40 protein-coding genes and 1 pseudogene are annotated in these 47,981 nt (G+C 68.4%); 24 read left to right on the top strand and 17 right to left on the bottom strand.

What is annotated here, in order from left to right; genetic code table 11:
* Nucleotides 1-4,246 (bottom strand): amino acid adenylation domain-containing protein (locus ACFWY9_RS03710; protein WP_378338063.1); only part of this gene is annotated, 4,246 nt, incomplete at its 3' end.
* A complete protein-coding gene (locus ACFWY9_RS03715) occupies nt 4,243-8,568 on the bottom strand; it encodes a beta-ketoacyl synthase N-terminal-like domain-containing protein (protein WP_378338064.1) in 4,326 nt (1,441 codons plus the stop codon). The genes ACFWY9_RS03710 and ACFWY9_RS03715, both read right to left, overlap by 4 nt.
* Nucleotides 8,569-9,217: 649 nt before the next feature.
* Here ACFWY9_RS03715 and ACFWY9_RS03720 point away from each other — a divergent pair.
* Both ACFWY9_RS03720 and ACFWY9_RS03725 read left to right on the top strand, forming a co-directional pair.
* Entirely contained in the window at nt 9,218-11,065 is a 1,848-nt protein-coding gene (locus ACFWY9_RS03720) for a BTAD domain-containing putative transcriptional regulator (protein ID WP_378324712.1), read from the top strand.
* A 107-nt stretch (nt 11,066-11,172) separates the two neighbouring features.
* Nucleotides 11,173-11,511 (top strand): YybH family protein, encoded by a 339-nt coding sequence (locus ACFWY9_RS03725; protein ID WP_378338163.1) that lies wholly within the window; start codon nt 11,173-11,175, stop codon nt 11,509-11,511.
* Nucleotides 11,512-11,548: 37 nt separating this feature from the next.
* Here the strand turns inward: ACFWY9_RS03725 and ACFWY9_RS03730 are convergent, their stop codons facing one another.
* The 5 genes from ACFWY9_RS03730 to ACFWY9_RS03750 form a co-directional block, all read right to left on the bottom strand.
* Entirely contained in the window at nt 11,549-11,989 is a 441-nt protein-coding gene (locus tag ACFWY9_RS03730) for a hypothetical protein (RefSeq protein WP_378338065.1), read from the bottom strand.
* Nucleotides 11,990-12,148: 159 nt separating this feature from the next.
* Nucleotides 12,149-12,523, bottom strand: a complete 375-nt coding sequence (locus ACFWY9_RS03735; RefSeq protein ID WP_378324710.1) for an STAS domain-containing protein — start codon at nt 12,521-12,523, stop codon at nt 12,149-12,151.
* 292 nt (nt 12,524-12,815) lie between these two features.
* Entirely contained in the window at nt 12,816-13,199 is a 384-nt protein-coding gene (locus ACFWY9_RS03740) for a VOC family protein (RefSeq protein ID WP_378324709.1), read from the bottom strand.
* Between the two features lie 270 nt (nt 13,200-13,469).
* Nucleotides 13,470-13,709 carry a hypothetical protein gene (locus ACFWY9_RS03745; RefSeq protein ID WP_378324708.1) on the bottom strand — a complete coding sequence of 80 codons (240 nt, stop codon included), beginning with the start codon at nt 13,707-13,709 and terminating at the stop codon, nt 13,470-13,472.
* Between the two features lie 170 nt (nt 13,710-13,879).
* A complete protein-coding gene (locus ACFWY9_RS03750) occupies nt 13,880-14,197 on the bottom strand; it encodes a hypothetical protein (RefSeq protein WP_378338066.1) in 318 nt (105 codons plus the stop codon).
* A 201-nt stretch (nt 14,198-14,398) separates the two neighbouring features.
* Between ACFWY9_RS03750 and ACFWY9_RS03755 the strand changes: the two genes are divergently transcribed.
* Complete coding sequence (locus ACFWY9_RS03755; RefSeq protein ID WP_378338067.1) at nt 14,399-14,812, top strand: DUF5959 family protein; 414 nt, start codon at nt 14,399-14,401, stop codon at nt 14,810-14,812.
* Between the two features lie 178 nt (nt 14,813-14,990).
* Here the strand turns inward: ACFWY9_RS03755 and ACFWY9_RS03760 are convergent, their stop codons facing one another.
* The 4 genes from ACFWY9_RS03760 to ACFWY9_RS03775 form a co-directional block, all read right to left on the bottom strand.
* Nucleotides 14,991-16,376: a serine hydrolase domain-containing protein gene (locus ACFWY9_RS03760; protein ID WP_378338068.1), complete on the bottom strand. Its 1,386-nt coding sequence runs from the start codon at nt 16,374-16,376 to the stop codon at nt 14,991-14,993.
* A 25-nt stretch (nt 16,377-16,401) separates the two neighbouring features.
* A complete protein-coding gene (locus ACFWY9_RS03765; protein ID WP_378338069.1) occupies nt 16,402-17,784 on the bottom strand; it encodes a serine hydrolase domain-containing protein in 1,383 nt (460 codons plus the stop codon).
* 28 nt (nt 17,785-17,812) lie between these two features.
* Nucleotides 17,813-19,318 carry an MFS transporter gene (locus ACFWY9_RS03770; protein ID WP_378338070.1) on the bottom strand — a complete coding sequence of 502 codons (1,506 nt, stop codon included), beginning with the start codon at nt 19,316-19,318 and terminating at the stop codon, nt 17,813-17,815.
* 97 nt (nt 19,319-19,415) lie between these two features.
* Nucleotides 19,416-19,805 (bottom strand): VOC family protein, encoded by a 390-nt coding sequence (locus tag ACFWY9_RS03775; protein WP_378324698.1) that lies wholly within the window; start codon nt 19,803-19,805, stop codon nt 19,416-19,418.
* An 87-nt stretch (nt 19,806-19,892) separates the two neighbouring features.
* Here ACFWY9_RS03775 and ACFWY9_RS03780 point away from each other — a divergent pair, with 87 nt between their 5' ends.
* Complete coding sequence (locus ACFWY9_RS03780; protein ID WP_378324697.1) at nt 19,893-20,789, top strand: LysR family transcriptional regulator; 897 nt, start codon at nt 19,893-19,895, stop codon at nt 20,787-20,789.
* Nucleotides 20,790-20,827: 38 nt separating this feature from the next.
* Nucleotides 20,828-21,547 (top strand): TetR/AcrR family transcriptional regulator, encoded by a 720-nt coding sequence (locus ACFWY9_RS03785; RefSeq protein ID WP_378338071.1) that lies wholly within the window; start codon nt 20,828-20,830, stop codon nt 21,545-21,547.
* A 164-nt stretch (nt 21,548-21,711) separates the two neighbouring features.
* Here the strand turns inward: ACFWY9_RS03785 and ACFWY9_RS03790 are convergent, their stop codons facing one another.
* Nucleotides 21,712-23,373 (bottom strand): hypothetical protein, encoded by a 1,662-nt coding sequence (locus tag ACFWY9_RS03790; protein ID WP_378338072.1) that lies wholly within the window; start codon nt 23,371-23,373, stop codon nt 21,712-21,714.
* Nucleotides 23,374-23,531: 158 nt separating this feature from the next.
* On the opposite strand from ACFWY9_RS03790, the gene ACFWY9_RS03795 reads away from it, so the two are divergent.
* Nucleotides 23,532-25,583 carry an NB-ARC domain-containing protein gene (locus tag ACFWY9_RS03795; RefSeq protein ID WP_378338073.1) on the top strand — a complete coding sequence of 684 codons (2,052 nt, stop codon included), beginning with the start codon at nt 23,532-23,534 and terminating at the stop codon, nt 25,581-25,583.
* 88 nt (nt 25,584-25,671) lie between these two features.
* Here the strand turns inward: ACFWY9_RS03795 and ACFWY9_RS03800 are convergent, their stop codons facing one another.
* Together ACFWY9_RS03800 and ACFWY9_RS03805 are read right to left on the bottom strand one after the other, a co-directional pair.
* Nucleotides 25,672-25,806, bottom strand: a complete 135-nt coding sequence (locus tag ACFWY9_RS03800) for a hypothetical protein (RefSeq protein WP_378338074.1) — start codon at nt 25,804-25,806, stop codon at nt 25,672-25,674.
* Nucleotides 25,807-25,943: 137 nt separating this feature from the next.
* Nucleotides 25,944-26,528 (bottom strand): hypothetical protein, encoded by a 585-nt coding sequence (locus ACFWY9_RS03805; RefSeq protein WP_378338075.1) that lies wholly within the window; start codon nt 26,526-26,528, stop codon nt 25,944-25,946.
* 472 nt (nt 26,529-27,000) lie between these two features.
* On the opposite strand from ACFWY9_RS03805, the gene ACFWY9_RS03810 reads away from it, so the two are divergent.
* The 6 genes and pseudogenes from ACFWY9_RS03810 to ACFWY9_RS03835 all read left to right on the top strand — a co-directional run.
* A complete protein-coding gene (locus ACFWY9_RS03810) occupies nt 27,001-27,891 on the top strand; it encodes a helix-turn-helix domain-containing protein (RefSeq protein ID WP_378338076.1) in 891 nt (296 codons plus the stop codon).
* Nucleotides 27,892-28,075: 184 nt separating this feature from the next.
* Nucleotides 28,076-28,564 (top strand): hypothetical protein, encoded by a 489-nt coding sequence (locus ACFWY9_RS03815; RefSeq protein WP_378338077.1) that lies wholly within the window; start codon nt 28,076-28,078, stop codon nt 28,562-28,564.
* Between the two features lie 78 nt (nt 28,565-28,642).
* Entirely contained in the window at nt 28,643-29,116 is a 474-nt protein-coding gene (locus ACFWY9_RS03820) for a MarR family winged helix-turn-helix transcriptional regulator (protein ID WP_378338078.1), read from the top strand.
* A 34-nt stretch (nt 29,117-29,150) separates the two neighbouring features.
* A complete protein-coding gene (locus ACFWY9_RS03825; RefSeq protein ID WP_378338079.1) occupies nt 29,151-30,761 on the top strand; it encodes an FAD-dependent oxidoreductase in 1,611 nt (536 codons plus the stop codon).
* A 29-nt stretch (nt 30,762-30,790) separates the two neighbouring features.
* A complete protein-coding gene (locus ACFWY9_RS03830; RefSeq protein ID WP_378338080.1) occupies nt 30,791-30,982 on the top strand; it encodes a hypothetical protein in 192 nt (63 codons plus the stop codon).
* A 41-nt stretch (nt 30,983-31,023) separates the two neighbouring features.
* A pseudogene (locus ACFWY9_RS03835) lies at nt 31,024-31,077 on the top strand (hypothetical protein); the annotation flags it as partial.
* A gap of 398 nt (nt 31,078-31,475) precedes the next feature.
* Here ACFWY9_RS03835 and ACFWY9_RS03840 read toward each other — a convergent pair.
* Entirely contained in the window at nt 31,476-32,993 is a 1,518-nt protein-coding gene (locus tag ACFWY9_RS03840) for a flavin-containing monooxygenase (RefSeq protein ID WP_378338081.1), read from the bottom strand.
* A gap of 392 nt (nt 32,994-33,385) precedes the next feature.
* Between ACFWY9_RS03840 and ACFWY9_RS03845 the strand changes: the two genes are divergently transcribed.
* The 3 genes from ACFWY9_RS03845 to ACFWY9_RS03855 all read left to right on the top strand — a co-directional run bounded on the left by ACFWY9_RS03845 (nt 33,386) and on the right by ACFWY9_RS03855 (nt 37,637).
* Nucleotides 33,386-34,288, top strand: coding sequence for a LysR family transcriptional regulator (locus tag ACFWY9_RS03845; protein WP_378324691.1), 903 nt, complete (start codon nt 33,386-33,388; stop codon nt 34,286-34,288).
* 200 nt (nt 34,289-34,488) lie between these two features.
* On the top strand, nt 34,489-36,804 hold the full coding sequence (locus ACFWY9_RS03850) for an ATP-binding protein (protein WP_378338082.1): 2,316 nt from the start codon (nt 34,489-34,491) through the stop codon (nt 36,802-36,804).
* Nucleotides 36,805-37,283: 479 nt separating this feature from the next.
* Nucleotides 37,284-37,637 carry a hypothetical protein gene (locus ACFWY9_RS03855; protein ID WP_378338083.1) on the top strand — a complete coding sequence of 118 codons (354 nt, stop codon included), beginning with the start codon at nt 37,284-37,286 and terminating at the stop codon, nt 37,635-37,637.
* Nucleotides 37,638-38,038: 401 nt separating this feature from the next.
* On the opposite strand, the gene ACFWY9_RS03860 is transcribed toward ACFWY9_RS03855, so the two are convergent.
* Complete coding sequence (locus tag ACFWY9_RS03860; RefSeq protein ID WP_378338084.1) at nt 38,039-38,878, bottom strand: NAD(P)H-binding protein; 840 nt, start codon at nt 38,876-38,878, stop codon at nt 38,039-38,041.
* Between the two features lie 123 nt (nt 38,879-39,001).
* Between ACFWY9_RS03860 and ACFWY9_RS03865 the strand changes: the two genes are divergently transcribed.
* Nucleotides 39,002-39,790 (top strand): TetR/AcrR family transcriptional regulator, encoded by a 789-nt coding sequence (locus ACFWY9_RS03865; RefSeq protein ID WP_378338085.1) that lies wholly within the window; start codon nt 39,002-39,004, stop codon nt 39,788-39,790.
* A 108-nt stretch (nt 39,791-39,898) separates the two neighbouring features.
* Nucleotides 39,899-41,338, top strand: a complete 1,440-nt coding sequence (locus tag ACFWY9_RS03870; protein WP_378324685.1) for an NDP-hexose 2,3-dehydratase family protein — start codon at nt 39,899-39,901, stop codon at nt 41,336-41,338.
* Between the two features lie 7 nt (nt 41,339-41,345).
* On the opposite strand, the gene ACFWY9_RS03875 is transcribed toward ACFWY9_RS03870, so the two are convergent.
* A complete protein-coding gene (locus ACFWY9_RS03875; RefSeq protein ID WP_378324684.1) occupies nt 41,346-42,128 on the bottom strand; it encodes a cyclase family protein in 783 nt (260 codons plus the stop codon).
* 159 nt (nt 42,129-42,287) lie between these two features.
* On the opposite strand from ACFWY9_RS03875, the gene ACFWY9_RS03880 reads away from it, so the two are divergent.
* The 7 genes from ACFWY9_RS03880 to ACFWY9_RS03910 all read left to right on the top strand — a co-directional run bounded on the left by ACFWY9_RS03880 (nt 42,288) and on the right by ACFWY9_RS03910 (nt 47,925).
* Nucleotides 42,288-42,728 carry a nuclear transport factor 2 family protein gene (locus tag ACFWY9_RS03880; protein WP_378324683.1) on the top strand — a complete coding sequence of 147 codons (441 nt, stop codon included), beginning with the start codon at nt 42,288-42,290 and terminating at the stop codon, nt 42,726-42,728.
* 54 nt (nt 42,729-42,782) lie between these two features.
* Entirely contained in the window at nt 42,783-43,547 is a 765-nt protein-coding gene (locus ACFWY9_RS03885; protein WP_378324681.1) for an SDR family NAD(P)-dependent oxidoreductase, read from the top strand.
* 175 nt (nt 43,548-43,722) lie between these two features.
* Complete coding sequence (locus tag ACFWY9_RS03890; RefSeq protein WP_378338086.1) at nt 43,723-44,589, top strand: hypothetical protein; 867 nt, start codon at nt 43,723-43,725, stop codon at nt 44,587-44,589.
* 120 nt (nt 44,590-44,709) lie between these two features.
* Entirely contained in the window at nt 44,710-45,045 is a 336-nt protein-coding gene (locus ACFWY9_RS03895) for an antibiotic biosynthesis monooxygenase family protein (protein WP_378324679.1), read from the top strand.
* Nucleotides 45,046-45,079: 34 nt separating this feature from the next.
* Nucleotides 45,080-46,348, top strand: a complete 1,269-nt coding sequence (locus tag ACFWY9_RS03900; RefSeq protein ID WP_378324677.1) for a beta-ketoacyl-[acyl-carrier-protein] synthase family protein — start codon at nt 45,080-45,082, stop codon at nt 46,346-46,348.
* 76 nt (nt 46,349-46,424) lie between these two features.
* Nucleotides 46,425-47,726, top strand: a complete 1,302-nt coding sequence (locus tag ACFWY9_RS03905; protein WP_378324676.1) for a ketosynthase chain-length factor — start codon at nt 46,425-46,427, stop codon at nt 47,724-47,726.
* Nucleotides 47,680-47,925, top strand: coding sequence for an acyl carrier protein (locus tag ACFWY9_RS03910; protein WP_378324674.1), 246 nt, complete (start codon nt 47,680-47,682; stop codon nt 47,923-47,925). The genes ACFWY9_RS03905 and ACFWY9_RS03910 overlap by 47 nt, the downstream gene beginning before the upstream one ends.
* Nucleotides 47,926-47,981 lie beyond the last annotated feature (56 nt).

The following is a 47,981-nucleotide window of genomic DNA, read 5'->3' on the forward strand; positions in this document are numbered from 1 at the left end:
ACCGGGTCGTGCTCGTCGTCGCGACCCGGGGCGAAGTGGGGGCGGGGCCCGGGGGGAGACGACCCGCGGGGGGTACAAAAGTGGGGGGCCGCCGGGGCCGCGCCCCCCCCCCCGCTTCGACGTCCACAGTGGATTGTCCGCTCTTGAAGCGGGCCGCGAACACGTGCTGACCGAGGCCGGACCACACGTCGTCCTGCTCCGGCAGGCACACCACGGTCTCCGCGCCGGCCTCGTCGAGCAGCTTCTGCCACTGTGCCCTGGTGATGAAGGTCTGATCGAGGCTCTGCCGGAAGTCGACGAAGTCGGTGAGTCCCTCCTTGAACTCCATCGACACCATCAGCTGGTAGTTGTCCTTTGTGGACTCGATGAACACCAGCCAGCCGCCGGGGGCGAGTGCCTCGCGCAGGCGGGCCAGCATTTCGCCCGCTTCCCGGCCGTTGTGCAGTACGTTGTTGCACACCAGCACATCCACCGAGTTCGGCGGGTAGCCCTGCGCGCGGTAGTCCTGGTTGAGGTCGAACAGGCCGTAGCGCACCCACGGGTAGGCACGGTAGCGCTGTTCCGCCTCGTTGAGAAAGAACCGGGAGACGTCGGTGAAGTGGTAGTCCACAGTGAACTCGTCGAGCGCCGGGATCAGCTCGGCGCTGGTACCGCCGACGCCGGCGCCCACCTCCAGTACCCGTAACGGCTTGCCGGACGGCCGTTCGGCGGCCAGCTCCCGCAGTACCGCGATGGTGACCTGGTTGAGGTACCTGCTGAGCAGGTTGTCCTTGTACGCGGCCTCCGCGGTGTCGAACCGGCCTTCGGGGAACAGCAGCGCCAGCGGATCGAGCTCGTCCCGCATCAGCTCGGGCAGCCGCTCACTGCTGATCTTGAGGTAGTGCATCACCTTCTCGCCGTACCCGACCTGTTCGGTGATGACCTCCATCCGCTGCCAGAGCGCGTCGATCTCGCCGGGCTGGATCTCCCGCAGGCCGTGGTACCGGCCGGTGTCCGGTTCGCGGCTGAGCATCCCCTCTCGTTCCAGCACGTTCAGCCATCGACGCAGCAGCCGGTGGTGCCGTGGGGCCGCCTTGACCGCCTCCAGGATCTCCGGCAGCTCGTGCGTCCTGCCCGGCGACCCAAAGAGGTCGTGTTCCCTCAGCGTCTTGGCCATGCAGCGCAACGCGACGTCGTCGAACAGCCGCACCAGCTCGCCGAGCAGGCCGGGGTCGACGCCGTCCGCGACCGCCGAGGCCGCCTTTCCGGCCGCTGTGCGCAGCGCACTCAGGTGTTCGGCGTCGGCGGGATCGGCCTGATCCCGTTTCGCCGCTTCGACGAAGGCGACGAGGCGGCGGTCGAACGCGTCGGAGCCGGCCACCAGCGCCACCGCGGATGCCAAGCCGGGGAAGGAGCCGAGTGCCGCGTCGACCTCGGCCAGCTCGATCCGGTGGCCCCGGATCTTGACCTGGAAGTCCTCCCGGCCAAGGAACTCGATCACTCCGGAAGGCAGGTGCCTGCCAAGGTCCCCGGTGCGGTAGAGCCGCTCCCCGGTGACCGGATGCCGCACGAATCGCTGTCTGGTCTTCTCCTCGTCGCCGAGATAGCCGATGGCGAGCCCGGCGCCGCCGATGTACAGCTCGCCGGCCGTCCAATCGGGACACTCGTGGAACCGGTCGTCCAGCACGTGGAAGGTCTGGTTGGCCAGTGGCGTGCCGTAGGGGATGCTGTGCCACTCCGGCGGAACCTCGCCGATCGGGTGGTGGATCGACCAGATCGCGGCCTCGGTCGCCCCGCCGAGGCTGATCAGCCGGAGCTCGGGGACACGCGCGCGGATCTGGTCCGGCAGTGCCACCGGGATCCAGTCGCCGGAGAGCATCGCCAGCCGCAGCGACGGCAGCCGCAGATCCGGTTCCGCGTCCAGATAGTGCTGCAGCATCTGCAACTGCGCCGGAACCGAGTTCCACAGCGTGACGTCGTGCGCTGCCACCGATTCGGCCCAGTGGGACGGGTCGGACCGGCGTTCCGCCGACGGCAGCACCAGGCAGCCGCCGACCGCGAGCGGGCCGAACAGGTCGTAGACGGACAGGTCGAAACCGAGGTTCGCCAGTCCCAGTACGCGGTCGTCCTCGGTGACGGCGAACCGCTCGTTGATGTCGGCGATGGTGTTCAGCGCGCTGCGGTGGCTGATCATCACGCCCTTGGGCACGCCGGAGGATCCGGAAGTGTAGATCACGTACGCCAGCTCGTCGGGTTTCCGCTCGGACGCCGGCGGCTCGGCCGGCCCACCGGCGGGTTCGATGGTGTCCACCGCGAGCAGGTCGACCCCGTCCGGCGCCGGGTCGCCGGTCAGCCACGACTGGGTGAGCACCTGCCGGACCCCGGCGCCGGCCAGCATCATCGATCGCCGGGCGGCCGGCTGGTTGGTGTCCACCGGCAGGTAGGCGCCGCCTGCCAGCAGCACGCCGAACACACCGACGACCTGTTCCCAGCCCTTGTCCATGAACACCGCGACGACGTCGCCCTGCCGGCAGCCGCCGGAACGCAGCGCGCCGGCCACCGCGGTCGCGCGGGCGACGAGTTCGTCGTAGCACAGCGTCCTGGCCTCGGAGATCACCGCGGGCCGGTCCGGGGTACGCCGGGCCTGTGCCAGCACCGGCTCGTGCAGCAGGCCGTCCGGAACGGTGGTTTCCGTGGCGTTGAACCGTGTCCTGCTGTCCCGCTGGGCCGGCGGCAGCGGCACGGGGCAGGCGTCCGACCAGGCCTGTTCGCCTGTCGCCAGCTCACGCAGCAGGGCGGTGAACGCCGCGAACCCCGCTTCGATCACCTCACCGGGCAGCACTCCCTCCCGCACGTCCCAGTTGATCAGGAGCGTGCCGTCGCGTTCCGACGCCTGACAGTCGATCCACACCTGCGGGGTCTGGCTGATCCCGTAGCCGAGGCGGGCGCCGAGCAGCTTGTCCCCGATGTCTCCGGTGTTGCCGCCGAGCGTGCTGGTGAACACGACCGGCATGAGCGCGGCCGCGGCGTCCTTGCGCCGGCTGATCTCCCGCATCACCTCGACACCGGAGAACGTGCGATGCGACAGGTCCTTGCGGAGCTGGGCGTGCAGATGCCTTGCCCTGTCCCGGAAGCAGTCGCCGGCGGTCAGGTCGGTCGCCAGCAGGCTGACCGAGGTGAAGTCGCCGATCAGCTTGCCGACATCCGGGTGCAGGGGGAGCCGGTTGAGCAGCGTCAGGTTGAGGGTGAACCGTGGTGAACGGCTCCACCGGCCGATCACCTCCGCGTAGGCGGCCAGCACCGCGCCGGAGACGGTCACGCCGTTGGCCGAAGACACCTTGCGCAGCGCCGACCACAGCTCCGGCTCGATCTCGGCGTGCAAACGGCGGAACCGGGCCGTTCCGGATCCGCCTGCCGGGGCCGCGGCATCGGCCGCGTCGCCGGAGGCGAGCGGAAGTTCCGGTGCGCCGGGCAGTTCGCCGACCCGGTCCAGCCAGTACCGGCGGTCCCGGTGGTACCGGGAACCGGACCTGCCCTTCCGCTCGGCCAGTACGTAGTCCCGGAAGGTCACCGGCACCGGGGGCAGCACGCGATCCGGTTCCCGGTACAGCTCGCTCAGCTCGCCGAGCAGGAGCTGGATGCTCATGAAGTCCGCGATCAGCAGGTCGATCGACAGGTGCACGATCGCACCCTGGCCGGTGTGCGTGAGGCACAGCTCGAACAGCGGCCACCGGTCGGTCCGGTAGACCCGGTGGGACATCTCGTCCCGGATCGTGGTGAGCGCGTCGGCCAGTTGTCCCGCGTCGGCGCCGCGGAGGTCGCGCACGCCGATCTCGTAGTCCGGCACGGTGTCCCGCACGTACTGGTAACCGTCCGGGTGGACCACCGCGCGCAGCATGTCGTGCCGCTCGATCAGCTTGCGCAGCGCCGTTTCCAGCCGCTCGGGCCGCACGTCGGGCAGTTCGAGCTCCGCATAGCCGTGGCAGGCGACACCGCCGTAGGCGAAGCCGTCGTGCCTGCCGAACAGGTAGGCCGCCTGCACGTCGGTCAACGGGAACGGCTCGTGCCGGTGCTCGGGGTCCGAGCTGAGCTCCGGCTCGGCGTCCTCGGCGAGATGGCGCAGTATTTCGGATTTTTGCCTGCGTAGCTCGGAAATCCGCTCCTCGGTCAGCACGCCCTTGGGGGCGCGGAACTTCAGCTGGCCCGACTCGGCCCACAGCCGGACACCGGCCCGCTCCAGTTCGTCGATCAGGTGCCGCACGCTCATAGAGATCCGTCCTCGAAGACATCGGCGTTGGTCACATCGGCGGCCAGGTTCGTCGTCACCAGCGTCACCCACGCGGCGAGCGTGGGGCGGTCGAAGAGCTCGTCGAACTCCAGCTGGATGCCGAGATGGCCGAACTTGGCGGCGAGGTCCATCACCATGATGGAGTCCAGTCCCGCGTTGATCAGGTCGTCGTTCTCGCCAAGGGTTTCCGGTGGTATCCCGATCAGCTCCGCGACCGCGTCCCGCAGTGTGTCCACTGTGAACAGTGCACCGTTCGGTGCCGAATCGGCGGGTGGCGCGGGGACCGGGATCGCCGCGTCCATCGGGTACCAGTGCCGCTGCCGCTGGAAGGGATACAGCGGCAGCGGGCTGTTCGCGCGCGGTCCGGTCAGCCTGGCCCGGTCTTCGGCGGTCGGGGAGTCCACCGCGGGCCAGTCCAGTGGCGCGCCGCGGAGGTAGGCCTCGGTGAGCGCCGTGCGGCCGCCGTCGGCGGGATCCAGCGCCACCGTGCCGACGAGGTCGCCGCCGCCGACACCGAGCAGCAGGCCGACCTCCGGCGCCCGGTCGACGAACGGTGCGGCCACGCCGGCCGCGGCGAGCTCCGCGCGGACAGGTTCGTCGCACACCAGCGCGTCCGGTCGCAGGCCGAGTTCGGCCAGCACCGCGAGCAGCGTCGCCGCGCCCGGCCGACCGGCCGCGGGCCACAGCGCGGCGGGCAGCCACGACCGCATCATGGCGAGCAGTGAGCCGATCGGGTCGCCCGCCCGCAGCCGGATGGTCAGCCAGACCGAGCCGCCGTTCTCGGAGAAGGAGTCGAGCGTGTCGAGCCGCCGCACCAGTTCGGCAGGCTCGAAGGCGGTGACCACGGCACGGCACGGCAGGTGGTGGTCGCGTCCGCAGCGCCACAGTGTGAGCAGGTCCGCCTGCTCACGCTCGCTCCGGCCGGCCAGCGTCCTGGCCAGTGCTCGCGCTCGTGCTCGCGCCGCGGTCTCGGTCGCGCCGGACACCGGAATCCAACCCAGCCAGCTCGGCTCGGCACCTTCGCCCGCGATGGCCGTCTCGGCCCGCTCCAGCACCAGGTGGGCGATCGTGCCGGTGAACCCGAAGGAGCTGACGCCGATCCGGCGCGGCCGCCCGTCGTCCGGGATCGGTGCGGTTTCGGCGGGGAACCGGAAGGTGCCCGGCATGGTGCGCAGTTCCGGGTTGAGCCCGGTGAACGTCCCGCTGCCCGGCCACACGTCGTCCCGCAACGAAACCAGTGCCCGCACCATGCCGGCGGCGCCGGCCGCGGCTTCCAGGTGCCCGATATTCGTCTTCACCGATCCGAGCAACAGCGGACGGCTACGGGCACCGTGGACCTCGCGGAGCGCCTCGACCTCGATGGGATCGCCGAGCGGGGTGCCGGTGCCGTGCAGTTCCACCGCGTCGATGTCGTCCGGCCGCAGCCCGGCCGCGGCCAGCGCCGAGCGGATCACCCCGGCCTGGGCCCCGGCGTTGGGCACGGCCAGCCCGCCGGAGGGGCCGTCCTGGGCCACCGCGCTGCCCCGGATCACGCCGAGCACCCGGTCACCGGCCCGCAGGGCCGCCCGCAGCGGACGCAGTACGAACAGCACGACGCCTTCGCCGCGACCGTAGCCGTCCGCGTCGGCCGACAGGGTCGAGCAGCGGCCGCGTGGGGACAGCATGCCTGCCGCGAGCAACGACTGCTCTATTTCCGGTGACAGCGCGACGTTCACGCCACCGGCCACCGCGAGGTCGCACGCCGAGTCCCGCAGGTACCGGACCGCGGTGTCGACCGCTACCAGCGAGCCGGAGCAGGCGGTGTCCACCGCGATGGCCGGGCCGCGGAAGCCGAAATGGTAGGCGATCCGGCCCGCCGCCGAGCTGAGGCTGTTGCCCTGCGCGTAAAAGGCGCGGACCCAGTCCGGCCGCCCCGCTCTGATCGGGAGCGCGGCGTAGTCGTTGTTGCCCTGCCCGACGAATACCCCGACGGGCTGGTCCCGTAGCCGGTGCGCCGGCAGGTACGCGTGTTCCAGCGCGTGCCACGTGGTTTCCAGCAGCAGCCGGTGCTGCGGGTCCATGGCCTGCGCTTCCGCGCCGCCGAGTCCGAAGAACCCGGCGTCGAACCGGTCGATGTCGTCCAGTGCGGCCATCGGCAGGGTCAGTCCCACACCCAGTTCGGCGCGTTCCCGTGGCGCCGGGCCCGTCTCGTTCTCCCCGCGCGGCAGCCAGCGGGCGAAGGAGTCGAAATCGGTGTGCCCGCCGGGAAGACGCAGCCCGACGCCGATGATCGCCACCGCGTCGGTGGTGGGTTCCGGTGCCTGCCGGTCCGCGCCGGGCGTGTCGTCGGCCAGCGCCCGGCTCAGGCCGCGCAGGTCGTTGAACCGGTACAGCGACGCCACCGGAACCGGGCGGCCGAGTCGTTCGCCGAGCTGGTGTGCCCACCGGACGGCGAGCGCCGAGTCCATCCCGAGCTCGGCGAACCGTTCGTCCGGGCCGATGGTCGTCCGTCCGAGCAGGCCACACAACGATTCGTGGATCGCCTGGAACACCCCGACGCCGGCCGCGGGATCGCGGACCGGCGTACCCGGCTCGCCGGGCACGGCGTCGAGCCGATCGACCATCAGCGTTTCCAGCGCACCGTCCCGGTACCGTTGACCGGTCGCCTGACGGCGGATCTTCCCGGAGGAGGTCCGCAGCAGGAGGCGGCGGCGGATCAGCACGACCTCCTCCGGCACGATGTCGTGCCGCGCGACGATGGTCGCCCGGATCTGCCTGGCGATATCGGCCAGCCGCTCGGCGGGCAGGTGCCGGTCGACCTCGGCGAACAGCACAAGCCTGCCGTCCTCCGCCAGCTGGACGGCGCATGCCGCGCCCACCTTGACCGCGTCGACCTCTCGTTCGACCGACATCTCCAGATCGTTGGGATGGTGGTTGCCACCCCGGATGATGATCAGGTCCTTCAGCCTGCCGCAGACGAAAAGCTCGTTGTTGTCGAGGAAACCGAGGTCTCCGGTGCGCAGGTACGGCCCGCTGCCGTCCGGCAGGGTCGCGTGGAAGGTCTCTTGTGTCTCCTGTGGACGGTTCCAGTAACCGGACGGCAGGCCGTCGCCTGCGACCCAGATCTCGCCGATCCGGCGTTCGGGCAGTTCGGCCCCGGTCCGCGGGTCGGCGATGGCGACCCGCCAGCGATGGAAGAAGTCACCGCAGCCGACCACCGCCCGGCCGGCGCCGGCCGCGACGGGCTCCGCCCTGCCCTCGGTCAGCGCGTTCGCGGCGTACCGGCCGACCCGGTAGCCGCGTGGCTCGCGGGAAAAGGACACGATCAGCCCCGCCTCGGCCAGACCGTAGGCGGGGGTCAGCGCGGCCGGATCGAGGCCGCAGCCACGGAACCGGTCCCGGACCCGGTCCAGTGTCTCCGGCCGGACCGGTTCGGCACCGTTGACGAAGTACCGGACGCTGCGCAGATCCAGCTCGGCGAGCTCGTCGTCGGAGAACGCCTTGCAGCTCATGGTGAAGCTGAAGTCCGGCCCGCCGCTCCAGGTGCCCCGGTAGCGTGAGATCGCGGTGAACCAGCGCCTCGGGTCGCCGGTGAAGGTGGCCGGCGTCATGAAGGTGAAGGTGCCGCCGCTGAGGATGGGAGCCAGCAGCCCCATGATCATCCCCATGTCGTGGTACAGCGGCAGCCAGCTGACCATGTGGATGGGCTCGCCGTCGCCGTTCACCTGGTGCACGAAGCCGACCTGGAACAGCAGCGCGGCATGCGTGTCACAGACCGCCTTGGGCATCCGGGTGGAACCGGAGGAGTACTGCAGGTAGAGCAGGTCGTCGGCGTTCCGTGCCGGCGGGCGGAAGTCGATGTCCCCGCTGGGCAATTCGTCCACGGCAAGGGTGTCCGCGTGGTGGGGAGCGAGCAGGCCGGCGGCGGAGCTCAGGGTTCTGCGGGTCGACAGCAGTACTCCCGGCTCGGCGTCGGAAATGATGTGGTCCAGCCGCTCACTGACCCGTTTGAGCATTCCGGACTCCGGCACGTGCACCGGGACCGCGATCAGGCCGGCGTACCCGGCGGCCAGGAACGCCAGCGTGTGGTCGAGATTGCTGGGCAGGAGCAGCAGTGCTCGCGTTCCCGGCCGGTAGCGCTCCGCCAGCACCGACGCGTGGCCGCGGACTCGCCTTGCCAGTTGGGCGTAGGTCCACTCTTCGACGTTGTCATCGCCACGAATGAACCGGATGGCGACACGTTCGGCGAAGCGGCCCGCGATATCATCGAATAGTGCCGAGAATGTCGAGAATGCCTCGGAGCGACGGGTGCCACTCGTCATTGGTCGCTGCCCCCTCATGCGCTGTTGTGGACGGCACGGTGACTTTCGGTAGTTGCACCCCTACCTGTCATGCACGCTAACCGGCCCGCTTCGCAGGTTTGTTGCATCGGTGTTGCGATGGCCGCATTGAACTGCGTCCGGAAAGTGCGCCCGAAGCCGGGAAAGAATTCGCGGGTCCGGCTGGTGTCGCCGTATTGGATGAAAATCAAAATCAGGAGAACGGATTCTGTTGCCTAACCTGTGTTAGCCTTCATCTGGCCCGCGTTGGCTTTCAGCTAACCTCTGTTAGCCGAAATCTAGGCCGTTCGGTCGCGTTCGCTGGTGCTGTCGGCGTAGCAAGCGTGGGTGATTCACTGGTCCGGTCAGTGGTTTGGTGGCGGACACCTCCGTGGAACACTTGTCGACTGTACAAGCTTGTCGCTTGTACAAGAAAGCGCATGCCGCTGCTGAAGGAAAGTCGCTGGGGATGGGGTTGGTGTGCTTATCTGGGGGCGCGCAAAAGTAATCTGAAAAATTCGGCGAATATGTGCGCCCGGATGATTGTGCTCGGCCTTGACTGGGGGACTGTCGAACAAGTCGTGATTTTCCGCGGAGCGCGCTTCGACGAGGGCGGCGGCGGTGTCAGTCAGTACTGGGAGACGGGGGCCACATGGACGTGCGAGTGCTCGGATCGGTCGAGGCCAGGGTCGGCGGCGCCAAGATCGACCTGGGATCGCGGAAGCAGCAATTCATCTTCGCCGTGCTCGCGCTGGAGGCCAACCGTCAGGTTTCCGTCGAACGCCTGGTGGAGCTGACCTGGGGCCAGGACCGGCCGCCGTCGGCGAACCAGGTGGTCCGAACGCATATCTCGCGCCTGCGGCGGGTACTGCGGAACGCGCAGGTCGATCCCGATGACGTCGCGCTGGATCGGCGGCCACGGGGTTACCTGTTGCGCATCGACCAGCAGCGAGTGGACGCGCACCGGTTTCGCGCCATGGTCGACCAGGCCAGGATGGTCGACGACGTCGAGGCGGCCAAGCATCTCAAGGAGGCGCTACAGCTGTGGCGGGGTGAGCCGTTGGCCGGTCTGTGTCAGGAGCACGTGCGCCAGTACCTGTGCTGCGGACTGCACGAAGCGCGGTTGCTGGCGTTCGAGGACCGGATGGACCTCGAACTCGGACTCGGCCGCCACGGCGCGGTGCTCGGTGAGCTGTCCGAGTTCGTCGCCGGGTATCCGGACCGGCAGCGGGCCACCGCGCAGCTCATGCTCGCGCACTACCGCAGCGGGCAGTTGAGCCAGGCGCTGGACACCTACCGCAGGCTGCGGGTCCGGCTGGCCGAGCAGAGCGGGCTGGACCCCAGCCAGGGGCTGCAACGGCTGGAGACGGCGATCCTGCGCGCCAGCCCGCACCTGGAGCTGCCTGCCGGCCTCGCGTCCGGTGCCGCCAGTGCGCCGCGTGCCGCGCCGAGGCAGCTGATGGCGAACACGGACAGCTGTACCGGGCGGGGAGAGGAACTCGAGCTCCTGGATACGGTGCTGGAGAAGGACTCGGTGGACGGCAAGGTGCCTACGGTGGTGATCACCGGTGGCCCGGGTTTCGGCAAGACTTCCCTTGCCGTGCAATGGGCACACCGGGTGGTGAACCGGTTCCCGGACGGTCAGCTGTGGGCGAACCTCGACGGGATGTCCAGCCGGCCTCGATGTCCCGCCGACGTGCTGGCGCAGTTCCTCCGTGCCCTGCACGTGCGCGCCGCCGACATCCCGGACCGGCTCGAGGAGATGGCCGCGACGTACCGCAGCCTGCTCGCCGACCGCCGGATGCTGGTGGTACTCGACGACGCCGCGGACCATGAGCAGATCCGGCCATTGCTTCCCGGGTACTCCGGTTGCGCGGTAGTGGTCACCTCACGGCGCCGGTTCGGTGCGCTGGCAGGCATCCGGCCACTCGAACTGGGTTGTCTGGACGCGACGTCGGCCGTCGCCATGCTCGGTGGAATCATCGGCGTCAACCGGGTCGACGCGGAACCCGTTGCGGCCCAGCGAGTGGCGGATTCGTGCGGGAACCTGCCACTCGCGCTCCGCATCGCGGGCACCAGGCTCGCCGTTCATCCACAATGGACCATTGGATATTTCGCGGACCGGCTGAAGGACGAACGGCGGCGGCTCGACGAGCTTTCGGACGGAACCCTGACCGCCCGCGCCTCCTTCACCCGCACCTACCGGCACCTGGAGGGTGAAGTACGCGGCCTGTTCCACTGGTTCGGCCATGCCGACCTGCCGGAGGTCAGCCTGCCGAAGGCCGCCCGGCTGCTGGGCTGCCCGCTGTCCACCATGGAGGCCAGGCTGGACGCCCTGGTCGACGTCGGGCTGCTCGAGGTGGTGCTCTCCCCGGTCGGCCCGAAGACGGCCCGTTACCGGATACACCCGCTGATCCGGCATTTTGCCCGCGAACAGGCCGAGGCCACCTCGCTGAAACCCCGGATCCACGCCGAGCCGATGCCCGTCTCCGCCGGGTGACCGGCGTCGTCAGGACCGGTCGGCGCGCACGCCGGAAACTCTGCGGAATACCCGACACAGGATGTCGTGTATTGCTTGGGAGGCTGATCGGCGTGACGAACAAACCAGTGGCCACTGAGCCGAACGACCTTGGCAGGTATTTCGTCGAGCGCGTGAACACGGGCGATGTCGACGGGCTGGTGGCGTTGTACGAGCCGGACGCCGTGCTGGCGTTCCCGCCGGGCCATCTCGCGACCGGGCACGCGGAGATCCGTGAGGTGTTCGAGCGGATGGTGGCGGCAGGGACGGTGATCTCGCCGGGCAGGCAGCAGCCCGCGCTGGTGAACGGCGACCTCGCCCTGACCGCGACCACGTTGACAACCGGCGAGGTGACCGCCGAAATCGCCCGTCGTCAGCCGGACGGGTCGTGGCTACGGGTCGCGGACAGGCCGCCAGTCATGCCGTAGCGGGAGCGGACGGGTACGACGATGCGGTGCGGTGTGGTCAAGATCGGGGCATCGCGTCGGCCCTGTCCAGTGCTCCCAGTAGCGCGCCGGCGCAGAGTTCACGCAGTTCCGTCCGGGAGAAGGACCGGGCCGTCAGCCATTCCACGCACAGCACGCGGACGAACAGCAGCCCTCCGGTCAGTGCGGCGGACATCAGGTCCCGCGCGTGCTTCGTCAGACCGGAGGCGTCGAGGAGCCGTTGCCGCAGTACGGCCGGTTCGCCGGTGATGACGGCTTGGATCACCGGATCGCCGGCCAGGGTGCGGTTGGCCGCCAGGACCGTGTTGCGATGGGCCAGGAAATAGTCGAAGTGTGCCTCCAGGCCGGCGGTGATCTGTTCGACCAGGGGGACGGCCGGGTCCGGTTCGGTTTCCGCGAGCAACCGGTCGGCCGCCTGCTGGTACACGGCCGCGAACAGCTCGCCGCGCCCGTGCACCACGTCATGATGTCCTACCTGCTGCGGCGCGCCGCGAAACAAGGCTGAACCAGCCTGCCCGCGGCCACGGTCGGCGAATCCCCTGGAGGGGACCGTTCGGGGAGGCGGCAACCGTCGCCCGGCGCGATCGGGGAAGGGGCGGCCAGTCAGGACGGGTGGTCGTCAGCTCTCGTCATGGGCGAGTGCGTCGTCACGAGACGGGCAGATGGTCAGGAAGGTCGCGGCTCCGGTGAGGTCGAGGGCGCGACGGACGGCGTGGTGGGTGGCGCCGAAGACGTGTAGCTGGGCTGCCTGTGCTTTGGCGCGTTGCTGGGCTTCGATCATGGCGGATATCCCGCAGCTGCCCAGGAACGTCACGGCCGAGAAGTCCAATAGCAGCAGCCGGGGGCCCGGGGCGAGCGCGGTCGCCACCTCGTCGGCCAGTACCGGTACCGCGGCCAGGTCGAGTTCGCCGCACAGGATCACCTCGGCGGTGTGCGCGTCGAGGTGCTTGGCCAAGGCCGAGAACGGAACGTCGCCACCAACGACTTCGATCACCCGCACCACCCCGTCAGGTCACAGCGATCCCGGGAGATCACCACACCAGCGGGGCTCTCCCGGTAACCGGAAGACAGCTGTGGGTTCAACCGCTACACCGACCGTAACGCCACGACAGGATCGACAACAACCCACACAGGGAAACGAACACCGAAATCGCCCGAGATGGCCGAATCTGCGCCCCACCAGGGTTCAACCACAGATCATCCGGGTACCGGCGCGGGCCCGCGCCGAGCACTGGCGCGGGCCAGGAAAGTGAGCGCCCCGGCGCCTCGCGCGGCTTTCGCGGTGGTCAGTTTCCGCTGCCGTACGGGCGGGTGAGGATCTCCAGCTTGTGTCCGTTCGGATCGTCGAAGTACACGCCGCGCCCACCGTCCGCGTGATTGATCTCGCCGGGCCTGGCCTTGGCCGGGTCCGCCCAGTAGGCCAGGCCGCGTTCGGTGATCCGGTCGAAGATCGTGTCGAACTCCTCTTCACTGATCAGGAACGCGTAGTGCTGTGTGGTGATCTCGCCCTCGCTGTCCATGTAGTCCAGCGTCACGTCGTTGTCCATCCGCACCGCCATGAACGGGCCGAAAGGCGTCGCCGCGGGTAGTCCGAGCAGGTCGGTCAGGAAAACCGCCGAGGCCGCCTTGTCGCGAGCTGCGACGATCGTGTGGTTCAACTGGATGGCCATGATGCTCCCTCCGGTGTCCGGCCGCCGCGATCGGCAACCGGGTCACTACCGACGCTAGAACGTCGAGCTAACTGGAGGTCAAGGCCATACGACATCGCGGCGCCCGGGGAGACTCCGGGCGTTGACAACAAGAGAAGGAACCGTGGGCGCGAAGCATGATCGCGCTCGCACCCGGGTTACCGGTCACCGCGAAACGCGGCAACCGGGGTAACGCCGGGACCCGCCGGGTGAGGCCCGAGGTGGTTCAGGAATCGGGCCACAAGCGAGCGGTCAGCCCATCTGGTGCCAGACCCAGTCGTGGCATCGGTACCAGTGGTGAGCTCTGTTGCTGTAGAGGACCTGGCCTTCGTTGGAGGGGTAGCACCCGGGCAGGTCCGGGGGAGCCGGGAGCAGCTGCCTGCCCAGGTTCGTCGCCACAGCGGTGCCGGCAACCGCGGCAGGCGCGAGAACCAGCCCGGAACACATGACGATCATCGATACGGTGAGCAGCGCGCGACGGAGAAGATTCATGGTTTTCTCCTTGTGTGAGAGCCAATCCGCATGATTCGCAGCTATCTTGTCGCCGACGGATACTCGAGGCAACGGAACGGCCGGAACAGGACAGGAACACTCCCCTGCGGGAATCCTGGCATGAAAATGGCCCGTCCTGCCGGGAGATTTCCGGCTGGACCGACCGTCGATCAGCAGATCCCGATCAGCGAGTCGTTGGTGGTCTCCACCTGACCCGGATGCCACACCCAGCCGGAGCCTCCGGAAGAGCTCACGTTGTACCAGTTGTGGTCAGGTGTCTGGCAATTGACCGCGACCGAGGAACCGGACACGCCATGACCCGTGACCGGTGCGCCGGGGGCCGGTTGCGCGACGATGTCGGTATCGGCGATGAACTTTCCTTCCACCCAGCCCGCGGCGTGGGCCGACTGTGCCGTTGCCGCGGAGATTCCTCCGATGATCGCAACGGACAGGGCTGCCATCACTACCCTCGAGACGAATGTGCGCACTGGTTCTCCTCTGGTCTCCACGGCGATACTCCGTGAGCGTCCGAGCATCGCGTGATCAATTGACCGGAGAAAGCTAGCAATCGGTGATGAAATTTCAGTGACACTCGTCCGCGTGGCCGGGACTCGGGGACGCCCCTCGCCGCTACCGAGCGACATCGGACATCATCGACCTCGACGACCTGTGGGAAGAATGAGGGATTCATGGCTGACGAGCCGATCGACCTGATCCACCTCGCCGGGGAGGGCAGCAGTTTCGTGCTCCGGATCCGCGGCACCTTTCCGGGCTCTGACGACCTGCTGGACGGAGAGCTCCGGATCGACACGACCTTCGTCACCGGCAGGCTGCAGATGTGGCTGGCCCAGGACACGGTGGACGCCTGGCGCGACGCTCTCGATGTGCTGGACGCGGGCGACGACGTGGTGTGGGACACCGGAACCCGGGGGCCGATGGTGTCGCTCGAGCACGAGGAGTTCGAGCGGGTGGCCATCACTGTCCGGGACCCGGATGCCTCGGGCGTCGGGGTGACCGTGCCGATCCCGCTGGACGACGGCTGGTTCGACGACGCCTACGACCGGCTTGACCGGGTCTGGCAGCAGTGGTTCGGGTCCGCCTGATCCAGTCGCGGAAGCAGGCAGGCGGGCGCCGGAATCCGCGGATCTGTCCGTTGTGGACGGTTCACGTGGCTCATGGTCCTGCTCTGTGGCTTGCGGCGCATGTCTTCCACCACTCCTGTTCGGACACGCCGCGCGCGGTCCCGCCCCGCGGCGCGGGACGGGACCGCGGACGCCATGGTCACGCGATCTTCGGTGCGGCCCGCAGGCCGATGTAACAGCAGCCGGTGCCGTCCGGCAGGGTGCCGAACACCACCGGCATGTACGCCTCGGTCGGGCTGTTGCGGCCGGCGAACACGTTCTCCGCCACCGGCTCGAGCTCCATCTTGAGTGAGGGGGCGAGCCCGGCCATGCCGTCGACGAAATCGTAGACCAGGTACGGCTTTCCGTTCCGCTCGCTGACGGTGATGGCCACGCCTTCGCGCCGGTAGGTGCCGACGAACCGGGCGAGGTCCACCTCGATCGGTTCCGTGGCGGGGGCGAACTCCACCGGCATCCGGGCCCCCGCCAGTTCCGAGAGCAGGTCGCGGAACAACGCGGCGTAGACCCCGCGAGAATGCGTCCACGGGTTGTCGCCGCCGTTGCACAGCAGCGCGATGACGACCCCGGCCTCCGGCGCGATCCGCAGGTAGCCGTGCTGGCCGACGGTCGCGCCGTCGTGCCCGTAGCCGAACACGCCGGTCCAGTCGTACAGCGTCCAGCCGAGGCCCCAGGCGTCCGAGCTGACCGTCCACTTGTCCGGCACCTCGACCTCGCGGCGTTGCATGGACGCGACGGTCTGCTCGGACAGCAGCCGGGTGCCGTCCGGCGCGACTCCGCCGTCGAGGTGGAGTTTGCCGAGCCGCACGATGTCCGCGGCGCTCGCGCACAGGTAGGCGCCGCCGGGAGTGTGCGAACGCTGCAGCGGGTTCCAGGACGGCGCCGGTTCCGGGTAGGCCCCGGACGGGCCGAGGTGGCTCATCGCGGCACGGAAGCGCAGCGCCTCCTCGGGCAGCGTCACGGTGTGCTCCAGCCCGAGCGGGACGATCAGCATCTCGCGCAGCGCCTCGTCGTAGGTCTTGCCGGTGAGTACCTCGATGATCCGGCCGAGCACGCTGTATCCGGAGGTGCTGTAGGAGGCCACCGTTCCCGGCGGCACGTCCTGCGCGATGTTCACGCAGGCCTCGACGAACCGGGCGAGGCAGTCGTCGCCACGGCCGGTTTCCGCGTGGAAGTCACCGCTCATGCCGCTGGTGTGACTGAGCAACTGGCGGGTGGTGATCCGCTTGGTCGCCTCCGGGTCGGCGACCGCGAACTCCGGCAGGACGTCCACGACCGGGGCGTCCAGGTCGAGCTTGCCCTCGTCGGCCAACCGCATGATCAGCGTCGCGGTGTGGATCTTCGTGATCGAGCCGACCTGGAACACCGAGTCGGTGGTCACCTCGACGCCGGTGCCGCGGTGCAGCACACCGCTGGCCAGTTCGTGGATCTCGCCGTCGACGAGGACGGCGAGCGACGCGCCGGGCACGTGGTGTTCCGCGCGCAGCTCGTCGAGCCGGGCCTGCCAGCGGGCGGTGTCGAACGTCATCGTTTTCTCCTTTGTTGCTGGGATTTCAGCTGACCTTGGGGGTGGCGCGCATGCCGATGTAGACACAGGAGGTGCCGTCGCGAAGGGTCGCGAACACGACCGGCATGTAGCCGTCGCTGAACGAGGGACCGGCGCCGGTTCCCGCGAACACCTTGTCGGTGACCGGAGTCAGGTCGACGTCGAGCGGCGGGGACATGCCCGCCATGCCATCGACGAACTCGTAGCGCAGGAAGGGTTTTCCGTCCTTTTCGGACACCGTTATCGCGGCGCCCTCCCGGCGGTAGCGACCGGCCAGTGGCGCGAGATCGACCGCCGGCGGTGTGCTCGGCGGGCCGAACGGCTCCGGCATCCGCACCCCGGCCAGCTCATCGAGCAGTTCCCGGAACAGGTGCGAATACAGCTGGCGCGCGCCGCCGCCGTTGGTGGTCAGCGCGATCGCCACCCCGCGATCGGGCACCACACGCAGATAGGCGTACTGGCCGATGGCCGCGCCGTCGTGCCCGTAGCCGCGGGTGCCGAACCAGTCGTAGAGGGTCCAGCCCAGCCCCCAGGCGTCCGAGCTGACCGTCCACTTGTCCGGCACCTCGACCTCGCGGCGTTGCATGGACGCGACGGTCTGCTCGGACAGCAGCCGGGTGCCGTCCGGCGCGACTCCGCCGTCGAGGTGGAAGCGGGCGAAGGCGGCAAGGTCGCCCGCGCTGGCGATCACCCGGCCCGCCGGGCCGATCGCCCGGGACTGGAAATCCCACCGTGGCGCGGGATCCGGGTCCTGTCCTGCCTCGCCGAGGTGGCTCATGGCCGCCCGGAACCGCAGTGCCTCCTCGGGCAGCGTCATGGTGTGCTCGAGCCCGAGCGGGGTGAGCAGCCGGTCGGCCAGCGCCTGATCCCAGGTCTGCCCGGTGAGCACCTCGACGATCCGGGCGAGCAGGACGTACCCGCTGCCGCTGTAGGAGACCGCGGTCCCCGGCGGTACGTCCTGCCCGAGCACCCAGCACGCCTCGACATACCGCGCGAGGCAGTCGTCACCCCGGCCGGTGTCCTCGTGGAAGTCACCACTGATTCCGCTGGTGTGGCTGAGCAGCTGCCGCACTGTCACCGTTTTGGTGGCCTCGGCGTCCGCGACCGCGAAGCCAGGGAGCACGTCGGTCACGTGGCTGTCGAGATCGAGCTCGCCGGAGTCGACGAGCTGCATCACCTGGGTCGCGGTGTAGATCTTGGCGATCGATCCGAGCTGGTACACCGAGTCGGTGGTCGCTTCCACGCCGGTGCCGCGGTGCAGCACGCCGCCGGCCAGTTCGTGGATCTCGCCGTCGACAAGGACGGCGAGCGACGCGCCGGGCACGTGGTGTTCCGCGCGCAGTTCGTCGAACCGGGCCTGCCAGCGGGCGGTGTCGAACGGAGTACTCATGGTTCTGTGCTCCTCGATGTCGATCGGTTCACGCGGCCACTTCGGCCGTCCGGGGTTCATGGGGCAATTGCTCGGCGGAGCCCGTCTTGCGGTTGCGCAGCACCAGGAAGGCGACCGCGGCCGCCACCGCGACGCCGCACGCGCTGACCACGAAAGTGGTGGAGATGGCGGAGGTGAACGCCGAGCGCGCGGCGTCGCCGAGGCCCGGTACGGCCAGTGCGTCCGCCATCGACCGCTTGGCCGATTCCGGAGCCGAGCCGGGCATGGCCGAGCTGAACCCACTGGACAGGACGCTGCCGAGGACGGCGACGCCGAGCGCGGCCCCCATCTGCTGGATGGTGTCGTTGAGCGCTGACCCGACTCCGGCATGGTCCGCGGGCACCGCGCTCATCAGCGAGGAGATCGCCGAAGGCATGGCGAGCCCGCCGCCGATGCCAAGCAGGAACAGCCCGATGGCGAGCGTCGCGAACCCCTGGCCGGTGGAGACCGTGGACAGCACGCCGAACGCGGCCGCCATGATGACAAGGCCGGTCGTGGCCAGCGTCCGGTTGCCGAACCTCTGCCCGAGGGTCGCGCCGGCCGTGTTCGCGAGGAGCGAGGCCACCGCCATCGGGATGAACGCGAGGCCCGCCTGGGTCGAGGTGTAGCCGAGCACGAACTGCAGGTACTGGGCGAGCACCAGCAGCAGGCCGCCGTTGCCGATCTGCACCAGGGTGAGCGAGAAGCTGCCGCCGGAGAAGTCGCGATTCCGGAACAGCTCGAGCGGCACCAGCGGATGCGCCACCCGCAACTCCCAGAACACGAATCCCGTGAGGCCGAGCACCGCGACCGCGAGCGCGGTCAGCGTGACGGGGTGGCCGAGCCCGGCCCTCGGCAGCTCGATGATGGTGGCGACCAGTGCGGTCATGCCGACGAACGAGAGCACCGCCCCGAGCGGATCGGCCTTGCGCCACGGCGCCTTGGACTCCGGCATCAGCAGCAGCGCGGCGATGATGGCGAGCCCCGCGATCGGCACGTTGATCAGGAACACCGCGCCCCACCAGAACCACGCGATCAGCGCGCCACCGAGCACCGGGCCGCCGACGAGGCCGATCATCGCGACCGCGCTCCACACGGACATCGCCTTGCGGCGTTCGGTGTCGTCGAACACGGTGATCAGGATGGACAGCGTGCTCGGCATGATCAGAGCGCCGCCGATGCCCATCACCACCCGCGCGACGATCAGCTCGACCGGGCCGGCGGCGAAGGTCGCGACCAGCGACGCCGCGCCGAACAGCGTGAGCCCGACGAGCATGATCTTCCTGCGGCCGAACCGGTCGCCGAGGCCGCCGGAGGTCAGCAGCAGACCGGCGAAAACCAGGATGTACGCGTCGAGGATCCACTGGGTGTCCTGTGCGCTGGTGCCGAGATCCTCGGCAAGCGGCGCGAGCGCCACGGTGAGAACCATGTTGTCGACCACCAGCACCAGCGTGCTCAGGCAGAGCACGACCAGGATCAGCCAGCGGCGCGGATGACGTTCGCCAGTTCTGTCCACAAGAGATTCCTTTCGCGGTACGATACGTCGTGCGCGACTAGCGCACACTGTACGCATGGGGGAGTTCGATGGTGAGCAGAAGGCCGCGCAGGGGCGGTCAGCCCGAGGGGGGATCCCATTCGGTGAGCTGGACGACCACACCGTTCGGGTCGGCGATCCGTACCGTCCACTCACCCCACGGCGTACGCCGCAACGGGCCGAGCAGGTTCGCGCCTTCCCTGCGGAGCCGGTCGTGCTCGGCGGCGATGTCCGTGACGCTGAACGACACCAGTACGTCCGCGAGCGGGTCGCGGGCCGGGTCCGCGGGCGGCACGGATTCCGGGTCGCGTTCGCGCAGCACGATGTCCGCCGCGCCGTCGTCCCGGGTCAGCAGTACCACGTCCTCGGTACGCACGTCCTCCCGGAAACCGAGGTGCGTGGTGAAGAACTCGGCGGCCGCCGGAACATCGCGGACCCGCAGTGACACCGAGGAAGCAATGACTATCACGGCACCAGCATCACCGCCGGCCGGCGGCGGATCAACGACGGAATCCGCAACGCCGGTTAACCGCAAGGTTCACGGTCGGGAGTAACAGTGGAACTTCGGGACATCGAGATCTTCCTGACCCTGGCCGAGGAGCTGCATTTCGGCCGTACCGCGCAGCGCCTGCACGTCTCGGTGGCCAGGGTCAGCCAGGCGATCAAGAAGCAGGAGCGCGGCGTCGGCGCGGAACTGTTCGAACGCACCAGCCGCACCGTGCGGCTCACCCCGGTCGGCGAGCAACTGCGTACCGATCTCGCGCCGGTGTTCCGGGGACTGCGCGAAAGCGTGGAGCGTGCCCGGATGGCCGCCCAGGGCAAGACCGGGGCTCTCCGGGTCGGCATGATCGGCGCCAACGCCTATGACCTTCGCCCGTTCTGGGAGTCGTTCCGCCGCCAGTACCCGCAGTGGGGACTGAAGATCCGGGCCAGCCCGTTCATCGACCCGTTCGCCGCTCTGCGCCGGAGCGAGATCGACGTGCTGGTGTCCTGGCTGCCGGTCGAGGAGCCGGACCTCACCGTGGGGCCGGTGATCTTCACCGAGCACCAGGTGCTGCTGGTCTCGCCGGAACACCGGCTGGCCGTCCGGGAATCGGTGTCGCTCGAAACGCTCGGCGACCACGGCGTGATGGACACCAAAGACGACGAGGGGCCGGAGTACTGGAAGGACGGTTTTTCGCCGTACTACACCGAAAGCGGGCGCCGGATCGAGCGGGTCGGCCCGCTGATCGACAGCATGGACACCATCTTCACCGCGGTCAGCACCGGCGAGGTGGTACACAATCTCGGCGCGCACTGGGCGCGTTATAACGGCCGGCCGGACATTCTGTACCTGCCGATCGACGGCTTCGCCGGGCTGCGGTGGGCATTGATCTGGCGCAGCGACGCGGAGACCGAGGCGATTCGGGGGCTCGCCGCCGTGGTCCGGGAGATGGGCACGCTCACTCTGTAGCGTGTGGCTCACGCGAAACGGCGAAAGGAGGCCGGAAGGTGGCCGGTACGCGTCGAGTCTCCTCGGTCTGGACCCGGGAGAGCAAGGACGAGCAGCCCGCGTTGAGTCCGGGCCAGATCGTCACCGAGGCGATCCGGCTGCTCGACGAGGAGGGCCTCGAAGCGCTGAGCATGCGGCGTCTCGGCGCCCGGCTGAACGCCGGCGCCACCTCCCTGTACCGGCACGTGAGCAATCGCAACGAGCTGATCGAGCTGATCGTCGACGAGGTCTACCAGGAGATCGAGGTGCCGGAGCCGGACACTCCGGAGGACTGGCGCGCCTCGGTCGCGGTGTGCGCGCGCAGCATGCGGGCGATGATCCTGCGACACCCGTGGATCGCCGCGCTGCTCGGCATGACCGGGCTTTCCTATCTCGGGCCGAACGTGCTGCGGCTGAACGAGCGCATGCAGCAGCGGTTCGAGGCCGTGGGGTTCGAACCGCGCGAAGCGGCCAACGCGATCAGCGCGCTTGTCTCCTACGTCATCGGGATGGGGATCAGCGAGGCCGCGTGGCTGACCCTGGTCGCCCGTACCGGCGAGACCGAAAGCGCGGTGCACGCGAGCCTGCAGCCCGCCATCGAACGGGCGGTCCGGACACATCTCGACGCGCCCGCGCGGTTTCTCGGCCCGCAGTTCCGCGATCCGAAACGGAACCGCGACGAGAAGTTCGAGTACGGGCTGGACCGGCTGCTGGACGGCCTCGCCACACGACTCGACTGAGCACGTTCGATCGCCGGCACGATAACCTGTTCCATTTTTGCGCCGCCGTCGACGGCCCCACGACCTGTGCCGCGACGGCCGTTCGTCCCGGCCGCGAGCGTAGCGTTTTCGAGGATGAGCGTGCTTTGCGGCCTTCTACGAGACCTACTTCTACTACGACGAGCTCAGCTTTGGATGGTCATCGAGGCGAGGATCGTGCCGGAGCCGATAGTGATCCGCTGTGGACGGTCCGGGGTGCGGGACCACCAGTAGACACCTGAACATGCGACGGAAATCGGGAGCGAGCCGACGATGGTCGCCTCGCGGTGGTCGCGGAGGACGGCGACTTTGGCCCCGTCCGCGGTTTCGGCCATGGTCAGGCGTGCCCCGGGAAACGTGTGCAGCAGATGACGGGCTCTCGTGCGCGCGTGTTCGAGGCTGGGGTGGAGGTCGCCGCTGAAGACCGCACTGGCTCTTTCGAGGGCGCTGATGTCGTCGGTGTGGTCGTTCGCGACGAGGTGGCAGTCGCTGGAGGGTGCCACGGTGCGGTGGAGCCGCAGGGTCGCTTGGTCGCCGGATTCCCGTGCTTCGGTGATGGTTGCGTGGAGGACGGTGGGCTTCTGGACCGCGACCTCGGGTATCGGCAGTCCATCGTTGCGTGCGGTGTGCTGGGGAAGGGGGAGGTTCAGGATTTCGTAGGCGCGGGTGAGCATGGTCGCGAGCGCGTCCTGGGCGGCGAAGGCGGACGCTGCGAGTTCGGAGTCCCGGGCGCCACCCACGAGCGCCGCGGTGATCTGCGGTTCGAGTGATTCTCCGGTGCGTAACTGGGGCAGACCACCGCGGAGCCGGTCCATCATCGATCCGGGTACGACTTCGCCGCCACCGTTGGCCGCGAAGAGTGTCGGCTTGCCGATGGCGGCGGCGTAGGCGGTGAGCGAGCCGTGGTCGGAGATGACGAGGTCGGCGGCGACGATGACGCTGCGCCATTCGCCTTGGGCGGGGATCAGCCGTAGACCGGCCGCGGTCGCCGACCGGGTCCACGCCCGGACCTGCAGCTCGCCGTGTCGTTCCCAGACGTTGGGGTGCATGGTCAGCGCGACGGCGAATCGGTCGACGGGCAGTGTGGTCACGATGTCGTGGGGGAGCTGGGGATTGCGGCCGAAAAGTGATTCGGGGCCCCAGGTTGAGCAGAGGAGAACGAGCTCGCGGCCGTCGGCCGTCAGTGCCTGGCGGTATCGGTGGCGCAGGGGCAGGTTCCGGACGATTCGTTGATAGGCGGGGTCTCCGGCGACGAGTGCTCGCTCGGGAAGACGCCGGTCGATGTCGTTCAGCGTCGCGATGTCGGCTTCGTGTGCGACGACGATGGTGGCGGGCACGACTTCGCCGTCGTGGATGAGCGCGGACCGCCGGAGCCCGGAGATCTCGCCGGCGGTGTCCGCGGCGAAGCGATGGAAGCCCGCACCGTGCGGCATGAGCATGACAGGCGCTTGGACGAGGTGCAGGTCTGTCTTGTCGCTGGCGGCCAGCGCGAGGTCGAACTGTTCTTCGACCGCTTCGGCCCAGGAGAGCTGGAGCGCGCCCATCGCGGTCAGGCGCGCGGGCAATCCGCCGGCGAAGCCGGAGCCATGGTCAACGGTGAACCACACTTCGAGCCGCGGGTCGGCGGTCAGTGGCCGGACCAGATCCGACAGCCGGTTCGCGGCGGCCGGATTGCGGAGGATGACCAGCACCCGGCGGGCGGCCCGGACCGTGTCCCAGAGTCCGGCTTCCGGCTTCCGGCTTCCGGCTTCCGGCTTCCGGCTTCCGGCTTCCGGCTTCCGGCTTCCGGCTTCAAATTCGCTTACCATGCGGTATTGCCTTGGTCAATTCCTCGATCAGGGGAGCGCAAGGCTCCTGGTGGGTGCGCCGGGTCACCGTAGCAACGGTGTTTCCGGAACGCCCATGTCGGATGTAGCCGTCCAGTACCGTGTTGGTCACAGGGAGCCAGCGCGGAGGGAGCGGCGGAATGCGCAACACACTGTCCGGACGTGCTGGGCAGGTGGTGCAGGCACGCGACATCGGATCGGTGACCTTGGCGGCGCCCGCGATCCCGGCGGCGGTCCCGGCGCTGGTGCCCGCGGCTCCCGCGACGTTCGTGGACCGTGACTCCCAGTTGCGGCGGGTGCGTGCGGTGGCGGAGTCGGCGCGTGTCGAGCTCGGGCGGCCGCCGGTGGTCGTGCTGCGCGGTATGCCTGGTGTGGGGAAGACGGCGTTGCTGCAGAAGGCCGCCGCGACGCTGAGTGACCGGTTCCCGGATGGCGCGCTGCACGCGGCGTTCGGTGCCGATGGTGACTCGCCCGCCGAGGCGCTGGGGCGGCTGCTTTTCGCGCTCGGTGTGCCGGAACCGTTGCTGCCCACGGATTTCGCGCGGCGGCAGGACCTGTACCGGTCGTTGACCGCGGGGACGCGGCTGGTCACCGTGCTCGACGACGTGACCGACGCCGCCCAGGTCGAAGCGTTGTTGCCGAACTCGGGCGCGAGTTTGGTCCTGGTCGCGGGGAACAGTTCGCTCGAGAAGCTGTACGAGGATGGCGCCGTCGGTGTGCCGGTGGAGCCGTTGCCGGTCGAGCACGGTGTCGCGCTGCTGGCGAAGGTGTGCTCGGACGGCCGGATCGACGCCGAGCCCGCCGCGGCCGCGCGGCTGGTCGAGCTGTGCGGGGGACTGCCGCTGGCGCTGCGGGTGGTCGGCGCACGACTGGCCGTCCGTCCGCAATGGACTGTCCAGCGGCTGATCGGCGAACTCGGGGAAACGGACGCCGACTCGGTCACGGACCGGCTGGCACCAGTCTTCGACGCCGTGTACGAGGATCTGCCCGAGGATGCGCGGACGGTGTACCGGGTGCTGGGCGCGCTGGTGGGAACGCATTGTGGCGCGGAACTGGTCGCGGCGATCATGGGCCGGCAGGTCGCGCGAGTACGCGAGGACCTCGAAGAACTTTACCTGCGAGCGCTGATCGAGGAGCCGACGGCCGGGACATACGTCATGCACCGGATGGTGCGCACGCACGCGTTGCGCCGCTCGGCGGCCGAAGACCGTGAAGAGGACCGCGCGACGTGGCTGTCGCGGGCGGTGGACTGGTGGCTGCTGGGCGCGACCGCCGCGGACGTCGCGGTCACCGGATGGCAGCGCCTGCGTATCGCCGACCCGGCGCGACTGCTTTCGCCGGACGCCGTGACCCCTGATGCCCTCGCGGGCTTGGCGTGGTTCGAGCGGGAACTGACCAACATTCTCGCCGCGCTGGAGGCAGCCGCGGCCAAGCGCTGGCACGACCGGGTCTGGCAACTGTTCGAAGCAAGCTTCGCCTACTTCGACGCGCGCCGCCCTCTCGCCAGTTGGTACCGGGCGGCGAATGTGGCCGTCGAATCCGCGCGGATCGCCGGCAACGCACCGGCCGAGGCACGATGCCGCTGTCTGCGGGCGAAAGCTCTGCAGGAGCTGGAACGCTTTCCCCAGGCGGCGGCCGATCTGGCCAGGGCACGCGAGCTCGCCTCCGGCGACGAGTGGCTCTTCGCGTCGACCTGCGATTTCACGGGCAACCTCGCGCTGCGGGAACAGCGGTTCGACGACGCGCTCGTATGGTTCCAGAAGGCGCTGGACATCAACATCACGCTGGGCAAGGCCCGAGGCACCGCGATGCAGACCGTGTTCGCCGGGCGGGCGCTGGCCGGGCTGGGCCGCTACGGTGAGGCACTCGAGACGTTGGAACGGGCGCACCAGCTCGCGATCGCGGCGACAGCGGAGAGCGTCGCGGCGAAGGCCCTGCTCGCCACCGCGGCGGTGTGCGTGGCGCAAGGCGACTTCGGCCAGGCGGATCGTGTGCTCGAGCAGGCCGCGGCGAGCGCGAAGGAGGTCGGGCAGAGCGCCATCGAGGCCGAGGTGGCGACGCTGCGGTCGTCGACGGCGCGGCAGCGAGGGCGGGACGAGGAAGCCGACCGGCATGCCCGGTTCGCCGCCGGCGTGTACGGGCGCATGGGAAGTCCGCGTGCCGGTGAGGTGCTCGCCTGGCTCGGCATCTGACGGAGCTCGGTGCGCTCGACCGTGCCCGCACGTGCTGTCATCGACAACGTCCCTTGTGTGGCAACGATGAGCCCGCTCGTGCTCGCCCTCACATGACCGCCGTCGGCGCCAGCGCCAACGTCGTCATGCCCGGCATCGCCACCCGCTCCGGCACTCCGATCTCCTTCTTGGCGGTCGACGGGGGTGCGCCACGGTCGTACCAAGCAACAACAACGGTGATCAACAGTTTCAGGCTTGCGAGAGACCCCGCCCGGTCTACGGCGGGCGGCGGAGACGGCCTGGCTGGTCAAGGCCAGCCAGGCCTGCCGCAGATGTCCTATCGTGCCCGCGGTATTGGTACGCGTTGCCTTGGGGGCACGTCTAACAATTGGCCGCTCCGGGCTGATTCTGGACGTACGCGAACCCTTCGTGCTGATTGTTGGGGTTGAACACCCAACGCCACCAGGTTCTTGCGGCCGAGTCGTAGAAATTGCAGAAGAATCTCACGTGCTGCCCGTCGGTGGCTTGCCCTTGGTTGCAGTTGCTGCCAGGGCACTGGTACAAAGTTTGATTCCATTTGACCTGCAGGTCACTGCCGGCTGCGCCGCAGTCCACGTCAGGATCTGCGTATTTGAGATAGTTGACCGGAATGAAGCCCGTGTGCTCGTTCGCGCGGTTGAAGACCAGGCCCCATTTGTAGCCGCTGGCGTTCCACGTGCACACTTCAGCAAGATCATTGCCTGGATATGCCTGCCCTTGGTTACACTGGAATCCAGGACATTGGTACAGTGTTTGATTAGAAGTAACCTCATTGTGCCAGCCGACTCCCATTACGGATGCGGAGACCGGCTTCTCCTGTATGTCGGCAGGCCCAGCGCTCGCTGCGGGGGCTCCTGTGAACATCGCCCCGATGAACGTGCTGACCAGGAGTATCACTCGAAGCTTCGTACGTATGCCACTACTCATGTCGTTGCCCCTTAGAAGCGATTGACTCGAACTGCACGAGCAATGCACCACCTCCCCGAAGGACTCCGGCGAGGTCAAGACGGGTCTCGAGCCGCGGAGTGCCGGGCACGCCTCTCCACCGCGTGTCGTACGCACGCGGCGAGCGGCTGCTCATCGGTTCGGGAATGCAACCCGAGGATAGCGACGAACAGTGCCTGCTGGATTGGAAAAATGTAAGGCTGCCGGTTCGGTTCGCGCTGAACGCCGAGCCATGCCTTCGCCGTTCCGGTGGTGCCGTGTGCCACCTCGGCCCGATGGTTCATCTCACCGCACTCGCACGGGCCGATGTCGTGCCAGGCGCTACGACCACGAGGGCTCGCTGCTTCTTTCGGTTCATTCACAGCCAGGAGGCCCCACAGCGGGCGCACGTCCTGTTATGCTTTCCGCGCCGCGGATGTCGCTCACGGCATCGCCGGAACCAAGGGGAACAGTAGTGGGGGAAACTTCGCAGTCCGACGACGACTTCTGGAATACCCAATTGCCGGATCGTCGGTTGGCGCGCTGGATCAGTTTCTACCTGGCTTTCCAAAGAACCACACCTGTGCCAGAGACACGTACCGTGGCCGCGCTGAACTCAGTCGTGGTGGTCATCGATCTGGACACACCGGTTCGGCATCAAGTGGCCGACTCGCCGCTGGCGACGGTTTCCCCCGTCGTCGGGCTGTCGAACACGCCGATGACCTACACGCGAGTGGGCCGGGAGCGAGGGATCATCATCGAGTTGACCCCGCTGGGCGCACGAGCGCTCTTCGGCCTGCCGTTGCGGGAAGTCAGTCGTACCAGTGTGCGATTCGAAGATCTCTTGGGCGCACGAGCCAGATTTCTCCGGGAAGAGCTGCGGGAGGCGCGGGATGCGAACCACCGGTTCCAGATTCTCGACCGGCGGTTGTCGAGCTGGCTCTTGGACGAACCGGAACTGCCCAAGTCGCTCGACCGCAGTTGGCGCAGCCTGACGATATCGGGCGGTGCGGTCAAGGTCGACGACCTCGCGGAACGGGCCGGCCTGACCCGACAACATCTGGCCACCCGCTTCCACCGGGAGGTCGGGCTACCACCTAAAGCCATCGGTCGGATTGCCCGATGTCACCACGCGATCAGGCTCCTGACAGGCACCAACCCGCCGCCGCTACCCAGGCTCGCCGCGCTCTGTGGATACACCGATCAGGCGCACCTCAATCGAGACTTTCGCCTGCTGATCGGTCGCACCCCGACAGCGTTACTGCGCCCCGGGAACGCGACCGACCTCTATCTCGGCAGCCTTATCAGCCTGCGCCCCACACCGCTGACCGGCACAAACCTGGAGGCGGGCCGCCCGCTTCGCTAGCCTGGACCAGAGCCGACGCCCAGCCGCGCCGTTGGTCGTCAGCCGGTGTCGTTCGGCGGTGACCGCGGCGTAGCCTTTCGCGGTGGCGGCGCTGATCAGTCGCAGCGCGCTCGCGGCGTTGTCCCCGGCCAGACGGTAGGCGCCGGGCACATCCACCAGGTAGTCGCCGAAGTCGTCGCGGAGCTTGAAGCAGATCGGCCGCCCGTCCCCGGCCGACGACTTCACCCGCACCACATCGGTGCGCCCGGCGCAGCTCACCGGCTCCGCGACCGCCGTCACAGCCGACACGCTCAGTCCCGCCAGAACACACCCGATAGCCACACCGAACCGAGACGCGCGCAGCACACGGGCCAAGGCCACCGCGGAGCAGCAGGACGTGCGGGAGCAGGTCGCACAGCTGGCCGCCGGTGGTGGCCCGCAGGTGTGCGAGCGCGCCACCACGGTGCTGGGCGGGTCGGCCACGGACATCCGTACACGCGCCCAGGCCGCCGAACAGACCCAAATAGCCAAGGACACCTCCGCCCGCGCGGTCACCCTCGCCCTCCACGCCAAGAGGGAAGCGGACCGGGCTGCGTGGGCCACCGACCAGCATAATTACATAATAAGGCTATCTAGATGCCTGAGGCGTGAGAGGGCTCGGATGGGCTCCGCTCAGGCAATAATCATGTTTTAACCGGTAGTACGGTGATAAAACGGGCAGTAATCATCGAGCTCAGTGAAGTTTTACATAACTCTATGATATAAATGGGTTATGGATGAGCTGGAGCGCGACCAGGGGCGGGATGACGTCACGGAGGCTTTCGACGAGGTTGTTCGCCTGATGATCCGGCATCTGGCCGACCACGGAAGTTTGACGTTCACCGCGATCATGTGCCTTGGCAGGCTCTACCGGGACGGCCCGACGCGGCTGACGGAACTGGCGGCGGTGGAAGGTACCAGCCAGCCCTCGACGAGCCAGTTGGTGCAGCGCCTGGAGCGGCAGGGGCTGGTAGTGCGAGTCAGGGACCCACAGGACGGGAGGGCGTCGCTCATCGCGCTCAGCGACGCCGGCCGCACTCTCGTGGCCAACCGTCTCCGCGATCGCCGTGACCGCCTGGCGGAGTTGCTGACAACGCTCTCCCCCGAGGACGACGCCTCGCTTCGGTTGGCGATGAATGTGGCTCGACCGATCATCCAGCGGTTGATCGAGACCGCCCGCCGGTCAGGCAAACAGGCCAGGTCCTGACGACTTGGTCACTCGATCCATTTGGGGGTACACCATGATCACACCATCCACGACCGCCACCACTTCCGCCTCTCCGCGATCCCACGCGGCCGAGCGTCCGGCCGACTACGACGTGGTGGTCGCCGGGGCCGGCCCCGCGGGGCTGATGCTGGCCGGTGAGTTGCGGGCCGGCGGTGCCTCGGTCACCGTGCTGGAACGGTTGACCGAGGTCAATTCCATCCTCAAGGCAGGAACCCTCAATCGACCCAATATCGAGGCGTTCTACCGGCGAGGCCTGCTTCCCGCGCTGCGGCAAGCCCAGCAGGAGACGGAGTGGACCGTCTCCTACATCTCCACCACGCGCCCGGACGGCACGAGCGGGCTGCCCAGGTTCTCCGGGCATTTCGCGGCGATCATGCTCGGCGACGAGATGCTGGACGAGTCCGACCCTGACCTGGCCGGGCTCTATCCCCCGGACATGGTCGACCTGGTCCACCAGAAACAGGTCGAGATCATCCTCGCCGACCGTGTGGCCGGGCTCGGCGTGGAAATTCGTCGCGGGGTGGAGGTGACCGGTTTCGAACAGGACGCCGAAGGGGTGACGGTCGAGACCGACCAGGGGCCGATTCGGTGCGGATGGCTCGTCGGCTGCGACGGCGGCCGCAGTACGGTGCGCAAGCTCGCCGGGTTCGACTTTCCCGGCACCGAACCGGAAATCACCGGCTACCACGGGATGGCCGACATCGCCGGCGTGCAGGACCTCGGTGTCGGTTGGCACGCGACCGACACCGGCGTCTACCTCAACGACCCGCCGCGCGGGCGAATCACCACGGTCTCGTTCGAGGGCGCACCGGCCGACCACGACACCCCGGCGACCGCCGAGGACCTGGAGGCAGCCATCCGCCACGTGACCGGTGCCGAAGCCACGGTCACCGGGATCACGAGCCTGACCCGGTTCACCGACAACACCCGTCAGGCCACGACCTACCGGAAGGGGCGTGTGCTGCTCGCCGGCGACGCGGCCCATGTGCACCCTCCGTTCGGCGGACAGGGGCTCAACCTGAGCGTGGGCGACGCGATGAACCTCGGGTGGAAGCTCGCCGCCACCGTGCGGGGGACGGCGCCGGACGGGCTGCTGGACACCTACACCGCCGAGCGGCTTCCCCTCGGCGCCTGGGTATTGAACTGGACCCGCGCCCAGATCGCGGTGATGCGCCCGGAGCCCCATGCCCGTGCGCTGCGCGAGGTGGTGGCCGACCTGGCGCGGACCGTGGACGGTGCCACGTACTTCGCGAAGAAGATCTCGGGTATCTGTCAGCGATACGACCTTTCCGGTGACAATCCCCTGGTCGGCGCCAGCGCACCCGACTACGAGCTGGCTGACGGATCCCGGCTCGCCGACCACATGCACGACGGCAGGGCGCTCCTGCTGGACCCCTCCGGTGCGCGGCACGACCTCGTTGCCCCCTACCGCGACCGCATGCGGACGATCACCACGGCCCCGCTGACCGACGACGCTCCGGCGGCCATGTTCGTACGACCCGACGGTTACGTCGCCTGGGCCGGCGAACCCGACCGGGACTCGCTGGACAAGGCACTGCAGACCTGGCTCGGCGCCCCACTGGCACATCCGAGCCAGACTCCGGAGGCTCCGGCTCAGCGCTAACCGCCGTACCCCTGCTACATCTGCGGCCAATGGCAGCTGCCGCCGACGCGTGGTCCTGCGTCGCCGGACTGAGCGCCGGGCAGGACATCTCCGAACGGACCCGGCAGCAGACCGGCCCGGTGCCGCAGTTCGGCCTGACCAAGTCGTTCCCGGGTTCAGCCCGGTCGGCCCCTTACCGGTCACGCCCGATGAGTTCGACGATCTCGACGACATCGAACTGATCGAGCGGCTCTCGGCGGTGCTCCCACTACTGCCCGGCGACGTGATCTTCACCGGTACCTCGGCCGGTGTCGGTACCGGACGAGCCTCGCAACGCTGCCTCGGCCCTGGCGACGAACTGATTGGTTACGTCCGCGGTGTCGGGGAAATGCGCCAGCATGACCATCATGACCTGACCACCTGGCGTTCGGAGACACCAATGACGTCGCACGGACCGTTATCGGCCACGATCGGGGTTCCCGGGCCGGCGGTGACCATGTCCAGCTACACCCGGCTTCGGGCTGACTCCGCAGCCGGGTGGCCGGCTCGATACTCGCGACGGCGGCACGTCGTGGTCGGGTCCGCGGACTACGAGGCCACCCGGCGGCTCTTTCTCGACAGGATGGGGTTCAAGCCTTCCGACGAGGTCTCCGATCGCCGCTCGTTGCTGCGGTGTTCGACCGACCATCACCACGTCCTCGTCCTACGGGGCACCCGTGTCGTTCCTGCACCACGTCACGGCAGGTCGACGAGTGTCCCGGCTTCCCCAGCGGCCGGCGCGTCCGCGACAGATTTCAGCACGAGATCTCCCAGGTCGACCGTGCTGGTCATTTTCTGGAAGCTCGCGAGGCTTCCGGGCCATTTGGTCACGACCTTGCCCGCCATGCCCAGGCGATACCAGCTGTGGCACGCACCGGCCTCCCAGACGGAGTCCGCCATTGCGCTGTCGACCCAGTTGTTGAAGCTCTGCTGAGCCCTCTGCGACGGCTGGACGGAGACGGCGCCGCTCTCGTCGACGAGCTGAATGTACTGCATGATCATCTTCATCTGCGCCTCGATGACCGCGATGATGGACCCACTCGCCTGGGTGTGCGGACCGGTCACGAGGAAGAGGTTGGGGAACCCCGCGACCACGGTGCCCTTGTACGCATGTGGCGCTTCGCGCCACGCATCCGCCTTCAGCGACCGCGCGGATTCACCGTGGAACTCTATCCCGGCGTACATATCGGTCGCGGTGAAGCCGGTCGCGAGAACGACCACGTCGGCGTCCCATTCGCGCCCGTCGCCGGTCACGACGCCGGTCGCGGTCATAGACGAGATCCCGGCCGACCAGACGGTGGTTCTGCGGTCGGCAAGGGCGGGGTAGAACGTGCTGGAGATGACCGGCCGGCGACAGCCGAACCGGTACGACGGTGTCAGGAGGTTACGCAGGCCGGCATCGACGATCTCCGACTCCATGTAGTCACGCCACTGTCCTTCGATCTTGGCGAGCTGGGCCTCGTCCATGACCGCCTGTGTTTCCGCCTCGACGTTGAACCTGTGTTCGGCGTCGAGGCGGATAGCTTCCATCCGCTCCGGTTCGTCCCGGAACCGTGCCTGCGCCTCGAGGTCGTAGAACTGTTCGTCCTTCGGCATCACATAGGGCGGGGTGCGGATCACCGCCAGCACGCTCTCGGCCACCTCGACGGCGTAAGGGAGAACCTGCGCGGCACTGGCGCTCGCACCGACGACCACCACGCGCCGACCTTCCAGGGAGACTCGTTCGTCCCATTCCGCCGTGTGGATCACCTCGCCGCGAAACGTCTCGCGCCCCGGAAGATCAGGAACGCGAGGGGTGCTGAGTGAACCACTTGCCATGATCAGGAACCGGCACGACAGCGATGCTCCCTCAGCGGTACGCAGGTTCCACACACCGGCGAGCTCTTCCCAGCTCGCCGACACCAGCGTGGTGTTGAACCGGATGCGGTCCCGGACTCCCAGATCGTCGGCCACTTTGTTGATGTAGGCGAGGATCTCGTCCCACGGCGCGTAGCTGCGCGTCCACGTCGGGTTTGGCGCGAACGAGAGGCTGTAGAAATGTGCCGGGACGTCGCAGGCCGCATTGGGGTAGCGGTTGTCCCGCCACACCCCACCCAGTTCTCCGGCACGCTCGAGGATGACGAAGTCGCCCCGGCCCTCCTCCAGGAGGCCGTGCGCAGCGCAGATTCCGCCAAAACCCCCGCCGACAACGACGGTCTCATGGTACTCAATCATGATTTCACTCCACCTCAGTTCTGACAAAGCGGTTGTCGTGCATGGCGGGAATCAGTTCACCCCGATCCTGTCATTCCGCTTCAACAAAGCCGCCCTGGCAACGGTTGTCACAGAGAACGAGGACGCGATCGGCCGACGCGTTATCTCGATTAGCCACGTGGCGATAAAGCTCCGGACGCCCCGAAAAGAACGGGGGAGGGCACGCTAGCAATGGATACTAACGTTTCCCCGTCGCCCGGTTCGGAACACCTCGGCGATTATCGCGGTCGCATGACGTCCTCCTCGCCTATACCCACACTCCACGCTGTCCAGGGGGCGCGTCCAAGGCTTGTTTCGCATCCCGTGATGCGTTCCAGGCATCACGGGCCGCGAGTGGGCTATCTTGCGGTGTTGTGGACACAGCCAACGCGGTACCGTCGGCCGAGTTCGAACTCCGACTGGTCCGTTACTTCACGGTGGTCGCCGAGCAGCAGCACTTCGCCCGCGCCGCGGCGCTGCTGCACATCACCCAGCCGACCCTGAGCCGCCAGATCCGGACCCTTGAGCAGCGCGTCGGAGCCCGGCTGCTCGACCGCGACCGGCAGGGCACCCGCCTGACCCCCGCCGGGGCCGCGTTCCTGCCCCACGCCAGGCAACTGCTGGCGGTCGCCGCAATGGCCGCGGCGGAGGCCCGTGCGGCCGCAGTGCCAAGTCAGCTCACCGTCGGCCATACGCGCGGGCTGATCATTACTCCGGCGGTACGGCACCTGCGCCACCACCACACCGAGGCCGAGGTGCACACACTGCACCTGGAGTTGGCGGAGGTGCGGACGGCCCTGTTCGGCCACCGTGTGGACGCTGTCGTGACGCGGCTGCCGTTCGCCACCGACGGACTGCGGGTCACCGTCCTGCACCACGAGCCCCGTGTGCTGCTCGTCGCCCGGTTCCACCGGCTGGCCGGCCGGGAATCGGTCACCCTCGACGACATCGCGACTGAGCCGGTGCCGAGGTTGCCCGCTGCCGAGTGGGACTCGTTCTGGCGTGTCGACCCCCGTCCCGATGGCACGCCGGCACCCGACGGGCCGTTGGTCAGTCACCTCGAGGACGTATTCGAGCTGATCGCGTCCGGGCAGGCGGTCGCCATCCTGCCCGCCGGGTTGCACGCCGAGGGCACCCGGCCGGACCTGACCTCGATCCCGCTGCACGGGGTCGAGCCATGTCAGGTGGTGCTCGCCACCCGCGCCGGGGATAGCGCACACCTGGTGGCCGCGTTTCGCCGGTCCGCCCAGGCCCTGCTGACCGAGGCGAGCTACTAAGAACGTGCCCGGCCGCAGCCTCGGCGACCTCGTCGTTGGCAACGTCGGCGAGCGCGCGGTCGAGCACGTTCGTGTAGGCGCGCAGGGTGTTCGGGTTTCCCTTGATGTTCGGGGAGTCGAGGAAGGCGTCGATGGCCGCGCGGACGGCCGGGCCGCCGGTCCCGCGGCGGCGGGTCTCCAGCTTGGTCACCATCGTGCCGATGTCCGAAGCCGACTGCGCGGATGACCGAACTCCTGTGCACGTCGGCCAGGAGTTGCTCCTGGTGGCTGACGTGCCTCGATTCCGGTGTAGTCCTGGCGGTGGTGGCGACACACTGAATGTCGTGGCGGGCGACGAGCAGCGTGTCCGGAACCAGAATCAGGCCTCTGGTGAGATTCGGGGAGCGGTCGTGCAGGCCGGAGTGATCCACGATGTCTGGCTGAGCGAGGCGGCAGCCCACCGGGATGCTGCCGGCGGTGGGCTGCCGGTGGTGCCGCGGCAGTTGCCGCCTGTGGTCCAGGACTTCACCGGCCGCAGCGAGCACGTGACCGCCCTGGACGCGTTACTTCCCTCTGACCGAGACGACATGGCCCGCGACACGGCGCCATCGCCGCACACCGCGGTGATCACCGCCATCGATGGCACAGCCGGGATCGGCAAGACCACTCTGGCCGTGTGGTGGGCACATCGCGTGCAGCACGAGTTCCCCGATGGCACCCTCTACGTCAACCTGCGCGGCTACGGTCCCGGCGACCCGGCAACCACGACCGAGGTGCTCGACGGGTTCCTGCGCGCCCTGGGTGTTCCGTCCGAGCGGATGCCCGTCGGGGTCGAGGCACGGGCGGGGTTGTTCCGCTCCCTGCTCGCCGAGCGCCGGGTGCTGATCGTGCTGGACAACGCCCACCACGCCGACCAAGTTCGTCCGCTCCTGCCGGGAACACCCGGCTGCCTGGCGGTGATCACCAGCCGCGACAGGCTGACCGGGTTGGTCGTCACGGACGGGGCACGTCGCCTGACCCTGGATCTGCTCACCGAGCACGAAGCCGTGCAACTGGTCACCGGCGTGCTCGGCCCGGCCCGCGCCGGCGCGGAGGGGACCGCGGTGACGGAGTTGGTGCGCTGGTGTGCGCGGTTGCCACTGGCGTTGCGTATCGCGGCGGGCCGCGCCGCCGCCTACCCGCATTCCACCGTGACCGCTGTCGTCACTGAACTGGCCGACGAACGCGTGCGGCTGGACGTGCTGAGCCGGGGCGCGGATGAGCGAGCAGCAGTGCGGGCCGTGTTTGGCTGGTCCTACCAGGGCCTGTCCGCTGAGCACGCGCGCGTGTTCCGGCGCCTGGGTCTGCATCCTGGCCCCGAGGTGAGCGTGCACGCCGCTGCCGCGGTCGCCGACGTAGATCCCACAACTGCGCGCCGGGTGCTGGAGGAGCTGGCCCAGATGCACCTGATCGAGCCGGTGGGCCAGGATCGCTACCGGTTCCATGACCTGCTGCGGGCATACGCCCTGGATCAGGCGATGCGCCAGGACGACCCCGATGACCGGGATCATGCCCAGCGGTGTTTGCTGGACTGGTACGCCCACACCGCTCGCACCTGCGACACGCTGACCTGCCCCGCTCATGAGCGGCTACCACAGCCGGTCACCGTTCCCGCCCATCCAACGTCGATCCCCGACGTCGCTCACGCAGTGGCCTGGCTGGCTCTGGAGCGGCACAACCTGCTCGCCGCTGTCCACCACGCCGCATGGCACGGACTGCACCAGCACACCCTCTACCTCGCCCAACCATTCATCCGATTCCTTTCCGGAGTGGGTAGTTGGGAGACAATCCTCGACATTGAAAGCTGCGGGATTGCCGCCGCGCGGCACAGCGACGACGGCAGCGCCGAAGCCTGGTTTCTCATGGCGCGCGGCCAGACGCTCACGAGCTTGCGGCGCTGGGGCGACGCGCGGGACCATTACGAACAGTTGCTGGCGCGGGCCCGTGATCTCGGTGACCGCGCCCGCCTAGCCGTCGCACTCGTCAACCTCGGGTACCTGTCCATCGAACAGGAACGCTTCGAGCAGGCGCTGCCCTATCTGGGCGAGGCGCTCGCCTTGCGTCGAGAGGTCGGTACCGTTCGAGGGAAAGCGGTTGCGGAAGGCGGCCTCAGTCGCGCATATGCCGGTCTTGGCCGGTACCAGCAGGCTCTGCACCATGCCGAAAACGAGTTGGTCTTGCGTCGTCGTTGCGATGACTTTGGCGGTGAGGCCTATGCGTTGAGCAATGTCGCTCGCGCATGGCAGGGACTGGGCGAGCATCGGAAGGCGATCGCGCTGTGCCGGGAGGCGATCTCCCTAGCCCGCACATCAGGCTTCCTCGCCGGCGCGGTCGCCAAAGGGCTGGACACGCTCGCCGTGTCCCTGCACCACATCGGGGACACCACCAGCGCGATCGCCTGTTGGAACGAAGCTGCCGCTATCTTCGACGATCGTGGCTACCCGTTCGCGGCCGATCGAATTCGAGACCGCACCTGCAAAGCCACCACACGGTCATGAACCCATCGCGTGGCTGCCGCATACGGAGGTGGTCACCAGCGCGGCCAGACGGGGTGACTGACCAGGTGGCTGCGGTCAAGCTGCCGACCCGACCAACGCCGTACACACCTCCGCCGAACAGCAGAAAGCAGCCACCACGCTACCCGCGGTGCTGCGTGAAGACCCCGACAAGAGCCCTCGTCCACACTGCTCTACACGAGGCCAACTCCGTCATGTACCCGAACACCGCACGATCGAATATCACCCGTTACCGGTAAACTGGGCAAAGTTGCATCTCATCGACACGGCCGTCGTCTCCGCCCGGTTCGTAAGCACGGCACCGGATCCCGTTGCAGCGCGCCATGTCCTGGGATATAGAGGGCGCGGTAGATCGTCTCGTGGGACACGCACATCTCCAGCTCGTCAGGAAAGTCCACCACGAGACGCTGGCTGACCTGTTCCGGGCTGAGCTTGTCCCGCAATTGCTGGTGGACATGCTCATGGAGTCGGTCATTCAGCGCCAGCGTGGACTCCGGGAGCTGGAAACCCTTACCCACGAAGCTAGGCGCCGCTTCGTCGGCGACGACCCCGGCGCGCTCACTTTCGCGCTGGTGACCACGCGCGAGGTAGCCACCGCCGTTTCACCGTGGATCGCCCAGACCACCCACCAGCTGCACGGCGCGATGGGCATCACGCGCGAGGCCAAACTGCGCTGGCGGACCAAACTGCTCTGGGCCGGCTGCGACGAGGGTGTCGCGGGCCCTGACCGCGGAGCCGAAGCCGTACCGGCGGACGAACCGTCCCTGTGGTCGCTCACCGTACCGGGAACCCTTCGCGGCAGCGCCTGTCCGTAGTCCACTTCGGACTCGGGCGATGCGGCCCAGCCGCCACCGAGAAACCTCGGCTGTGAGCAGACCGGCGATCGAAGCGGGTGGGGGCCTGGCCGCGTTGGTGGGAGGCAGCAGGAGAGCGGCGAGCCGAATCCGAGCGGGTAAGCGAAGAAGGATCGTGGGGCTTCGCGGCGGCGTTGGCCGATCACCTGGAACAGCGCGGCGGGCCTCGCACATCCGTGCCCCGGAAAGGTTTGCTCACAATCCGCTGAGACTCCTTGGGCTCATGGGTGGGCGCGTTGTCCAATAGCGGCCGCCGTGGTGAACGACGCGCCGGCAGGACACCCCGGCCGCAATTCCGGCGAGCGGCAGCCTGCCGGCGAGGTGGGCCGGCGTTCCCGTTCGGCCATGGGAACGTGTTCGGCCTATGTGAACTTGTCCGCGTTCTCCTTTGCCCACTGGGCGTAGGTGCACCCGGGACGTCCGGTGAGTTCCTCCACTGTCTGGATCGGCACCTGGGGCGTGCGCATCGTCTTCTCGAAGACGTCGATCAGGAACTCGATGACGTCCTCGGGCAATCCCTGTCCGCCCCAGTACTCGCGAGCCTGGTCGGGGGTCAGCTCCTCCCATTCGAGCTCGCGGCCGATCGCCTCGCCGATCGCGTGCAACTGCTCGACCTGGGTGATCGCGGCGGGCCCCGACAGCCGGTACTTCTTGCCGTCGTGGGCCTCGTCCACCAGTGCCCTGGCAGCCACCGCGGCGATGTCCCGCAGGTCGATCGGGGTCTGCAGGGCCTGTCCGAAGGGGGCGCGGACGCGGCCGTCGGCGCGGATCTGGTCGGCCCAGTCGAGCGTGTTGTTCATGAACACGCCCGGCCGCAGGTGCGTCCAGGCGAATCCGCCTTGCTCCACGGCATATTCGGATCCGTAGTAGAACCACTCCGACGGGTCCTTTCGCGCCTCTTCGTCGGCACCTTCGCCGGAGAGCACGACGATCCGCTTCACGCCGGCCTTCTTCGCCAGTTCGGTGAACTCCTTCACCGTTTCCGGCACCGGTGCGAGGTACACGGTATCGACGCCGTCGAGCGCGTCCGGCAGGGTCTCGAGCTTGCCGAGATAGCCCTTGGCGACCTCGACGCCCGCCGGCAGGTTCGCCCTCTTCGGACTGACGGTCAGTGCGCGGACGTCCGTCGCGCCGATACTCAGCAGCTCGTCGACCACGAGCCGGCCCACATTCCCTGTGGCTCCCGTTACCAGGATCGTCACGTCCTTCTCCTTCGCGTTCGGCCTTCGATTTTATGGTACTGGATACGAGAATGTTACCGTAGCACGTACGGTAAGGTCTCGGTGGTACGACCGGCGGGCGGGACAAGTAGGTGAACAGCGGCGATGGCGACGGAGCACTGTGGCGGTGGTGACCCGGACAAGGTGCTTCCGTTGCTGTGGCGCACCAGCCGTACCGAGGACGGGCGGCCGGTGCTGGGCCGCAGACCGGGGCTCAACGTCGACGAGGTGCTGGCCGCCGCGCTCGACGTCGCCGATGTCCACGGGCTGTCCGTGCTGTCCATGAGCAAGGTCGCCAAGTCGCTCGGCGTGGGCACCATGACTCTCTACACTTACGTGCCCGGCAAGGCGGAACTGATCGACCTGATGGTCGACCGTGTCCTCCGCGAACGCGCGCTCCCGCTGGGGAACGCGCCGAAGCCGGAGGGCTGGCGCGCCCAGCTCGAGCTGTATGCCGACCGGACCAGGACGATGTTCCGCGACCACGCCTGGCTCGGGCAGGTTTCGCTGAGCCGCCCGCCGCTGGGGCCGGGTGTCATGGACGGCGACGAGTACCTGCTGTCGGCGTTGTCCGGGCTGGGGCTCACTCCGCAGGAGCGGGTCGCCGCGGCCAACGCGGTGCAGGTGGTCGTCGACGCCATCTGCCGGGTCGAGGTGACGGCCGATCAGCTGGAGCGCACCAGCGGCGAATCGAACGACGACTGGTGGGCGGAGCGAATGTCCTTCTGGAACGACTACTTCGACCCGCAGCGCTATCCGGAGATCTTCGCGAGCTGGCGGGACAACGGCTTCGAAGGGCTCGACGCGCTGGGCGCGGCGGACGTGTACCGGTTCGGCTTCCAGCGACTGCTCGACGGTATCCACGCGGTCATCATGCGCGCGAGCGGCGGGTGACCGCCGCGATTCCAGCGCGGTTCGAGCGAGGCTCAAGTTGTTGCGGAGGCGGGTTTCCAGCTCGGCCTGACAGCGTTGCCGGGGAATGCGACCGGTAAGGAGCCCGCCATGCCCCCTACGCCAACGCGGCTGTCCGGCACGACCACCGAGATCACCGAAAGGATCGCGGAATCCGTTCTGACCAGGGAAGGAATGGTCACCGGGCTCGCCGGTTTCCACGACTGGTTCACCGGATTCGCGGTACACACCTACACCCGCGCCCGGAGTGTGCCGCTCGACGAGCTGGCCGGCTGGTCGACCGCGCCGGGAACCGGCGATATCGTCCACGACACCGGCCGGTTCTTCCGGATCGAAGGCATCGAGGTGCACGTGCCGGACCGGCGCATCCGGACCTGGAACCAGCCGATCATCAATCAGCCCGAGGTCGGGGTGCTCGGGATCCTTGTCAAGGAGTTCGGTGGCGTCCTGCACTGCCTGATGCAGGCCAAGGCCGAACCGGGCAACCACAACGGCCTGCAGCTTTCGCCGACCGTGCAGGCGACGCGCAGCAACTACACCAGGGTGCACGGCGGCAGGGACGTTCCGTACCTCGCCTACTTCCGTGACACGGCGCGGCACCAGGTGATCGCCGACGTCCGCCAGTCCGAGCAGGGCTCCTGGTTCCGCCACAAGCGCAACCGCAACATGATCGTGGAGGTCACCGAGGACGTCCCGCTGCTGGACGGATTCTGCTGGCTGACGCTCGGCCAGGTGCACCAGCTGCTCGCCGTGGACGATCTGATCAACATGGACACCAGGACGGTACTGTCCTGCTTCCCGTTCGCCGGCGACGGCACGCCGGCGCTTCCCGGTGCCGGGGACGACGGGTTCCGCGGCGCGCTGGCGCGCTCGTGCGGTGCCGGGGGCGGAAGCCTGAACAGCATGGAGAACATCCTGAGCTGGATCACCGAATCACGTTCCAGCACGGATGTCCGCACCACGACGGTGCCGCTGGCCCGGCTGCCGCACTGGCAGCGCGCGGCCGGGGTCGTCTCGCACGTCGATGGCCTGTTCTTCGACGTGATCGGGGTGGAAGTCGAGGCGTCGGGCCGGGAGGTGGGTGGCTGGATGCAGCCGATGATCCGGCCGAAGGGTGCCGGGCTCGTGGCGTTCCTCGTCAAGCGCGTCGACGGGGTCCTGCACGTCCTGGTACACGCCAGGGTGGAGCCCGGCTACGTCGACGTCATCGAACTCGCGCCGACCGTGCAGTGCACGCCCGACAACATCGAGCACCTGCCGCCGGACGCGCTCCCGAGGTTCCTCGACGCGGTGCTGACCGCCGACCGCTCACGGATCAGGTTCGACACGACGCTGTCCGAAGAGGGCGGCCGGTTCTTCGACGCCAGGACCCGATACGTCGTGGTCGAAGTGGACGACGACCCCGCGTTCGACCATCCCGACTTCCGCTGGGCGACGCTGCGGCAGCTGGTGGATCTCCTGCGGCACAGCCACTATCTCAACGTGCAGGCACGCAGTCTCGTGGCGTGCCTGCACAGCCTTTCGGCGTGAGCCGCGCTCAGTCCTCGTCGACGAGCGCGACGGCCCGCGTCCAGCCCGCCCCGGCTCCCGCGATCTTCACCGGGAAACACGAGACCTGGAACCCGAAGGGCGACGGGAGCGCGCCGAGGTTGGCGAGCCGCTCGATCTGGCAGTATTCGCGGTCCCGTCCCGTGAAGTGCGCGGGCCACAGCACCGAGGTGTCGCCGGTCTCGCGGTAGCGCCGGATGATGTCCCCGAACGGGGCGTCCAGGCTGAACGCGTCGGTGCCGATGACGCGGACTCCCAGATCGAGGAGCAGGTTCACGGCAGGACCGTCGAGCCCGGCGAAGTCACCGAAGTACCGCGCCGTCCCGGCCAGCCGGTCGGCGCCGGTGTGCAGCAGCACGATGTCCAGTGGTGAAGGGACATACCCGATCCTGTCGAATTCCCGCTTCAGCCCGTCGGCGCCGACGACGCCCGTCGGCGCGCCGGTGAGGTCGAGCACCACGCCGGGGCGGTGGAACCACTCCAGCGGGACCTCGTCGATGGTGCGCGGAGTTCCCGTCCCGTACGTCGTCCGGGAACCGTAGTGCGCGGGCGCGTCGACATGGGTGCCGGTGTGGGTGGTGAGGGAGATCCGGTCCAGTGAAAGGAATTCCCCGCCCGGCAGCGCGTCGGGATCGAACGTCAGCCCGAAGTGCTCGCGCATCTCCTCGCTCATGTGCACCGCGCCTTCCCTCGGCGAAAGCACCTCGTGCACCACGGGATCGGGCTCGTAGCCGCTGGCGTCCACGGGCGAAGAAAGGTCGATGATCCGCATGGCCGGTCTCCTTTTCTTTGTGGGCGCCACTTTTCCGGCAGATGCTCGAAATATGTCGGAGCATGGCTATACCGTTCTCCTGCCCGATCTCGAAACCGCGATGACAGGGTGAGGCCAGGGCGGGAGTCGGCCCGCGTGGTGGACGAAAGGTGGAATGCCGTGTCAGTACCGGCCGGTCAGCGAGCGTTCGAAAAGGTCTACGCCGAGGTACAGCAGTTCTACTCGCGGCACATCCAGCTCATGGACGAGGGGCCCGCCGAGGAAGCGGTGCGGACATTCACCGCCGACGCGTCGCTGCTTTCCCCGCCGAAGATCGCCGAGCCGGTGACAGGCCACGCGAATCTCCTTGCCGGACTGCGAAACGCGCTCGCCGCGTGGGCCGAAGCGGGCGAAACCTACCGGCGTTGCTACACGATGGTCTCCGTGGTTCCCCAGCCGGACGGCCGGCTGCACGTCCGGTCCTACGTCCAGGTCATCGCCACGGCTCCGGGCGCGGCACCGAGATTGCACGCGATGTGCGTATGCGAGGACGTGCTGGTGTGGGAGGACGGTGAACTGAAGGTGTACCAGCGTGTCGTCACCCGCGACGACGTGCGCTGAGGAGGTACAGCGGTGCTGAGCCGAGATTCTAGTGCCGCCGCCTACCTTCGCGGGGTGACCGATTCCCAGATTCGCTCCCCGAGGTCCGTGATCATCACCGGCGGTGGCACCGGTATCGGCCGGGCCACGGCCCGTGCCTTCGCCGACCGCGGCGACCAGGTCCTCGTGGTGGGCCGCACCCCGGCCAGTCTCGCCGAAACCGCCGAGGGGAGGGAAAACATCCGGCCGCTCGTCGCCGACATCACCGGCGCCGAGGCGCCCGAACTGGTCGTGTCGACCGCGCTGCGCGAGCTGGGCCGGATCGACGTGCTGGTCAACAACGCCGCGATCGCCGTGCCCGCCGCCATGGGGGAGATCGACCCCGGGCGCGCGGACGAACAGCTCGCGGTGAACCTCCGCGCGCCACTACTGCTGACTCAGCGTGCGGTGGACGCGCTGGCCGAAACACAGGGCACGGTGGTGAATCTCAGCACGGCCGGTTCGCTCGGCCGCCGTGCCTGGCCGGGGATGTCGCTTTACGGTGCGAGCAAGGTCGCGATCGACTTCCTCACCCGTACCTGGGCCGCGGAGCTGGCGCCGAGGGGAATCCGGGTCGTCGCGCTCGCGCCCGGCGTTGTCGATACCGGCATGGGCGAAAGGATGGGTTCCACCCCGGCCGAGTACCGCCGGTTCCTGGCGGAGATGAGCGAGTACGCGCCGCTGGGCAGGGTCGCGTCGCCGGAGGAGATCGCGTGGTGGGTCCTTCAGCTGACCCGGCGGGAAGCGGGCTTCATGACCGGCGCCGTGCTCGCCGTCGACGGCGGGGCGAGCACCGTCTGAGGTTCGGGTGCCGTGCGGATATCCGCACGGCGAAACCCGGCGCGTCTTTGCCGCCGCAGAAAAAGCGCATATGCGTATAGGGTTCGGTCTCGTCTACTATCACCGTTCGACTCAGGAATTCGAATCGGATATCGATTCGAATCCGTCGCAACGGAGGGATGTCGCGGTGCCGCTGGTGCTCACAAAACGTGATCTGGACGAGATGTTCGCGGATCCGGCCTTGGTGGAGGAAGCGTTCTGGGTCCTGCAGAAGATCGTCCTGGACACCGGTGCCACGTCCGCCGCCGCGACGTTGACCCTCGCGGTGAGGAGCGGAACGTTCACCGTCGAACTGCGGGACGTCGTCGGCGGCGAGCACGACGTCACGCTGCGCGTGCGCCCGGCGGGCGGGGCGCGGGCGACGGACGCGGCCGAAATGCTGGTGAACAACGACGGAGCCCCCATCGGGTTCGCGTCGGGTGACGCGCTCGACGCCTGGCGGGCAGCCGTTCCGGTCGGGCTCGCGGCGCGGTATCTGGCGCCCGCCGGTGCCCGATCTCTTGGCCTGTACGGCGTCGGTGCGCACGCGCGGGTCTGGCTGTGGGTGCTGACCGTGGCGTTACCCTCGCTTTCGATCGTCCGCATCTACGGCGCCGACCGTTCGGCCGCGCGGGAAATCGCCGCCGGATGCCGGGAAAGTCTTGTGGTCACCGTGGAGGAAGAGCCGTGGCCGGTCACCACTTCGGACGTGGTCGCGGTGTTCGACGAGGTGCGGTCGTTCGAATCCCGCTGGGTGGCCGACGAAACACTGTTGTTCTGTCCCGAGGGCGTGCCCACGGGACTCGACTGTGTCCGTGTCGTCGCCGCGTCCGGCGCGGAACCGGGGCCGCCCGCCGTCGCGCTGGCGGACATCCTCCGCGGCGAGGCTGTCGCCCGCTGCCACGGCGTGGAACTCGTCGTCTACCAGACCGGCGACGTTCCGCTCTGGGACAGCGCCTTTTATTCCTGGGTGGTGCGCCGGGCGCGTCAGCTCGATCGGGGAAAGCTGGTCGCATTCGGTTGATCCGTGCTCGGCGCGCACCGTGTTCAGTTGTTCCTTGAGTTGCCTTTGAGTGCGTTCGAGCACGTTTGAGGGCAGCGGCCGCGATGACGCAATCCCCAAATGGAAAAGGAGTATCAACCGATGTCAGTGCACGAGTTCGGCACGGTGGAAGGCAGCGCTCCGATCACGTTTATCAACACTTTTACCGTGCACTGCCCTGGTGAGGAATTCGAAAAGGTCTTCGCCGAGGTCTCCGCGTTCATGGCGCGGCAGCCCGGCTTCATCCAGTACACGCTCTCGCGGCACGTCGACGAGGACAAGCAGGACCGCTACGTCAACGTCGCGCTGTGGAAGGACGTGGAGTCCTGGGAGAAGGCGGTCGCCCAGCCCGAATTCGTGCCGCACGCCAAGGAGATCCGCGCCAGGTCGACCAACGTCGGCCACCTGTACCGCGCCCAGCAGGCGTTCCCCGGTTAGTCGGTCTCCTTCCACTATTCCAGCGAGGTCACGGATGAATCGTCAGGTGGTGCTGACCGGAATCGGAGTGGTGGCACCCGGGGGGCTCGGGACGAAACCGTTCTGGGAGCTGCTGTCCACGGGGCGCACGGCGACCAGGAGGATCAGTTTCTTCGACCCTTCGCCGTTCCGCTCGCAGGTCGCGGCGGAGTGCGACTTCGACCCGGCGGCCGAAGGACTCACCCCGCAGGAGATCCGGCGCATGGACCGGGCCGCGCAACTCGCCGTGGTGAGCGCGAGGGAAAGCCTCGCCGACAGCGGGCTGGACTTCGACGCGCTCGACCCGGCGCGCGTCGGCGTCGTGCTCGGCAGCGCGGTGGGCTGCACGACGGGCCTCGAAGCGGAGTACCGTGTCGTCAGCGACGGTGGTCGCGAATGGCTGGTCGATCCCGCCTACGCCGTACCGCAGCTTTTCGGCTATCTCGTGCCGAGTTCGATCGCCGCCGAGGTCGCCAGGGACGTCGGCGCGCAGGGTCCGGTGTCGCTCGTTTCGACGGGGTGCACCTCGGGTCTCGACTCGGTCGGCAGCGCGGCGGAGCTCATCCGCGACGGGACGGCGGACGTGATGGTGACGGGCGCGACCGACGCGCCCATCTCCCCGATCACCGTGGCGTGCTTCGACGCGATCAAGGCGACCACGCCGCTCAACGACGATCCGGAACACGCGTCCCGGCCGTTCGACCGCCGCCGCAACGGGTTCGTGCTCGCCGAGGGGTCCGCCGTCTTCGTGCTGGAGGAACTCGGCCACGCCCGGCGGCGCGGCGCGCGCGTCTACGCGGAGATCGCCGGTTTCGCCACCCGTAGCAACGCCTTCCACATGACCGGGCTCCGGGCCGACGGGAAAGAGATGGCCGAGGCGATCCGGGCGGCGCTGGCGCAGGCGGCGACGCCGGCGGGGGAGATCGACTACATCAACGCGCACGGTTCCGGCACGGTCCAGAACGACCGGCACGAAACGGCCGCGTTCAAACGCAGCCTCGGCGAGCACGCCTACCGGACGCCGGTCAGCTCGGTCAAATCGATGATCGGCCATTCACTCGGAGCGATCGGTTCGCTGGAACTCGCCGCGTGCGTGCTCGCGATGGAACACGGTCTCGTCCCGCCGACCGCCAACCTGCACGAGCCCGACCCGGAATGCGATCTGGACTACGTCCCGTTGACCGCGCGCGAGCACAGGGTGCGGACCGTGCTGAGCGTCGGCAGCGGGTTCGGGGGCTTCCAGAGCGCGATGCTGCTGCGGTCACCGGAGAGGATCGCCGCGTGAACGCGGCTGAGGAGCGAATCATGGATAGCAGGCGCCGCGAGGGATGGGGCGTTGTCGCGCGCATCGAGGCGCTCGCATGACGTCGGCCACGGTGATCACGGGTATGGGTGTCGTCGCGCCCACCGGTCTCGACGCCCGTTCCCACTGGGCGAACACGCTGCGCGGCATCGCCGCGATCGGCCGGATCACCCGCTTCGACCCGGAACGGTACCCGAGCAGGCTTGCCGGGCAGATCTCGGGCTTCGAGCCGAGGGAGCACCTGCCCAGCAGGTTGCTCCCGCAGACCGACCACGTGACCAGGCTGTCGCTCGTGGCCGCGGGGTCGGCGCTGGCCGACGCCGGCCTGGTGCCGGCGTCGATGCCGGAGTACGGCGTCGGGGTGGTGACCGCGAGTTCGGCGGGCGGGTTCGAATTCGGGCACAACGAGCTGCACAAGCTGTGGAGCAGGGGCCCGGAGCACGTGAGCGCCTACCAGTCGTTTGCGTGGTTCTACGCGGTGAACTCGGGCCAGATCTCGATCCGGCACGGGCTGCGCGGGCCGAGCGGGGTACTGGTGACCGAGCAGGCCGGCGGTCTCGACGCGCTCGCGCAGGCCAGGCGGCAGGTGCGCCGAGGCGTGCCGGCGATGATCGCAGGCGGAGTCGACGGTTCACCGTGCCCGTGGGGCTGGGTGGCACAGCTGGCCGGCGGCCGGATCAGCACGGCCGAAGAGCCCGCGCGTGCCTATCTTCCCTTCGATGTCAACGCGTCGGGGCACGTGCCGGGCGACGGCGGTGCGTTGTTCGTGCTGGAGTCGGAGGAGTCGGCCCGCGCCCGCGGCGTGACCTCGTGGTACGGCGTGCTCGCGGGCCACGCCGCCACTTTCGACCCGGCGCCGGGTTCGGGGCGCCCACCGAACCTGCGCCGAGCGATCGAACTCGCGCTCGCCGACGCCGAGATCGGGCCGGGGGATGTCGACGTCGTGTTCGCCGACGCCGCCGGAACGCCGAAACTGGACCGGATCGAGGCCGACGCGCTGCGTGCCGTGTTCGGCCCCCGTGGGGTCCCCGTCACCGCGCCGAAGACGATGACCGGCAGGCTGAGCGCGGGGGGCGCGGCGCTGGATCTGGCGACGGCGTTGCTGACGCTGCGGCGCGGGATGATTCCGCCGACCGTGAACGTCGCGGAAATAGTGCCGGAATTCGAACTCGACCTGGTGACAAGGCCACGCCGGGTCCATGCCACGACCGCGCTGGTGCTGGCGCGCGGTCACGGCGGGTTCAACGCCGCGATGGTCGTGACGGGGAAGCGCGAGCGGGCCGACAGTAGGAGAGGTGGGAGAAGTGCGCCAATTGACGCTGGACGATCTGACCACGGTTCTGTACGAGTGTGCGGGTGAGGCCGACATGCCGCTGGGCGGCGACATCCTGGATACCGATTTCGCCGACCTGGGCTACGATTCGGTTTCCCTGTTGGAGGCCGCGGGCCGCCTCCAAACCCGGTTCGGCGTGACACTCGCCGATGACGCCCTCGTCCAGGCGACGACCCCGAGGGCACTTCTGGGTCTGGTGAACAACGCGGTCGGAGACGGTTTTTGATCGTGCGTTGAGTTCGTGAACAAAACACGGCTGTGAAGGGCCTTCGGGACAGATTC

The sequence above is a fragment of the Amycolatopsis sp. NPDC059027 genome (genome assembly GCF_042739735.1).
GTDB lineage: Bacteria > Actinomycetota > Actinomycetes > Mycobacteriales > Pseudonocardiaceae > Amycolatopsis.

What these genes read in the sequence shown, in the direction of transcription:
- ACFWY9_RS03715 (WP_378338064.1), bottom strand. Translation starts at nt 8,568, where the DNA reads ATGACGAGTGGCACCCGTCGCTCCGAGGCATTCTCGACATTCTCGGCA.
- ACFWY9_RS03720 (WP_378324712.1), top strand. Translation starts at nt 9,218, where the DNA reads ATGGACGTGCGAGTGCTCGGATCGGTCGAGGCCAGGGTCGGCGGCGCC.
- ACFWY9_RS03740 (WP_378324709.1), bottom strand. Translation starts at nt 13,199, where the DNA reads ATGGCCATCCAGTTGAACCACACGATCGTCGCAGCTCGCGACAAGGCG.
- ACFWY9_RS03745 (WP_378324708.1), bottom strand. Translation starts at nt 13,709, where the DNA reads ATGAATCTTCTCCGTCGCGCGCTGCTCACCGTATCGATGATCGTCATG.
- ACFWY9_RS03755 (WP_378338067.1), top strand. Translation starts at nt 14,399, where the DNA reads ATGGCTGACGAGCCGATCGACCTGATCCACCTCGCCGGGGAGGGCAGC.
- ACFWY9_RS03760 (WP_378338068.1), bottom strand. Translation starts at nt 16,376, where the DNA reads ATGACGTTCGACACCGCCCGCTGGCAGGCCCGGCTCGACGAGCTGCGC.
- ACFWY9_RS03765 (WP_378338069.1), bottom strand. Translation starts at nt 17,784, where the DNA reads ATGAGTACTCCGTTCGACACCGCCCGCTGGCAGGCCCGGTTCGACGAA.
- ACFWY9_RS03790 (WP_378338072.1), bottom strand. Translation starts at nt 23,373, where the DNA reads ATGGTAAGCGAATTTGAAGCCGGAAGCCGGAAGCCGGAAGCCGGAAGC.
- ACFWY9_RS03795 (WP_378338073.1), top strand. Translation starts at nt 23,532, where the DNA reads ATGCGCAACACACTGTCCGGACGTGCTGGGCAGGTGGTGCAGGCACGC.
- ACFWY9_RS03805 (WP_378338075.1), bottom strand. Translation starts at nt 26,528, where the DNA reads ATGAGTAGTGGCATACGTACGAAGCTTCGAGTGATACTCCTGGTCAGC.
- ACFWY9_RS03820 (WP_378338078.1), top strand. Translation starts at nt 28,643, where the DNA reads ATGGATGAGCTGGAGCGCGACCAGGGGCGGGATGACGTCACGGAGGCT.
- ACFWY9_RS03825 (WP_378338079.1), top strand. Translation starts at nt 29,151, where the DNA reads ATGATCACACCATCCACGACCGCCACCACTTCCGCCTCTCCGCGATCC.
- ACFWY9_RS03830 (WP_378338080.1), top strand. Translation starts at nt 30,791, where the DNA reads ATGGCAGCTGCCGCCGACGCGTGGTCCTGCGTCGCCGGACTGAGCGCC.
- ACFWY9_RS03840 (WP_378338081.1), bottom strand. Translation starts at nt 32,993, where the DNA reads ATGATTGAGTACCATGAGACCGTCGTTGTCGGCGGGGGTTTTGGCGGA.
- ACFWY9_RS03850 (WP_378338082.1), top strand. Translation starts at nt 34,489, where the DNA reads ATGTCCGAAGCCGACTGCGCGGATGACCGAACTCCTGTGCACGTCGGC.
- ACFWY9_RS03855 (WP_378338083.1), top strand. Translation starts at nt 37,284, where the DNA reads ATGGAGTCGGTCATTCAGCGCCAGCGTGGACTCCGGGAGCTGGAAACC.
- ACFWY9_RS03865 (WP_378338085.1), top strand. Translation starts at nt 39,002, where the DNA reads ATGGCGACGGAGCACTGTGGCGGTGGTGACCCGGACAAGGTGCTTCCG.
- ACFWY9_RS03870 (WP_378324685.1), top strand. Translation starts at nt 39,899, where the DNA reads ATGCCCCCTACGCCAACGCGGCTGTCCGGCACGACCACCGAGATCACC.
- ACFWY9_RS03875 (WP_378324684.1), bottom strand. Translation starts at nt 42,128, where the DNA reads ATGCGGATCATCGACCTTTCTTCGCCCGTGGACGCCAGCGGCTACGAG.
- ACFWY9_RS03895 (WP_378324679.1), top strand. Translation starts at nt 44,710, where the DNA reads ATGTCAGTGCACGAGTTCGGCACGGTGGAAGGCAGCGCTCCGATCACG.
- ACFWY9_RS03900 (WP_378324677.1), top strand. Translation starts at nt 45,080, where the DNA reads ATGAATCGTCAGGTGGTGCTGACCGGAATCGGAGTGGTGGCACCCGGG.
- ACFWY9_RS03905 (WP_378324676.1), top strand. Translation starts at nt 46,425, where the DNA reads ATGACGTCGGCCACGGTGATCACGGGTATGGGTGTCGTCGCGCCCACC.